The 56,443-nt window shown below is 66.6% G+C and carries 50 protein-coding genes (2 of these 50 running past the window's edge); 34 read left to right on the top strand and 16 right to left on the bottom strand.

Translation table 11 applies throughout. From position 1 onward, the window contains the following. Positions 1–239: the 5' portion of a DUF192 domain-containing protein gene (locus IPU70_RS02315; protein ID WP_242702282.1), read on the bottom strand. It extends 169 nt beyond the left edge of the window; only the first 239 of its 408 coding nucleotides appear in the window; its start codon is at positions 237–239; its stop codon lies beyond the left edge, outside the window. Positions 240–440: 201 nt separating this feature from the next. After that, positions 441–686 carry a cold-shock protein gene (locus IPU70_RS02310; protein WP_006220277.1) on the bottom strand — a complete coding sequence of 82 codons (246 nt, stop codon included), beginning with the start codon at positions 684–686 and terminating at the stop codon, positions 441–443. 225 nt (positions 687–911) lie between these two features. Between IPU70_RS02310 and clpS the strand changes: the two genes are divergently transcribed. From clpS to IPU70_RS02245, 13 genes are all read left to right on the top strand, one after another. Next, positions 912–1,226: an ATP-dependent Clp protease adapter ClpS gene (gene clpS / locus IPU70_RS02305; protein WP_006383989.1), complete on the top strand. Its 315-nt coding sequence runs from the start codon at positions 912–914 to the stop codon at positions 1,224–1,226. Between the two features lie 161 nt (positions 1,227–1,387). After that, entirely contained in the window at positions 1,388–6,589 is a 5,202-nt protein-coding gene (locus tag IPU70_RS02300) for an alpha-2-macroglobulin (protein WP_371818850.1), read from the top strand. Next, positions 6,586–8,808, top strand: coding sequence for a penicillin-binding protein 1C (gene pbpC / locus IPU70_RS02295; protein WP_207464579.1), 2,223 nt, complete (start codon positions 6,586–6,588; stop codon positions 8,806–8,808). Before IPU70_RS02300 ends, pbpC begins: the two co-directional genes overlap by 4 nt. A gap of 55 nt (positions 8,809–8,863) precedes the next feature. After that, entirely contained in the window at positions 8,864–11,176 is a 2,313-nt protein-coding gene (clpA, locus tag IPU70_RS02290; RefSeq protein ID WP_207464578.1) for an ATP-dependent Clp protease ATP-binding subunit ClpA, read from the top strand. An 8-nt stretch (positions 11,177–11,184) separates the two neighbouring features. After that, the gene (locus tag IPU70_RS02285; RefSeq protein ID WP_207464577.1) at positions 11,185–12,501 is read left to right on the top strand and encodes a paraquat-inducible protein A; all 1,317 of its coding nucleotides are present in this window, start codon (positions 11,185–11,187) and stop codon (positions 12,499–12,501) included. A gap of 39 nt (positions 12,502–12,540) precedes the next feature. Next, complete coding sequence (locus IPU70_RS02280; RefSeq protein WP_207464575.1) at positions 12,541–14,205, top strand: intermembrane transport protein PqiB; 1,665 nt, start codon at positions 12,541–12,543, stop codon at positions 14,203–14,205. 5 nt (positions 14,206–14,210) lie between these two features. Further along, positions 14,211–14,927 (top strand): membrane integrity-associated transporter subunit PqiC, encoded by a 717-nt coding sequence (locus IPU70_RS02275; RefSeq protein ID WP_242702256.1) that lies wholly within the window; start codon positions 14,211–14,213, stop codon positions 14,925–14,927. Positions 14,928–15,122: 195 nt separating this feature from the next. Beyond that, entirely contained in the window at positions 15,123–18,944 is a 3,822-nt protein-coding gene (gene putA, locus IPU70_RS02270; protein ID WP_207464573.1) for a trifunctional transcriptional regulator/proline dehydrogenase/L-glutamate gamma-semialdehyde dehydrogenase, read from the top strand. A 237-nt stretch (positions 18,945–19,181) separates the two neighbouring features. Continuing rightward, on the top strand, positions 19,182–20,327 hold the full coding sequence (locus IPU70_RS02265) for a branched-chain amino acid ABC transporter substrate-binding protein (protein ID WP_013394755.1): 1,146 nt from the start codon (positions 19,182–19,184) through the stop codon (positions 20,325–20,327). A 158-nt stretch (positions 20,328–20,485) separates the two neighbouring features. Next, positions 20,486–21,415, top strand: a complete 930-nt coding sequence (locus tag IPU70_RS02260; protein WP_013394754.1) for a branched-chain amino acid ABC transporter permease — start codon at positions 20,486–20,488, stop codon at positions 21,413–21,415. After that, positions 21,412–22,500 carry an ABC transporter ATP-binding protein gene (locus IPU70_RS02255; RefSeq protein WP_013394753.1) on the top strand — a complete coding sequence of 363 codons (1,089 nt, stop codon included), beginning with the start codon at positions 21,412–21,414 and terminating at the stop codon, positions 22,498–22,500. The genes IPU70_RS02260 and IPU70_RS02255 overlap by 4 nt, the downstream gene beginning before the upstream one ends. Beyond that, on the top strand, positions 22,497–23,297 hold the full coding sequence (locus tag IPU70_RS02250; protein ID WP_207464571.1) for an ABC transporter ATP-binding protein: 801 nt from the start codon (positions 22,497–22,499) through the stop codon (positions 23,295–23,297). The genes IPU70_RS02255 and IPU70_RS02250 overlap by 4 nt, the downstream gene beginning before the upstream one ends. Beyond that, the gene (locus tag IPU70_RS02245) at positions 23,294–24,025 is read left to right on the top strand and encodes an ABC transporter ATP-binding protein (protein ID WP_207464570.1); all 732 of its coding nucleotides are present in this window, start codon (positions 23,294–23,296) and stop codon (positions 24,023–24,025) included. The genes IPU70_RS02250 and IPU70_RS02245 overlap by 4 nt, the downstream gene beginning before the upstream one ends. 603 nt (positions 24,026–24,628) lie before the next feature. On the opposite strand, the gene IPU70_RS02240 is transcribed toward IPU70_RS02245, so the two are convergent. From IPU70_RS02240 to IPU70_RS02230, 3 genes are read right to left on the bottom strand one after another with little or no spacing between them, the layout of a single operon-like run. Next, the gene (locus tag IPU70_RS02240; protein ID WP_207464569.1) at positions 24,629–25,879 is read right to left on the bottom strand and encodes a CaiB/BaiF CoA-transferase family protein; all 1,251 of its coding nucleotides are present in this window, start codon (positions 25,877–25,879) and stop codon (positions 24,629–24,631) included. Positions 25,880–25,899: 20 nt separating this feature from the next. After that, complete coding sequence (locus IPU70_RS02235; protein ID WP_207464568.1) at positions 25,900–26,700, bottom strand: enoyl-CoA hydratase/isomerase family protein; 801 nt, start codon at positions 26,698–26,700, stop codon at positions 25,900–25,902. A 50-nt stretch (positions 26,701–26,750) separates the two neighbouring features. Continuing rightward, complete coding sequence (locus IPU70_RS02230; protein ID WP_207464567.1) at positions 26,751–27,746, bottom strand: tripartite tricarboxylate transporter substrate binding protein; 996 nt, start codon at positions 27,744–27,746, stop codon at positions 26,751–26,753. Positions 27,747–27,892: 146 nt separating this feature from the next. Here IPU70_RS02230 and IPU70_RS02225 point away from each other — a divergent pair, with 146 nt between their 5' ends. Next, positions 27,893–28,576, top strand: coding sequence for a GntR family transcriptional regulator (locus IPU70_RS02225; RefSeq protein ID WP_207464566.1), 684 nt, complete (start codon positions 27,893–27,895; stop codon positions 28,574–28,576). A gap of 63 nt (positions 28,577–28,639) precedes the next feature. Here IPU70_RS02225 and IPU70_RS02220 read toward each other — a convergent pair whose 3' ends face one another. Further along, positions 28,640–29,923 (bottom strand): MFS transporter, encoded by a 1,284-nt coding sequence (locus tag IPU70_RS02220; RefSeq protein ID WP_207464565.1) that lies wholly within the window; start codon positions 29,921–29,923, stop codon positions 28,640–28,642. A gap of 104 nt (positions 29,924–30,027) precedes the next feature. On the opposite strand from IPU70_RS02220, the gene IPU70_RS02215 reads away from it, so the two are divergent. Both IPU70_RS02215 and IPU70_RS02210 read left to right on the top strand, forming a co-directional pair. Then, the gene (locus tag IPU70_RS02215; RefSeq protein WP_207464564.1) at positions 30,028–30,636 is read left to right on the top strand and encodes a TetR/AcrR family transcriptional regulator; all 609 of its coding nucleotides are present in this window, start codon (positions 30,028–30,030) and stop codon (positions 30,634–30,636) included. Positions 30,637–30,831: 195 nt separating this feature from the next. After that, positions 30,832–31,053: an XRE family transcriptional regulator gene (locus tag IPU70_RS02210; protein WP_207464562.1), complete on the top strand. Its 222-nt coding sequence runs from the start codon at positions 30,832–30,834 to the stop codon at positions 31,051–31,053. Between the two features lie 62 nt (positions 31,054–31,115). On the opposite strand, the gene IPU70_RS02205 is transcribed toward IPU70_RS02210, so the two are convergent. Then, positions 31,116–32,021: a LysR substrate-binding domain-containing protein gene (locus IPU70_RS02205; RefSeq protein WP_207464561.1), complete on the bottom strand. Its 906-nt coding sequence runs from the start codon at positions 32,019–32,021 to the stop codon at positions 31,116–31,118. A gap of 214 nt (positions 32,022–32,235) precedes the next feature. On the opposite strand from IPU70_RS02205, the gene IPU70_RS02200 reads away from it, so the two are divergent. Then, positions 32,236–33,195 (top strand): LysR family transcriptional regulator, encoded by a 960-nt coding sequence (locus IPU70_RS02200; protein WP_242702279.1) that lies wholly within the window; start codon positions 32,236–32,238, stop codon positions 33,193–33,195. Here IPU70_RS02200 and IPU70_RS02195 read toward each other — a convergent pair. Then, positions 33,168–34,457 (bottom strand): Nramp family divalent metal transporter, encoded by a 1,290-nt coding sequence (locus IPU70_RS02195; RefSeq protein WP_207464558.1) that lies wholly within the window; start codon positions 34,455–34,457, stop codon positions 33,168–33,170. The genes IPU70_RS02200 and IPU70_RS02195 overlap by 28 nt on opposite strands. Positions 34,458–34,587: 130 nt before the next feature. After that, the gene (locus tag IPU70_RS02190) at positions 34,588–35,013 is read right to left on the bottom strand and encodes an OsmC family protein (protein WP_013394740.1); all 426 of its coding nucleotides are present in this window, start codon (positions 35,011–35,013) and stop codon (positions 34,588–34,590) included. A 265-nt stretch (positions 35,014–35,278) separates the two neighbouring features. Between IPU70_RS02190 and IPU70_RS02185 the strand changes: the two genes are divergently transcribed. The 6 genes from IPU70_RS02185 (at position 35,279) to IPU70_RS02160 (ending at position 40,834) form a co-directional block, all read left to right on the top strand. Continuing rightward, on the top strand, positions 35,279–36,433 hold the full coding sequence (locus IPU70_RS02185; RefSeq protein ID WP_207464557.1) for an ABC transporter substrate-binding protein: 1,155 nt from the start codon (positions 35,279–35,281) through the stop codon (positions 36,431–36,433). Between the two features lie 176 nt (positions 36,434–36,609). Then, positions 36,610–37,518: an ectoine/hydroxyectoine ABC transporter substrate-binding protein EhuB gene (gene ehuB / locus IPU70_RS02180; RefSeq protein ID WP_207464556.1), complete on the top strand. Its 909-nt coding sequence runs from the start codon at positions 36,610–36,612 to the stop codon at positions 37,516–37,518. Positions 37,519–37,527: 9 nt separating this feature from the next. After that, on the top strand, positions 37,528–38,181 hold the full coding sequence (gene ehuC, locus IPU70_RS02175) for an ectoine/hydroxyectoine ABC transporter permease subunit EhuC (RefSeq protein WP_207464555.1): 654 nt from the start codon (positions 37,528–37,530) through the stop codon (positions 38,179–38,181). Further along, on the top strand, positions 38,178–38,849 hold the full coding sequence (gene ehuD / locus IPU70_RS02170; RefSeq protein WP_207464554.1) for an ectoine/hydroxyectoine ABC transporter permease subunit EhuD: 672 nt from the start codon (positions 38,178–38,180) through the stop codon (positions 38,847–38,849). Before ehuC ends, ehuD begins: the two co-directional genes overlap by 4 nt. Then, positions 38,846–39,616: an amino acid ABC transporter ATP-binding protein gene (locus tag IPU70_RS02165; protein WP_207464552.1), complete on the top strand. Its 771-nt coding sequence runs from the start codon at positions 38,846–38,848 to the stop codon at positions 39,614–39,616. Before ehuD ends, IPU70_RS02165 begins: the two co-directional genes overlap by 4 nt. 105 nt (positions 39,617–39,721) lie before the next feature. After that, on the top strand, positions 39,722–40,834 hold the full coding sequence (locus IPU70_RS02160) for an NADH:flavin oxidoreductase/NADH oxidase (protein WP_207464551.1): 1,113 nt from the start codon (positions 39,722–39,724) through the stop codon (positions 40,832–40,834). 42 nt (positions 40,835–40,876) lie between these two features. Here the strand turns inward: IPU70_RS02160 and IPU70_RS02155 are convergent, their stop codons facing one another. Then, positions 40,877–41,971 (bottom strand): maleylacetate reductase, encoded by a 1,095-nt coding sequence (locus tag IPU70_RS02155; RefSeq protein ID WP_242702255.1) that lies wholly within the window; start codon positions 41,969–41,971, stop codon positions 40,877–40,879. Continuing rightward, positions 41,968–42,957: a tripartite tricarboxylate transporter substrate binding protein gene (locus tag IPU70_RS02150; protein ID WP_207464550.1), complete on the bottom strand. Its 990-nt coding sequence runs from the start codon at positions 42,955–42,957 to the stop codon at positions 41,968–41,970. The genes IPU70_RS02155 and IPU70_RS02150 overlap by 4 nt, the downstream gene beginning before the upstream one ends. A 146-nt stretch (positions 42,958–43,103) precedes the next feature. On the opposite strand from IPU70_RS02150, the gene IPU70_RS02145 reads away from it, so the two are divergent. After that, the gene (locus IPU70_RS02145) at positions 43,104–44,039 is read left to right on the top strand and encodes a LysR family transcriptional regulator (protein WP_207464549.1); all 936 of its coding nucleotides are present in this window, start codon (positions 43,104–43,106) and stop codon (positions 44,037–44,039) included. A 43-nt stretch (positions 44,040–44,082) separates the two neighbouring features. Here IPU70_RS02145 and IPU70_RS02140 read toward each other — a convergent pair whose 3' ends face one another. From IPU70_RS02140 to IPU70_RS02125, 4 genes are all read right to left on the bottom strand, one after another. Beyond that, a complete protein-coding gene (locus IPU70_RS02140; RefSeq protein WP_207464623.1) occupies positions 44,083–44,775 on the bottom strand; it encodes a 2OG-Fe(II) oxygenase in 693 nt (230 codons plus the stop codon). A 208-nt stretch (positions 44,776–44,983) separates the two neighbouring features. Beyond that, complete coding sequence (locus tag IPU70_RS02135; protein WP_207464548.1) at positions 44,984–45,670, bottom strand: dUTPase; 687 nt, start codon at positions 45,668–45,670, stop codon at positions 44,984–44,986. Between the two features lie 46 nt (positions 45,671–45,716). Next, positions 45,717–46,238, bottom strand: coding sequence for a hypothetical protein (locus IPU70_RS02130; RefSeq protein WP_207464547.1), 522 nt, complete (start codon positions 46,236–46,238; stop codon positions 45,717–45,719). A 16-nt stretch (positions 46,239–46,254) separates the two neighbouring features. Then, positions 46,255–46,893, bottom strand: a complete 639-nt coding sequence (locus tag IPU70_RS02125; RefSeq protein ID WP_207464546.1) for a DedA family protein — start codon at positions 46,891–46,893, stop codon at positions 46,255–46,257. A 106-nt stretch (positions 46,894–46,999) separates the two neighbouring features. Between IPU70_RS02125 and IPU70_RS02120 the strand changes: the two genes are divergently transcribed. After that, positions 47,000–48,040, top strand: coding sequence for a metal-dependent hydrolase (locus IPU70_RS02120; protein ID WP_207464545.1), 1,041 nt, complete (start codon positions 47,000–47,002; stop codon positions 48,038–48,040). 18 nt (positions 48,041–48,058) lie between these two features. Here the strand turns inward: IPU70_RS02120 and IPU70_RS02115 are convergent, their stop codons facing one another. Then, the gene (locus IPU70_RS02115) at positions 48,059–49,054 is read right to left on the bottom strand and encodes a tripartite tricarboxylate transporter substrate binding protein (RefSeq protein ID WP_207464543.1); all 996 of its coding nucleotides are present in this window, start codon (positions 49,052–49,054) and stop codon (positions 48,059–48,061) included. 163 nt (positions 49,055–49,217) lie between these two features. On the opposite strand from IPU70_RS02115, the gene IPU70_RS02110 reads away from it, so the two are divergent. The 9 genes from IPU70_RS02110 to IPU70_RS02070 all read left to right on the top strand — a co-directional run. Beyond that, complete coding sequence (locus IPU70_RS02110) at positions 49,218–49,928, top strand: GntR family transcriptional regulator (RefSeq protein ID WP_207464541.1); 711 nt, start codon at positions 49,218–49,220, stop codon at positions 49,926–49,928. A 46-nt stretch (positions 49,929–49,974) separates the two neighbouring features. Then, the gene (locus IPU70_RS02105) at positions 49,975–51,222 is read left to right on the top strand and encodes a serine hydrolase domain-containing protein (RefSeq protein WP_207464539.1); all 1,248 of its coding nucleotides are present in this window, start codon (positions 49,975–49,977) and stop codon (positions 51,220–51,222) included. 88 nt (positions 51,223–51,310) lie between these two features. Continuing rightward, positions 51,311–51,715, top strand: a complete 405-nt coding sequence (locus IPU70_RS02100; RefSeq protein WP_207464538.1) for a MerR family transcriptional regulator — start codon at positions 51,311–51,313, stop codon at positions 51,713–51,715. Between the two features lie 200 nt (positions 51,716–51,915). Beyond that, complete coding sequence (locus IPU70_RS02095; protein ID WP_371818849.1) at positions 51,916–52,632, top strand: cysteine hydrolase; 717 nt, start codon at positions 51,916–51,918, stop codon at positions 52,630–52,632. A 168-nt stretch (positions 52,633–52,800) separates the two neighbouring features. Next, positions 52,801–53,568 carry an IclR family transcriptional regulator gene (locus IPU70_RS02090; RefSeq protein WP_207464536.1) on the top strand — a complete coding sequence of 256 codons (768 nt, stop codon included), beginning with the start codon at positions 52,801–52,803 and terminating at the stop codon, positions 53,566–53,568. 75 nt (positions 53,569–53,643) lie between these two features. Next, positions 53,644–54,348, top strand: a complete 705-nt coding sequence (gene pepE / locus IPU70_RS02085) for a dipeptidase PepE (protein WP_207464534.1) — start codon at positions 53,644–53,646, stop codon at positions 54,346–54,348. Continuing rightward, complete coding sequence (locus IPU70_RS02080) at positions 54,345–55,274, top strand: DUF1177 domain-containing protein (protein ID WP_207464533.1); 930 nt, start codon at positions 54,345–54,347, stop codon at positions 55,272–55,274. Before pepE ends, IPU70_RS02080 begins: the two co-directional genes overlap by 4 nt. After that, the gene (locus IPU70_RS02075; RefSeq protein WP_207464532.1) at positions 55,271–55,957 is read left to right on the top strand and encodes an AroM family protein; all 687 of its coding nucleotides are present in this window, start codon (positions 55,271–55,273) and stop codon (positions 55,955–55,957) included. The genes IPU70_RS02080 and IPU70_RS02075 overlap by 4 nt, the downstream gene beginning before the upstream one ends. Before the next feature lie 119 nt (positions 55,958–56,076). Then, a protein-coding gene (locus IPU70_RS02070) for a tripartite tricarboxylate transporter substrate binding protein (RefSeq protein WP_207464531.1) crosses the window boundary here: on the top strand, positions 56,077–56,443 show its 5' end (the start). 623 nt of this gene lie beyond the right edge of the window; 367 of the gene's 990 nt are visible here — the first part of the coding sequence; it begins with the start codon at positions 56,077–56,079; its stop codon lies beyond the right edge, outside the window.

Here is a 56,443-nt window from a genome sequence, read left to right as displayed (position 1 = left end):
ATCGAGAGCGGTAGGAGGGTGTTGCGCATCCAGAAGCACTGCACGTCGGGCTGTTCGAACACGAACAGCATGCCGTCGTTGCCGGGAAGCTCCTTGCGGAACATCAGGCCGTCGCGGCGGGTCGCTTCCGTGTTGGCGACTTCTGCGCGGATAATATGGATGCCAGCCGATAGCTGGGTGGTGGGCAGAGTGGCTTGCGGGCCGGTCTGCTGCGCGCCGGCCGCTGCGGGCAGGGCCATCGCGATGGCGGCGAGGGCGGGGGCCAGGGCTTTCGGCAGGAAGTTTCTGAAGAACGCTGTCTTGAACAACGTGAGGCTGACAGGAATTAAAACGGCGTTCTTGGGCATGACCTGGCGCAATGAATGAAAAATAACAAGGCGGGGCTCGAAAGCCCCGCCTGAATTAATGGCGCAACCTTACCGCTGCGCTTTAAGGGTAACTCAGGCAGCCGTGATATTAAGCGCCTGTTTGCCTTTGGGCCCCTGAATAATCTCGAAGGCGACTTTCTGGCCTTCCTTCAGGGTTTTAAAACCATTCATCTGGATGGACGAAAAATGGGCGAACAGATCTTCACCGCCGTCGTCGGGCGTAATGAAGCCAAACCCCTTTGCATCGTTGAACCATTTGACGGTGCCCGTCGATTTGGGATTGTCCCCTTGGACGGCGGTTGCGGTCGTATCAGACATGCGGACTGCCTCATTGAATCGTATGTTGACGAAGGGCATCGCGGCCTAGACCCCTGTCCCCCCTCCGGCTTCCTGGCAGATTTTCGATGCGTTGAAAACCCCAGAATGCGTGGATAATGCGCCGCTTTTCTTTGCGGCGTCAAGTATGGAAACTACGCATTTCTACGTGTAATTTTCCGTAAGTTGCACGCTAGGCGTCCCCAGTTTAAATAGAATAGCGGCCCTATGAGTTCTACCTTGGATACCCAGCATGATTTGGCCGTCGAGAAGGCTCCGGCGCGCGCCGCGCCGCCTCCGATGTATCAGGTCCTGCTGCTGAACGACGACTACACCCCGATGGAATTCGTGGTGAAAGTACTGCAAAAGTTCTTCAATAAGAATCACGAAGAGGCGACGAGGATCATGTTGCAGGTGCATCACGAAGGGCGTGGTGTTTGCGGTGTATATCCCCGCGACCTCGCCGCGACGCGCATCGCGCAAGTGGCCCAGTACGCGCGGGCGCGCCAGCACCCTCTGCAATGCGTGATGGAACCCGTCTGAACCCCAGCATTTGATGCGCCGCCTGTCATGGCGGCGTTGTGTTGTCCGGTTATTTTGAAATGCAGTATCCGCGTACCGGGAAGCGCGCGGAATGATCAGGTCGGCAGCTCCGCCGCTAAGGGGCGGTGCGTCTGAATATTTGAGTGAGCGGGAGATTTACCGTGAGTGGAAAGATCAGCAAGACCTGGCTGGCGACAGCCGGGGTCGTGGTATTGGCCGGCGCCATCGGCGTGGGCTGGTGGATGGGCAAGGAGCGCCAGCCCGCTACCCCGGCGCCAGCCGTCGTGTCGCAGCCCGCGGCTCCGACGGGCGGCGACGCCAAACCGGCGTTACCCGCCAGCGCGGTGGTCGGCGCCGCCGATCCCTTCGCGGCGCTTTCCTGCCAGCCGCGCCAGTACAACGATACCTTGGCGCTCGCGGTGACTTTCACTCAGCCGGTGGATGCCAAGTCCAACCTGGACAGCTTTCTGCAGGTGACGGACACGGGCGCGGCTAGCGACCAGGACCATGAATCGGCCGCCACCAGCGGCGATCAGCCTGCCTCGGTACGGCCGGGCGACTCGGCGCCCAAAGGCAAGATCCTGAAAGGTAGCTGGGTGGTCGGCGACAACCCTCGCATGGTCTATTTCCCCTACGTGCAGCCGCAGCGTTCCTACGCGATCTCGGTGCGTGCCGGGCTGCCTGGCGCGGGCGCGGGCGTCAAGCTGGCGGAAGCCTCGAACTGCGAGGTGAACACGCAGGCCATGCCGCCGTCGTTCTATTTCGCCAGCCGCGGCGTGGTGCTGCCGGCCGGCCAGAACGGCGGTCTGCCGGTGGCCACGGTGAACGTGTCCGAAGTGGACGTGCAATTCCTGCGCGTATCGCCTGAGCGCGTGCCCGAACTGTTCGACACGGTGCTGGGCATCGGCCGCAATACCGGCGCCTCCGCTGACGAAGAAGACGATGGCGGCAACGAAGAGGACAACTGGCGCTATTCCGACAATCGCAGCCTGAAAGGCTCGGTCAGCAACTGGGACCTGGACCGCCTGAACTCGCTGACGACCAGCGTCTATCAAGGCCGTTTCGTTACCGACGACAAGCCCAACCGCCGCCATGTCACCTTCCTGCCCGTCGAAGGCATCAAGGAACTGCAGGAGCCTGGCATCTATGTTGCGGTGATGAGCCAGCCCGGCCGGTTCCGTTACGAATACCAGGTGACGTATTTCTACGTCAGCGACATCGGCCTGCACGCGCGCCGCTACAGCGACCGCATCGAAGCCTATTCCGTGTCCCTGAAGAGCGGCACCGCCATCTCGGGCGCCGTGTTCGAACTGGTGGACGGCGCCGGCAAGTCGCTGGCCAAGGCCGCGGCCGATGGCCAGGGCCATGTGCGCTTTGACGGCAGCTTCGCCAATGCGCGCGTCATCCGCGCCTCGCGCGACAAGGAAATGACGGTGCTGGCACTGGGCGAACCCGCCCTGGACCTGTCGGAATTCGACACCGGCGGCCACGTTTCGCGCCCCAATAACTTGTTCGTCTACGCCGGCCGCAATCTGTACCGCCCCGGCGAAACCTTCAACGTGTCTGTCCTGCCGCGCGACCTGGACGGCCGCATGCTGGCGCCGTCGCCCCTGACCGCCACCATCAAGCGTCCCGACGGCCGCACCGTGCTGACCACCCTGTGGCAGCCCAAGAAGGATCTGCCCGGCTATATCGAGCGCAGCATCGATCTGCCGCTGGACGCGCAAACCGGTACCTGGATGCTGGAGCTGCGCGTGGACCCCGCGTCGCGCGCGCCGGACGCGTCCTGGAAGTTCCAAGTCGAGGAATTCCTGCCCGAACGCATGAAGATGGCGCTGACCTCCGACCAGGAAGTGCTGTCGCCCGAGGAAACGCTGACCATCGACGTGCAGGGTGACTATCTCTACGGCGCGCCCGCCGCCGGCAACCGCCTGCTGTCCAGCTTCCAGGTCAAGCGCGACCGTTACGCGCTGCCCCAGCAATGGCCCGGCTTCATCTTCGGCGACGTGGCCGACGATACTCGCCGCCATTTCGAGGAATTGCCCGAAGCGGCCTTGGATGACAAGGGCCACGGCCAGCTCGAGGTCGACCCGCGCACCGGCGGCACGCGTTCGCCGATGAAGGTTCGCGTATCGGCCAGCCTGCTCGAATCGGGCGGCCGCCCGGTGGTGCGTTCGATCGAACGCAGCGTCTGGCCCGCCGACCGCCTGATCGCCGTGCGTCCGCAGTTCGACGGCGACGTGGCCCGCGAAGGCGCGCCCGCCAGCTTTGAAGTGCTGCGCGTGGATGCGCAGGGCAAGATCGCGCCGCTGGCGCAGGCGCAGATGCGCCTGTACCGCGAAGAACGCCAGTACTACTGGCGTTTCGACGACCAGCGCGGCTGGAACAGCGGCTACACCGAAACCGACGAATTGCTGGATTCGCGCGAGATCGCGCTGAATGACCGCGCCCAGTTGACCGTGCCCGTGAAGTGGGGTCGTTACCGCCTGGAGATCGCCGATCCTGAAACCGGCCAGACTCTGCGTTACCGCTTCTATGCGGGCTGGAACGCGCAGGACGCCGATTCCATGGGCAATCGCCCCGACCGCGTGCAGATGAAGCTCGAAGGCGTGCCGGCCAAGCCGGGCGACACCGTCAAGCTGACCCTGACGCCGCCGCATGACGGCCAGGCGCTCATCACCGTCGAAGGCGACCGCATGCTGTGGTCCACCTGGGTGGCCGTGAAAGCGACGGGCACGCAGGTCGAGATTCCGGTCGACAAGAGCTGGAAGCGCCACGACCTGTACATCGCCGCCGCCGTGTTCCGCCCCGGTAGCGAGGGTGACCGCGTGACCCCGGCGCGCGCGCTGGGCCTGACCTTCCTGCCTATCGCCAGCGGCGACCGCAAGCTGGACGTCAAGCTGACGGCGCCGCCCAAGGCAGTGCCCGAGACCAAGGCGACCGTGCGCGTCAAGGTCGATGGCGCCCAGGGCAAGCAGGCCACCGTGACCCTGTCGGCGGTGGACGTGGGCATCCTCAACATCAACCAGTACAAGACGCCCGATCCGCTGGACTACTTCTTCGGCAAGCACCGCTACGCGCCCGAATTGCTGGACATGTACGGCAAGCTGATCGAGAAAATGGACGGCACCAAGGGCAAGCTGAAGTGGGGCGGTGACGCCGCCATGCGCGGCGACAGCAAGAGCCTGCCCAAGAAGGTCAAGCTGGTGGACCTGTTCTCCGGTCCGGTCACGCTGAATGAACAGGGCGAGGCGGACATTCCGCTGGACCTGCCCGATTTCAACGGCACGCTGCGCCTGATGGCCGTGGCCTTCACGCCCGACAACTACGGCAGCACCGACACCGAAATGGTGGTGGCGGCGCCTATCGTGGCCGAGCTGAACACCCCGCGCTTCATCACCCCGGGCGACCAGGCCGCGATCGCACTGGACCTGACCAACATGAGCGGCGCCGAGCAGAAGGTGACGGTCAAGCTGGAAGCGCTGGACCCGTTGGGCATCGTCGACGGCGTCAAGACCGTGACCTTGAAGGACAAGCAGCGCACCACGCTGCGCTTTACCGCCACGACTACCGGTTCGTACGGCCTGGGCCTGATGCGCTTGACCGTCGACGGGCAGGGCGGCGGCAAGCCGGTGCACATCGTGCGCGAATCCGTGCTGCAGGTGCAGCCGGCCTACGCGGCCGAGCGCCAGGTGCGCCGTCTGCGCGTGGGTCCGGGCGAAGCCAACGCGCCGCAGGCGTCGTGGGTGGCTTCCTATTACCCGGATTCGACCACGGTCAGCATGACGGTCTCGAACCGTCCGCCGATCAACGTCAACCGCCTGGTCGAAGGGTTGCTCAACTATCCCTACGGCTGCACCGAGCAGACCATCAGCGCGACCCTGCCGTGGGTCATGCTGGATGAGGAAGCGGCCAAGCAGTTCGGCCTCAAGCCGCGCACCAAGGCCGAGCGCGACGCCAAGGTGGCCGGCGCGATCGGCCGCCTGGCCGGCATGCGCAACGCCGTCGGTTCCTACAACCTGTGGAGCAGCTCGTCCTCGCGCGACGTGTGGCTGACCGCCTATGCCGTCGGCTTCCTGCAAGACGCTCGCGACAACGGTTTCGAGGTGCCCGAGGCATCGCTGGACCGTTCGCGCCAGTGGCTGCTGGAGCAGGTGCAGCAGAGCTCCGGCGCGTTCGGCACCTGGTCGGCCAACCTGAAGCGCAACCTCGAGTCCGGACGCTACGACGCCAACGACGCCAGCATCCTGCGGGAAGACCACCGCCGCTTCGCCGGCCTGGCCACTGCCGCCTTGGCGCTGGCGCGCGACAAGAAGGCGCCGCTGTCCACGGTGCGCCAGCTGTACGACAACTACCAGGAGCGCGCCCGCTCGCCGCTGCCGCTGATTCAGCTGGCGGCCGCGTTCAAGCTGATGGGCGATGAAGGGCGCATGAAGAGCGCGCTCGACCAGGCCATGACGCGCGAGTACGGACTCAACGCGCGCCGCAACTCCGGCTATTACGACGACTGGCTGGGCGACTACGGCAGCAGCGTGCGCGACTACGCGTTGGGCTATGCGATTGCCAACAAGTATGAGCTGCGCCATGAGCGCCTGGAAAACCTGCTGACGCAATTGGCCAGCCGCCTGGGCAACCGCTCGTACCTGTCGACGCAAGAGCAGATGGCCCTGTTGTTGACGGCTCGCGCGCTGGGCGGCGACAAGTCCACGCCCTGGTCGGCCACGCTGACCGTCAACGGCGTCAGCAAGCCGCTGGTTGGCGGCAAGAGCGACCAGAGCGTGTCGCTGTCGGCGGCCGATCTGGCGGGCACGCAGTTGCTGAATACCGGCAGTCAGGCCCTGTTCGTCGAATACGACATCCAGGGCAGCCCGACCGCCACGCCCGCGCCGCGCAGCGACGTCATCCAGCTCAAGCGCGGCTGGTACCGTCCGGACGGCCGTCCGTGGGATGGCGGCAGCCTGCAGACCGGCGACATGCTGGTGGTGTGGGTGCAGGCCAGCGCCAACCAGAACATTCCGGATGGCTTGCTGGTGGACCGCGTGCCGGCGGGTTTTGAAGTTGAAAACCTGAACCTGTCGCAAAGCCCCGAGATGCAGGAATGGACCATAGGCGGGCGCCGCGTGGCCGAAGCCATGTCCGATCCCAACATCAAGCACCGCGAATTCCGCGACGACCGTTATGTGGCCGCGGTGTCGCTGGGACGCGGCAAGGTGGACGTGTTCTATCTGGTGCGCGTCGTGACGCCGGGCCGCTACGCGGTGCCGTCGACGGTGGCCGAGGACATGTACCGGCCTGAAATCCGGGGCGTAGGCGAGCAATGGAGCACGGTAGAGATCCGCGACCGCGGCGCCAAGCGTCCTTGAACCCCGCCGCCACCCCCGTGGCGGGCGCCTCGCGCGCCCGTCGCTGGCGGCGGCGCGGAATCTTCGCGGCCAGCGCGTTGTTTGCGCTGGCCGCGTCGTTATTCACGCTGGACCGCCTTTATCCCTTGCCGCCCGTGGATTCAGGCGGCGCGGCGGTGGTCGTGGCCGCCGACGGCACGCCACTGCGCAACTATCCCAGCCGTGACGGCATCTGGCGCTATCCGGTCAAGCCCGACCAGGTGTCCGAGCGCTACCTGGAAACGTTGCTGACCTACGAGGACCGCTGGTTCTACTGGCACCCGGGCGTCAACCCGGTGGCGCTGGCGCGCGCCGGCTGGCAGTGGGCCACCAACCGGCGCATCGTGTCGGGCGGTTCCACCTTGACCATGCAGGTCGCCCGGCTGATCGATCCGCAACTGGCCGGCAAGCCTTCGCGCTCCATGTCGGCCAAGCTGCGGCAGGCCTGGCGCGCCATCCAGCTGGAAATGCACTACAGCAAGGACGAGATCCTGTCGCTGTACCTGACCCATGCGCCCATGGGCGGCATCGTGGAGGGCGTGGAGATGGGTTCGCGCCTGTGGCTGGGCAAGCCGGCGCGCGACCTGAGCCCGGCCGAGGCGGCGATGTTGACCGCTTTGCCGCAAGCGCCGTCGCGCCTGCGGCCCGACCGCCATCCCGAGGCCGCGCAGGCCGCGCGCGACAAGGTGCTGGACCGCATGGTCGAACTCGGCCGCTGGACCCCTGCGGAGGTGGCCGACGCCAAGATCGAGAACGTGGTCGCGCCGCCGTTGCGGGCGCGCTGGCTGGCGCCCCTGGCCGCGCAGCGGCTGTTGCAGGAAGCCGGTAACCAGCGCGTGGCTGGCCGGCGCCCGGGCGAGCGGCCCGCCGTGGTCACGTCCACCCTGGACGCGGACATGCAGGCCGCGGTGGAGCGCATGCTGCAGGACCGGGTGGATGGCCTGCCGCCCAAGGTGTCCATGGCCGTGTTGGTGATGGACAACGATACGCTGGAGGTCAAGGCCTACGCCGGATCCGCCGATTTTTCCGATGACAGCCGGGCGGCCCACGTGGACATGGTGCGCGGCGTGCGTTCGCCGGGCTCCACCCTCAAGCCCTTCCTGTATGCCCAGGCGCTCGACGAGGGCCTGATCCACTCCGAAAGCTTGCTGATCGACGCGCCGATGTCGTTTGGCGGCTACGCGCCCGGCAATTTCCAGGCTGCGTTCGCCGGCCCGATCAGCGTGGCGCAGGCTCTGCAGCGCTCGCTCAACGTCCCGGCGGTGGACCTGCTGGACCGGGTCGGGCCCAGCAGTTTCGCCTCGGTCATGCTGGCTGGCGGGGTACGGTTACGTTTGCCCGCGGGCGCCGAACCGAATTTGAGCTTGATTTTGGGCGGGGGCGGCACCACATTGGAAGAACTGGTGGGCGCTTACCGGGCCTTGGCCCGCGGCGGCGTCTCCGGACGGCCCCGCCTGCGGCCGGAGCAGGCGAAGGTCGAGTCCCGTATGATGAGCCCTGGAGCGGCCTGGATCGTCCGCGACATCCTGGAGAGCGGCGGCCATCCCGACCGGCCGTTCTATCAGTCGGGCAGTCCGGCGCGGCAACTGGCCTGGAAAACCGGGACAAGTTTCGGATTCCGGGATGCTTGGGCCGTGGGAGTGACCGACAGGTGGACGATGGGCGTCTGGGTCGGCCGTCCGGACGGTACGCCCAACCCTGGATTTTTCGGGGCCAACGTGGCGGCGCCGCTACTGCAGGATATCGTGGCGGCCTTGCCCGAAGGCGCCCAGCAGGTCCGTGTCAGGCCCGAAACGGTGCAGGCTGCGGTGACTTGCTGGCCCTTGGGTTACAAGCTCGGCAGCGTGCCATCCGGTCTATGTCCGGAGCAGCGCGCGGCCTGGGTGCTGAATCAAACGGCGCCGCCGTCTTTTGCCGGCTACGCCGACGCCTCGCGCGGACCCCTGCGTCTGGGCGGCGTGGCCAGCGGTTCGGTGCTGCGGCCCGTGCCGGGCGGGCGCGAAGTGGCGCTGGATGTGGACGTGCAAGGAACAGAAGGCGAAGTATGGTGGATGCTGGACGGGCGCGTGGTTGGCCACGGCGCGTCGGGTCATCCGTTTAAATTAGTGCTGGCCATGGACGGCCGATATACGCTTACCGTCATGGATACGCAAGGCCGCCACGATAGAGTGGTTTTTGAAATCGCTGGTGTTACGCCATGATCGGCATAGAATATGAATCGTGTATTTGCCCGCTTCGATGCGTTACGGAGGAAGCGTGATTTCTCAAGAGCTTGAAGTCAGCCTGCATATGGCTTTCGTCGAGGCCCGTTCGGCCCGGCATGAATTTATTACCGTCGAGCATCTGCTGCTGGCGTTGCTCGACAACGCGTCGGCCGTTGAAGTGCTGCGCGCCTGCGCCGCCAATCTGGACGACCTGCGCCGCAACCTGCGCCAATTCGTCTCGGAGAACACCCCGGTGATCCCGAGCGGCGCCGAGGTCGACACGCAGCCCACGCTGGGTTTCCAGCGTGTGATCCAGCGCGCCATCATGCACGTATCGGCGGGCGGCACCGGCAAGAAGCCGGTCACCGGCGCCAACGTGCTCGTGGCCATTTTTGGCGAAAAGGATTCGCATGCCGTGTACTACCTGCAACAGCAGGGCGTGACGCGGCTGGACGTCGTCAATTTTCTGTCGCATGGCATTACCAAACAGCCCCAGGTGGAGTCCGCCGCCGTGCAGAAAGAGCAGCAGACCAATGGTGAAGAACAGGGCGAATCGCGTCAGTCCCCGCTGGACCAGTACGCCACCGACCTGAACGCCGCCGCGCTGGCGGGCCGCATCGATCCCCTCATCGGACGCGAGCACGAAGTCGAGCGCGTGATCCAGGTGCTGTGCCGCCGCCGCAAGAACAACCCGCTGCTGGTCGGCGAGGCCGGCGTGGGCAAGACCGCGATCGCCGAAGGCCTGGCTTGGCGCATCACGCGCGGCGAAGTGCCTGAAATCCTGCAGGCCGCCCAGGTCTTTTCGCTGGACATGGGCGCCTTGCTGGCTGGCACCAAGTACCGCGGCGATTTCGAACAGCGCCTGAAGGGCGTGCTCAAGCAGATCCGCGGCAACCCCGATGCCATTCTGTTCATCGACGAAATCCATACGCTGATCGGCGCCGGTTCGGCTTCCGGCGGCACGCTGGATGCGTCCAACCTCTTGAAGCCGGCCTTGTCTTCCGGGCAGCTCAAGTGCATCGGCGCCACCACCTACACCGAGTACCGCGGCGTCTTTGAAAAAGACCACGCGCTGTCGCGCCGATTCCAGAAGATCGACGTGGCCGAACCCAGCGTCGAGCAGACCGTGCAGATCCTGCGCGGCCTGAAGAGCCGCTTCGAGGAGCACCACAGCGTGCGTTACTCGGCCGCCGCCTTGTCGGCCGCGGCCGAATTGTCTGCGCGCTTCATCAATGACCGCCATCTGCCGGACAAGGCTATCGACGTGATCGACGAGGCCGGCGCCGCGCAGCGTCTGCTGCCGCGCTCGCGCCAGAAGAAGGTGATCGGCAAGGTGGACATCGAGAACATCGTGTCCAAGATCGCGCGCATCCCGCCGCAGTCCGTCTCCAACGACGACCGCAGCAAGCTGGCGACGCTGGACCGCGACCTGAAGACCGTGGTCTTCGGCCAGGACAACGCCATCGAGGCCCTGTCCGCCGCCATCAAGATGGCGCGTTCGGGCCTGGGCAAGCCGGAAAAGCCGATCGGCGCCTTCCTGTTCTCGGGCCCCACCGGCGTGGGCAAGACGGAGGTCGCCCGCCAGCTGGCGTTCACACTGGGCGTGGAGCTGCTGCGTTTCGACATGTCGGAATACATGGAACGGCACGCGGTGTCGCGCCTGATCGGCGCGCCTCCGGGCTATGTCGGTTTCGACCAGGGCGGCCTGCTGACCGAGGCCATCACCAAGCAGCCGCATTGCGTGCTGCTGCTCGATGAAATCGAAAAGGCGCACCCGGATGTGTTCAACATCCTGCTGCAGGTCATGGACCACGGCACGCTGACCGACAACAACGGCCGCAAGGCCGACTTCCGCAACGTCATTGTCATCATGACGACCAATGCGGGCGCCGAAACCTTGAATCGTCCGTCCATCGGTTTCGCGAATTCGCGCGTGGTGGGCGACGAAATGGCGGAAATCCGCCGTATGTTCACGCCCGAATTCCGCAACCGCCTGGACGCGATCATTCCGTTCGCGCCGCTGGACCGCGAAATCATCCTGCGCGTGGTGGACAAGTTCCTCATGCAGCTGGAAGACCAGCTGCACGAGCGCCGCGTGGAAGCGATCTTCACCACCACGCTGCGTGAACATCTCGCCAAGGAAGGGTTTGATCCGCTGATGGGCGCACGCCCCATGCAGCGCCTCATTCAGGACACCATCCGGCGCGCGCTGGCCGACGAGTTGCTGTTCGGCAAGCTGGTCGACGGCGGCACGGTCACGGTGGACCTGGACGAGGAAGGCAAGGTCAAGCTGGACTTCGACGATAACGGCAAGCCGCCCTCGTCGGATGCGCCTGACAAACAGGAAGTCGAACTGGTCGATTAGGCAACTCAATGACCGCGGACCGCCAGCCGCTGATCGAGTGCGAACACTGCGCAAGCATCTATCGCCGGCATCAGCTTGAACCTGGAGAGACCGCCAATTGCGCCCGCTGCGGTGCCACTTTGTGGCGCTACAGCGGGCTTACTTTGTCCAATTGGCTGGCGCTCGCCATTTCCGCCCTCATCGTGTTCGGGGTGGCCAATGCCTATCCGGTCGCGTCCATGGCCGTGCAGGGCATGGTGCAGCAAGCCTCCTTGCTGGACGCCATAGCCATCACCTGGCGGCAGGACCACTGGGTGGTTGCCATCATGACGGGCATGGCGGGTTTCGCGCTGCCCATGTTGCAGCTGAGCGTGCTGCTATGGGTGTTGGGGCCGCTCTCGCGCGGCCGCGAGCCCGCGGGTTTTCGCACTGCGATGCGGCTGTTGGGTGCGCTGCGGCCCTGGTGCATGATTCCGGTGTTTCTGCTGGGTGTGCTGGTGGCGGTGGTCAAGCTGGCTGGCATGGCGGCGGTGGCGCCGGGCATAGGCCTGGGCGCGTTCGGCCTTCTGACCATTCTATTGACGATGCTGGGGCGCTTGTCGCCCCACGTGCTGTGGCGTTATGCCGAGAGCGTGGGCGTGGTGCCCGTGCATGTGCCGCAAGCCGGGCCGGACAGCGTCCTGACCGGATGTCACGTATGCGGCCAGGTGCAGGCCGTGCCGCGGGCTGCCAATCCGGAAGAAGAACACCACTGCGTGCGTTGCGAGGCGCAGGTGCACTACCGCAAGCCGGACCACCTGGCGCGCACCTGGGCGCTGCTGCTGGCGGCCGTGGTGTTTTACATTCCCGCCAACGTGCTGCCGGTGATGCAGGTCCGTTCCGTGCTGGGCGACAGCGCCCACACCATCCTGGGCGGCGTGGTCGAACTCTGGGAAATGGGTTCATGGGATATCGCGCTGATCGTCTTCATCGCCAGCGTGGCGGTGCCGCTGACCAAGCTGCTGGCGCTCATCCTGCTGCTGCTGACCGAGCAATGGCGCAGCACCACCAATCTGCGTCCGCGCACGCGCTTGTATCAAATGGTCGAGTTCATCGGCCAATGGTCGATGCTGGACGTTTTTGTCGTTATATTGCTGGCGGCCCTGGCCGATTTCCAGGGCTTGATGGAGATCAGCGCTGGCGCGGGCGCGGCGGCCTTTGGCGTGGTCGTGATCCTGACCATGCTGTCCGCCATGAGTTTCGATCTGCGCCGCAGCTGGGACCTTGAAGATCAAAGTGAAATAGAATCGCCACCGGTGGAGGGCGGGCGCCAGGCGGCGCCCGTGGCCGGCAAGGAATTGGGCTAGGAAGCGCCGCGGCTTCCGCCCACGAACAAGGAATAGTAGATGTCCGAGCAAGCACCCGGATCCGGTGAAGAGAAGTTTGCCTCACCCGCGATCTCGCGCAAGGAGAAGAGCCGGATTTCATGGATCTGGCTGGTGCCCATCGTGGCGGCCCTGATGGGCCTGTCGCTGGTCGTGCGGACCTGGATGCAGGCGGGGCCTGACATCTCCATTTCATTCAACACGGCCGAAGGGCTGGAAGTCGGCAAGACCCAGCTGCGCTACAAGGACGTGAACATCGGCACGGTGCGGTCCATCGGCTTCAACGAAGACCGTACCAAAGTGGTGGTGCAGGCCGAACTGTCCAAGGATGTCTCGGACCTGGCGCGCGAAGGCACCAACTTCTGGGTGGTACGCCCGCGCCTGGACGTGAGCGGCGTGTCCGGCCTGGGGACGCTGCTGTCTGGCGCCTATATCGGCGTGGACGCGGTCGAAGGCAAGGACAGTTCCAAGAAGGCCACCAAGCTGCAGTTCGAGGGCCTGGAAGTCCCGCCAGCGGTCACGCACGACCGTGCCGGCAAGCGCTTCAAGCTCAAGGCGTCCGATCTGGGGTCCCTGGACATCGGCTCGCCCGTGTATTTCCGCCGCATCAACGTCGGCCGCGTGATCGGCTACGCGCTCGATGAGACCGGCAAGGCCGTGAACGTCGAGGTGTTCGTGGACGCGCCCAACGACAAGTTCGTGACCCAGGGCACGCGCTTCTGGAACGCCAGCGGCGTGGATTTCAGCGTCAATGCCGATGGCCTCAAGGTACGCACGCAATCGCTGGTATCGATGGCGGTGGGCGGCGTCGCGTTCGAACCGGTCATCAGCGCGCGCGACGCCGGCAAGCCGGCGCAAGCGGATGCCCAGTTCGACCTGTACCCGACCGAGACGGCCGCCAAGGCCAATCCGGATGGCGAGGCTTTCCCGATCCGGATGCGTTTCGACCAGTCGATCCGCGGCCTGACGGTGGGCGCGCCGATCGACTTCAGCGGCATCACGCTGGGCAACGTGACGCAGATCAACATGGATTTCGATCCGATCGCCAAGCGCTTCTACTCGCTGGTGGATGCCACCCTGTATCCGGAGCGCCTGGGCCGCGTGTTCGACGAAGTGCGCGAGCGCGCCTTGAAGGACGGCGACGCCGCGGGCAACCGCTTGCTGGGCGGCATGATCAAGCATGGCCTGCGCGCGCAGTTGCGCACCGCCAATCTGCTGACCGGCCAGCTGTACGTGGCGCTGGACGACTTCCCGAACGCCAAGCCGGTCGAATTCAAGCTGTCGGACCCGGCCATGATCCCGACGGTGCCTGGCAACCTGGATCAGCTCCAGCAGCAGATCAGCAACATCGTTGCCAAGATCGAGAAGATCCCGTTCGACAAGATCGGCGAAGACTTGCGCACCACGCTGGCCAGCACCTCCAAGCTGATGAACCGCCTGGACAAGCAGGTCGCGCCCGAAGCGCAGAACATGCTCAAGCAGGCCAAGGAATCCATGGCGCAGGTCAACGCGTTGCTGGCCTCCGACGCTTCCTTGCCGGTCAATACGGAAAAGGCGATGCAGGAATTGAGCCGCGCGGCTCGTTCGCTGCGCGCCCTGGCCGACTTCCTGCAAGCCAATCCCGAGGCCTTGTTGCGCGGCCGCGGCCCAGACCCGATCCCCGGCGCCGGTCCTGTCAGGAACTGAAACCCATGAATAGACGCCCATTCTCCCGCGCCGGCCAGGCGCACTCCAGTTCCGGGCAGCCCCGGTCCGCAGGCAGGTTGACGCCGCGTTTGCGTCCGGTCCTGTCATTGCTGGCATTGACGGCCGCGCTGGCCGGCTGCGGTTCCTCGGCGCCCGTGCAGTACCACACCTTGCAGGTGCCGGCAGCGCAGGCCCCGGGGGCTGGGGTGGCGCCGGCCAACTTCTTGATCGAAGTGCAGCCGGTCAACATTTCGACGCAGGCGGATCAGCCGCAACTGATGGTCCGCACCGGCGAGGGCAGCCTGGCCGCGCTCTACTCCGAGCGCTGGAGCTCGCCGTTGGGCGACGAACTGCGGGGTGCGCTGTCGGACGCGCTGAAGCGCGAGCTTGGCGCGCTGGACGTGCAGCTGGTCAAGCCGGGGCTGGGCGCCGCGGTCTGGCGCGTGCAGACCGATGTGCAGCGCTTCGAGCTGGAATCGGGCCGCATGGCCCAACTGGATGCGACCTGGCGCGTGCGGCCGGTCAATATGAAGGGTTCCGGCCTGCTGTGCCGCAGCGTGGTCACGGAACCGGTGACGGAAGAGGGCGTGCCCGCGCTGATCGCCGCGCAGCAGCGCGCCGTGGTCAGCCTGGCCAGCGCCATGGCCTCGGCCATCCGCGGCCAAACCCCGGCGGGATCGGCTTCGGTCCAGATGCTGGGTTGCGCGGCGCTCAAGGACTGAGGGCCGCGCGCGGGAAAAGGGGCTGGCGCGAGGACTGCAGGCGCCAGCCAAAAATCCCGCTTTATCTCAATCGGTTAACCTAGGGTTAACCATAGTGCAAACCAAGTTGCAACCTGTCTAGCATACGGTCCTACCCATACCGGGTCCCGCTAGGGCCCGGTATCACCTTTGCCATGCGACAGGAAGCAATCTCTTATGGCCAGCACGACCCTAGGCGTTAAAGTCGACGACGCGCTCCGCGACCGGCTGAAGGCCGCCGCGCAAAAACTCAACTGCACGCCGCACTGGCTGCACAAGCAGGCGATTCTCTCCTACCTGGACAAGATCGAGCGCGGCCACCTGCCCGCCGAGATGTCCCACCTGGGCATGGACGCAGGCGGCGAGGACGAAGCGGGCGAGGGCCATGCGGCGCCCACGCCGCCGTTCTACGAATTCGGCCAGGACGTGCAACCGCAGTCGGTGCTGCGCGCGGCCATCACCGCCGCCTACCGGCGTCCCGAGCCTGAGTGCGTGCCGCTGCTGCTAGGCCAGGCCCGCATGCCCAATCTGGAAAAGATCCATGCCATGGCCGCCGACCTGGTCAAGAAGCTGCGCGGCAAGCGCAGCGGCGGCGGGGTGGAAGGGCTGATCCAGGAGTTTTCGCTGTCCAGCCAGGAAGGCGTGGCGCTGATGTGCCTGGCCGAAGCGCTGCTGCGCATTCCCGACCGCGCCACGCGCGACGCGCTGATCCGCGACAAGGTTGCCCGCGGCGACTGGAAGTCGCACATGGGCGGCTCGCAATCGCTGTTCGTCAACGCCGCCACCTGGGGGCTGATGATCACCGGCAAGCTGGTGGCCGTGAGCAGCGAACAGTCGCTGTCCAAGGCGCTGACCCGCCTGATCGGCAAGGGCGGCGAACCGCTGGTGCGCAAGGGCGTGAACATGGCCATGCGCATGATGGGCGAGCAGTTCGTGTCGGGCCAGACCATCTCCGAAGCGCTGGCCAACAACCGCAAGATGGAAGCCCGCGGCTTCCGCTATTCCTACGACATGCTGGGCGAGGCCGCCACCACGGCCGAGGATGCCGACCGTTATTACGCCTCGTACGAACAGGCCATCCATGCCATCGGCAAGGCTGCCGCCGGTCGCGGCATCTATGAAGGTCCGGGCATCTCGATCAAGCTGTCGGCGCTGCACCCGCGTTACTCGCGCGGCCAGCGCGAACGCGTGATGGCCGAACTGCTGCCGCGCGTGAAGGCGCTGACCGTGCTGGCGCGCAGCTACGACATCGGCCTGAACATCGACGCCGAAGAAGCCGACCGCTTGGAAATCTCGCTGGACCTGCTGGAGGCGCTCTGTTTCGAGCCCGAGCTGGACGGCTGGAACGGCATCGGGTTTGTCATCCAGGCCTACCAGAAGCGGGCGCCCTTCGTGATCGACTACGTGATCGACCTGGCCCGCCGCAGCCGCCACCGCGTGATGGTGCGCCTGGTCAAGGGCGCCTACTGGGACAGCGAGATCAAGCGCGCCCAAGTCGACGGCCTGGAAGGCTATCCGGTCTATACCCGCAAGCTGTACACGGACGTGGCTTACCTGGCCTGCGCCCGCAAGCTGCTGGGCGCGCCCGAGGCGGTGTATCCGCAATTCGCCACGCACAACGCCTACACGCTGGCCGCGGTCTATCAACTGGCCGGGCAGAATTACTACCCGGGCCAGTACGAGTTCCAGTGCCTGCACGGCATGGGCGAGCCGCTGTACGACGAAGTCGTGGGGCCGCTGTCCCAAGGCAAGCTGAACCGTCCCTGCCGTATCTACGCGCCGGTCGGCACCCATGAAACCTTGCTGGCCTACCTGGTGCGGCGCCTGCTGGAAAACGGCGCCAACACCTCGTTCGTGAACCTGATCGGCGACGAGAGCATTCCGGTCGAGCACCTGCTGGCCGACCCCGTTGAGGCCGCCGCGCGCATCGTGCCGCTGGGCGCGCCGCACGAGAAGATCCCGCTGCCGCGCGAACTCTATGGCGATCTGCAAGAGGGCGCCCGCGCCAACTCGGCCGGCCTGGACCTGAGCAACGAGCATCGCCTGGGTTCGCTGTCCGCGGCCCTGCTGGCCAGCGCCGGCATGCCTTGGCGCGCCGGGCCCATGCTGGGCGAAGGCGACGAAGCCTGGGATGCTTCCCGCGCCATGGAAGTCCGCAACCCGGCCAATCTGCGCGACGTGGTGGGCCATGTGGTCGAGGCGCAGACGGACGAGGCCGAGGCCGCGCTGCGCGCCGCCGCCAACGCCGCTCCGATCTGGCAATCCACGCCGGTGGCGGAGCGCGCCCAGTGTCTGCGCCGCGCCGCGCAACTGCTGGAAGAGCAGATGCAGACCTTGCTCGGCCTGATCGTGCGCGAGGCCGGCAAGTCGCTGCCCAACGCCATCGCCGAAGTGCGCGAGGCGGTTGACTTCCTGCGCTACTACGCGGACCAGGCCGAAACCGAATTCAGCAACGACACGCACCGCCCGCTGGGCACCGTGCTGTGCATCAGCCCGTGGAATTTCCCGCTGGCCATCTTCACCGGCCAGATCGCGGCGGCGCTGGCCGCCGGCAACACGGTGTTGGCCAAGCCGGCCGAACAGACGCCGCTGATTGCCGCGCAAGCCGTGGCCATCCTGCGAGCGGCAGGCGTGCCCGCAGGCGCCGTGCAGCTGCTGCCGGGCCGCGGCGAAACCGTGGGCGCCCAGCTGGTTGCCAGCCCGGGCGTGCGCGGTGTGATGTTCACCGGCTCCACCGACGTCGCGCGCGTCATCGCACGCACGCTGGCGGACCGCCTGGACGACCACGGCCACACCATTCCGCTGATCGCCGAAACCGGCGGCCAGAACGCCATGGTGGTGGATTCCTCGGCGCTGTCCGAGCAGGTCGTGTTCGACGTGCTGACTTCGGCCTTCGATTCGGCCGGCCAGCGCTGTTCAGCGCTGCGCGTGCTGTGCGTGCAGGAAGACAATGCCGAGCATGTGCTGACCATGCTGCGCGGCGCGATGCGCGAACTGAGCGTGGGCAATCCCGACCGCTTGTCGGTAGACGTGGGTCCCGTGATCGACACCGAAGCGCGCAACGGCATCCAGCGGCACATCGAGACGATGCGCACCGCGGGCCATCGCGTGGACCAGGTGGAGCTCAACGGCGAATGCCGCCACGGCACCTTCGTGCCGCCCACCATCATCGAAATCGACAACGTCAGCGAACTGACGCGCGAAGTGTTCGGCCCGGTGCTGCACGTGGTGCGCTACCGGCGCGACGAACTGGACGCCTTGCTGGACGCCATCAATGGCACCGGCTATGGCCTGACCTTCGGCGTGCATACCCGCATCGACGAAACCATTGCGCACGTGACCGGCCAGGTCCATGCGGGCAACGTCTACGTCAACCGCAATATCGTGGGCGCGGTGGTGGGCGTGCAGCCCTTCGGCGGCGAATGCCTGTCCGGCACCGGTCCCAAGGCCGGCGGCCCGCTCTACATGTACCGCCTGCTGGGCACGCGTCCGGCAGGCTTGCCGCCGGCGCTGGACGCGGCGGCGCCGCTGCCGCAGCGCATTGCGCTGCCGGGGCCGACCGGCGAGACCAACACTTATATGGTCGAACCGCGCGGTGCGGTCTATTGCGTGGCTGCCACCGAGGCCGGCGCGCGGGCGCAGTGGTCGGTCGCCAAGCTGACCGGCAACCATGCCTGGTTCGCGGACACGCCCGCGGCGCAGGCGCTGCTGGCGTCGCTGGACGCCAGCCAGCAGGAGCAGGCGGGCATCCTGGCCGACGACGAGGTCGACCAGGCGGATTACCAGGCCGTGCTGTTCGAAGGCGATGGCGACGCGCTGCAGGCGCTGAACCAGCGCATCGCCCAGCGCCCGGGCGCCATCCTGTCGGTACATGGTCTGACTTCCGACGCGATCGCGGCCGGTGCCGGCTATGTGCCGGAGCGGCTGTTGACGGAGCGTTCGATCAGCGTCAACACGGCGGCCGCGGGAGGCAACGCCAGCCTCATGACCATCGGTTGAGGCCGCTACAGGGCAACCCGTGGGTATCCAAGGGTTATCTCCAATATCGGCCAAGGTTGCACTGGAAGCAAAATCCGGTCGCACCTCAAATTCGGAAGTCGCAACCCGGCTTCCGGATTTTGCAGAACCTGCATGCGCAAGCTCCCGCTACATCGGGCTTGCAGTAGTGAAAAACCAAAGGCCTGGCTAAAAGCTCAGGTATAACAAGGTCTTAAGTCCGACACTCGGAGGATACCCATGAAGTTCCGCACCACTTTGAAGCTTCTCGCCGCCAGCATCGCCGCCGCCGGCATGGCCGCCTCCGCGCAGGCCGCCGACGTCAAGTTCGGTTTTGCCGCACCGCTCACCGGTCCGCAGTCGCACTATGGCGAGGACATGCAGAACGGCCTGAACCTGGCCCTGGAAGAAGCCAACAAGAAGGGCATCAAGGTCGACGGCGAAACCGCCAAGTTCGTGCTGGTGTCGCGCGACGACCAGGCCGATCCCCGCGTCGGCGTGCAGGTCGCCCAGCAACTGGTTGACCAGGACGTGGTCGGCATCCTGGGCCACTTCAATTCGGGTACGACCATCCCCGCTTCGCGCGTCTACCATGAAGCCGGTCTGCCCCAGATCGCCATGGCCACGTCGCCCGAATACACCAAGCAAGGCTACGAAACCACCTTCCGCATGATGACCAGCGACACCCAGCAGGGCGCCGCGGTCGGCAAGTTCATGGTGGAAAGCCTGAAGGCCAAGAAGGTCGCGATCATCGACGACCGCACCGCCTACGGCCAGGGCCTGGCCGACGAGGTCGAGAAGGCCGTCAAGGCCGCCGGCGGCCAGGTCGTGCGCCGCGAATACACCACCGACAAGGCCAACGACTTCACCGCCATCCTGACCAACATCAAGGGCTCCGCGCCCGACGCCATTTTCTATGGCGGCCTGGACGCGCAATCCGGTCCCATGAAGCGCCAGCTGGCGACGCTGGGCCTGAAGGCGCCGCTGGTCTCGGGCGAAATGACCCGCAGCGACACCTTCATCAAGCTGGCTGGCGACGCCGCCGACGGCACCTACGCCTCGCTGGCCGGCGTGCCGCTGGACAAGATGGCGGCAGGCAAGGACTTCGAGCAGCGCTACCAGGCGCGTTTCAAGAAGGCCCCCGGCGTCTATGCTCCCTACGCCTATGACGGCGCCTGGAACATGATCGCCGCCATCGAGCAGGCCGGCTCGGCCAAGCCCGAGAAGTACCTGCCGGCCCTGGCCAAGCTGAATCGCAAGGGCGCAACCAGCGAGCACATTTCCTACGACGCCAAGGGCGACCTGAAGGAAATCTCGGTCACCATCTACGAAGTCAAGAACGGCAAGTGGGAGATGGTTGAAACGATGGTCAGCCAGGCCAACTAAGGCGGCTAGACCGGAGCGGGGAGACGGCGCAGCCGCTTCCCGCCCACATCGCAGCGTGCGCGCCGCCCGGCGCGCGCCATGCGCGGCGCCGTGGCAGGCCCCGAGGGCCGCCACCGCGCGATCCGCGCGATTTTTCCAGGCTTATTTCCGCGGCCCCTATGGATATCTTCATTCAACAACTGATTAACGGCGTCACGCTAGGTAGCGTGTACGCCCTGGTCGCCCTGGGCTACACCATGGTCTACGGCATCATCGGGCTGATCAACTTCGCCCATGGCGACGTCGTCATGATAGGCGCGATGGCGGCGACCACCATCGCCATCTCGCTGGTGGGCGGCGACCCTTCGACCTCGGCCTTCGTGGTGCTGGGCGTCGGCTTGCTGGTGTCCGTGCCGCTGTGCATGGCCGTGGGCTGGACCGCCGAGCGCGTCGCCTACCGGCCGCTGCGCCGCGCGCCGCGCCTGGCTGCCCTGATCACCGCCATCGGCGTGTCCATCATTTTGCAGAACGTGGCCATGATGGGCTGGGGCCGCAACTACCTGAACTTCCCGCAGGTGCTGTCGCCGCAGGTGTTCGAGATTGCAGGCGCGCGCATGAGTTCGCTGCAGATCGCCATCGTGGTGATCGCGGCGCTGATCATGGGTGGGCTGCTGGCGGTGGTGCACAAGACCCGCCTGGGCACGGCGATGCGCGCCACCGCGCAGAACCGCGAAGTGGCCGGGCTGATGGGCGTGAACATCAACACCGTGATTTCGGCGGCGTTCCTGATCGGTTCGGCGCTGGCCGCCGTGGCTGGCATGATGGTCGCCACCTACTACGGCGTGTCGCAATACACCATGGGCTTCATGCTGGGCCTGAAGGCCTTCACGGCCGCTGTGCTGGGCGGCATCGGCAACCTGGTCGGCGCCATGGCGGGCGGCCTGCTGCTGGGCATCATCGAATCGCTGGGCGCGGGCTATATCGGCGACCTGACTGGCGGCTTCCTCGGCAGCCACTACCAGGACGTGTTCGCGTTCTTCGTGTTGGTGCTGGTGCTGATCTTCCGTCCGTCCGGCCTGCTGGGCGAACGCGTGGGAGACCGGGCATGAGCGCAAACCTGAAAAGCAGCGGGTTCTCCACCCGCAACCTGATCGGCATCGCGCTGATCGGCGTGGTGCTGGCGGTGCTGCCCTTCGTGATCGGCATGGCCGGCCAGAGCTGGGTGCGCATCCTGAACTTCGCCCTGCTGTACGTGATGCTGTCGCTGGGTCTGAACATCGTGGTGGGCTTCGCGGGGCTGCTGGACCTGGGCTATATCGCGTTCTACGCGGTGGGCGCCTATACCTGGGCGCTGCTGGCTTCGCCGCACTTCGGCCTGCACCTGCCGTTCTGGGCCATCCTGCCGATCGCGCTGGCGGTGGCCTGCCTGTTCGGCGTGTTGCTGGGGGCGCCCACGCTCAAGCTTCGAGGGGACTATCTGGCCATCGTCACCCTGGGTTTCGGGGAAATCATCCGCATCTTCCTGAACAACCTGAACGCGCCGGTCAACATCACCAACGGGCCGCAGGGCATCAATCGCATCGATACCTTCAAGGTGGGCGAGTTCGCCTTCGGCCGCACGGAAAGCCTGTTGGGCCTGCGCGTGACCGGGCCGGAAAAGTACTACTACCTGCTGCTGGCGATCACGCTGATCATCGTGGTGGTCTGCGTGCGCCTGCAGAATTCGCGCATCGGCCGCGCCTGGGAAGCGATCCGCGAAGACGAGATCGCGGCCAAGGCCATGGGCATCAATACCCGCAACATCAAGCTGCTGGCGTTCGCCATGGGCGCGTCGTTCGGCGGCGTGGCGGGCGCCTTGTTCGCGTCGATGCAGGGCTTCGTCAGCCCCGAGAGCTTCTCGCTGATGGAATCCATCTCGATCCTGTGCATGGTGGTGCTGGGCGGCATGGGCCACATTCCGGGCGTGATCCTGGGGGCGCTGATCCTGGCCGCGTTGCCGGAATTCCTGCGCGCCGTGGTCGAACCGGTGCAGCACATGCTGTTCGGCGCCGTGGTGCTGGACCCCGAAGGCATACGCATGCTGCTGTTTGGCCTGGCCATGGTGTGCGTGATGCTGTTCCGTCCGGCCGGCCTGTGGCCGTCGGCGGTGCGCAAGCGTGAACTGGCGACCAAGACCCAGGGAGGCGCGGCATGAGCAAACTGCTGCAAGCCCAGGGACTGGGCAAGCGCTTCGGCGGCCTGCAGGCGCTGTCGGACGTCAGCTTCGATATCGAACAGGGCGAGATCTACGGCCTGATCGGCCCGAACGGCGCGGGCAAGACCACGCTGTTCAATGTGCTGACCGGCCTATACATCCCGGAAGAGGGCAGCTGCACCTTCAATGGCGAGTCCATGTCTGGCAAGAAGCCGCATGAAGTCGCCTTTGCCGGACTGGCGCGCACCTTCCAGAACATCCGTCTGTTCGCCAACCTGAGCGCGATCGAGAACGTGATGATCGGCCGCCACATGCGCACCAAGTCCGGCGTGTTCGGCGCCGTGCTGCGCACGCGAGGCACGCGCGCCGAAGAGGCCGCGACGGAAGCGCGGGCGCAGGAATTGCTGGACTACGTCGGCATCGGCCACCGCGCCAACGACGTCGCCCGCTCGCTGCCTTACGGCGACCAGCGGCGCCTGGAGATCGCGCGGGCCCTGGCCACCGATCCCAAGCTGCTGGCGCTGGACGAACCGGCGGCCGGCATGAACGCGTCGGAAACCGTGGTGCTGCGCAAGCTGGTCGAAAAGATCCGCACCGACGGCGTCACCGTGCTGCTGATCGAGCACGACATGAAGCTGGTCATGGGCCTGTGCGACCGCGTGCTGGTGCTGGAATACGGCAAGGTGCTGGCCATGGGCAAACCCGCCCAGGTGCAGCGCGACCCCAAGGTCATTGAAGCGTATCTGGGCGCCGGCGCCGCGCAGGATCCGCAGATTCATCAGGAGCGCCCGGCATGACGGCAGTATCCCAACCCCTACTGGAATTGCGGGGCCTGCAGGTTTCCTATGGCGGCATCCGCGCCGTGCGCGGCATCGATCTGCGCGTGGACGAAGGCGAGCTGGTCTGCCTGATCGGCGCGAACGGCGCCGGCAAGAGCACCACGCTGCGCGCCATCTGCGGACTGGTGCCGCTGGCGGGCGGTGAAGTGGTCTACGGCGGCCAGTCCGTCGGCGGTCAGAAGTCGCATGAGCTGGTGCGCCGCGGCCTGGTCATGGTGCCGGAAGGACGGGGCATCTTCGGCCAGCTCACGATCGAGGAAAACCTGGCGATGGGGGCCTACATCCGCCGCGACGCGGCCCAGATCCGCCAAGACACCGACCGCGTTTTCACCTTGTTCCCGCGCCTGGCCGAGCGTCGCAAGCAGGCGGCCGGCACCTTGTCGGGCGGTGAACAGCAAATGGTGGCGATGGGCCGCGCCATGATCGCGCGTCCCAAGCTGCTGCTGCTGGACGAGCCCTCGATGGGCTTGGCGCCGCTGATGGTGGAGAAGGTCTTCGAGGTGGTGCGCACCATCGCCAGCGAAGGCGTCACCATTCTGCTGATCGAGCAGAACGCGCGCCTGGCGCTGGAAAACAGCCATCGCGGCTACGTGATGGAATCGGGCGAGATCATCCTGTCCGGTCCCGCTGGCGACATGCTGCACGATCCCAAAGTGCGCGCGGCTTATCTGGGCGAGTCTGAGTAGGGCGTGGCCGGATCTTGGGTGCGAGGGCTTTGAGCTTGCGGATGTCAGGGTTCTTTAGTCGCCGAGGCTGCCCTGCGCCATTCCGATGCTCGCCCCGCTGGGGCTGCGCTTCGGATGGCTCCGGGGTCCTCGGCTGGCAGTCGCCTGATGCGGTGGTTTCGGACCCCGTTCATGGGCAGATGCCTTGAGCCGGTGGCCGGGCGGAGGGATCCGAAGCGCAGCCCCACCGGGGCGAGCATCGGAATCCCGCAGTCCGGACACCGGCGACTCAAGAACCCTGCCTCACAAAACCGAAGTGCGGGGCGGTAGGGCTCACAGCTTGCGGATGTCAGGGTTCTTTAGCCGCCGAGGCTGCCCTGCGCCATTCCGATGCTCGCCCCGGTGGGGCTGCGCTTCGGATGGCTCCGGGGTCCTCGGCTGGCAGTCGCCTAATGCGTTGGTTTTGGACCCCGTGCATGGGCAGATGCCTTGAGCCGGTGGCCGGGCGGAGGGATCCGAAGCGCAGCCCCACCGGGGCGAGCATCGGAATCCCGCAGTCCGGACGCCGGCGACTCAAGAACCCCGCCTCACAAAACCGACCGTCAGCAAGTCGCCAAAAATGCCCTAAACCGATGCGCGTTCACGGTCCACGGCCGTGACCACGCCCGCCTCGATCAGTGCGTCGATTTCCTGCTGGCCATAGCCGAACTCTCCCAGGATCGCGATGGTGTCTTCGCCCAGCCTGGGCGCCGCGCGGTGGTATTGCGCGGGCGTGGCCGACAGCTTTACGGGCATCCCTACGGTGCGCACCTTGCCGGCCACCGGGTGATCCTGTTCCACCACCATGCCGCGCGCCAGCGTTTGCGGATGCGACAACGCCTGCGCGATCGAATGCACCGGCCCGGCGGGCACGCCGGCCTTGTCGAAAACGTCCAGCCATTCCTGCGCGCTGCGGCTCTTCAGGATGGCGGACATTTCTTCCACCAGCTGATCGCGGTTCTGCATGCGGTCGCGGTTGCGCGCGTAGCGCGGATCTTCGGCCCATTCCGGCTTGCCCAGCGCCTGGGTGATGCGCTGCCAGTTCTTCTCGTTGGCGCCGCCGATGATGATCCAGTCGGTCGCGGTGGGAAAGGCCTGGTAGGGCGCGCTCAGCACGTGCGCCGATCCCGTGGGGCCGGGCGAGACGCCGCTGCCGAAATAGATCGCGGCATGCCAGTACAGCTGCTGCAGGCTGGCTTCCAGCAATGACGTTTCCACGATCTGGCCTTCGCCGGTGCGCTGCTTGTGCTGATAGGCCGCCAGCACGCCGAAGGCCGCCAGCAGGCCGGCGTTGATGTCTGCGACCGAATTGCCGGTACGCAGCGGCGGCCCGCCGGGTTCGCCGGTGATTGCCATCAGGCCGGAGAAGCCCTGCGCCACCAGGTCGAAACCGCCCTTGTCGGCATAGGGGCCCGTGGTGCCGTAGCCCGACACCGCGCAATAGATCAGGCCCGGATTCTCCTGGCGCAGCCGTTCGTAGCCCAGGCCCAGTTTTTCCATCGTGCCCTTGCGGAAGTTCTCGGTCACCACGTCGGCCTCGCGGATCATGCGCAGCAGGACCTTCTTGCCTTCGGGGTGCTTCAGGTCCAACGCGATGGCGCGCTTGTTGCGGTTGAGCATGAGGTAGGGCGCCGAGATGCCGTTGATCTGCGGGTCGCGGTACTGGCGCGAATCGTCGCCGCCGTCGATCTTTTCAACCTTGATGACGTCGGCGCCCATGTCGGCCAGCATCATGCCGCAGGTCGGGCCGGCCATGATCTGCGACAGCTCGATCACGCGCATGCCAGCGAGCGCGCCGGCCGGGCGCGGGGTGTCGCGCGGGGTGTCGTTATGCATGAGTCCTCCTTGCGCTGCGTTCAGCGGGCATTGAATTGCGGCTTGGCCTTGGCCAGAAAGGCCTGGTAGCCCGTGCGGAAATCCTCGGTGTCGAAGCAGTCGAAGGCTTCGTCGCGGTCGGCGTCGGTCAGTGCGCGGCCATCCACCAGGTTGCGGATGAATTTCTTGTGCCAGCGCGCCACCAGCGGCGCGCCGTCGGCGATGCGGCGCGCGGCGGCCTGGGCTTCCGCGGCGACCTGGTCATCGGGCGTCACGCGCGTGACCACGCCCAGGCGCAGCGCTTCCTGCGCGTCGAAGATGGTGCCTTCCAGCAGCACCTGCAGCGCCGCGGACGGGCCGACCAGGCGCACCAGCGGCGCCAGTTCCGAATACGACATCACCAGCCCGAGGTTCTTGATCGGCACGCCGAAGCGCGAGCTCGCGCCGCAGATGCGGATGTCGGCCAGGCTGGCGATCTCCATGCCCCCGCCCACGCAGATGCCGTGTATTTGCGCCACCACGGGATGGCGGCAGTTGCCGATGGCTTCTATGGTCCGGCGCATGACCGCGCCGTACTCGATGGCCTGGCGCTTGTTGCTGCGGGCGGTCTCGAATTCGCTGATGTCGTTGCCGGGGGAGAAGGCTTTTTCGCCCGCGCCGCGCAGCAGCACGCAGCGCACGCTGTCGTCGGCGTCCAGCTCCAGGAAGGTGTCGCCCAGCAGCCGCCAGCTGTCTATGGTGAAGGCGTTGAGCTTTTCCGGGCGGTTCAGCACCACGGTCACGATGTCGCCGTCGCGCTGGCGCAGGATGGGGGAGGAATCGGAAGTGGGGGTAGCGCTCATGGTGTTCCTTTGCTTGGGCGGGGGCGCACCCCCGCCGGGTTGCTGCGGGGTTACTGCTTGGTCAAGCCCAGGCTGGCGGTGAGCTTGCCGTACTTGCTCCATTCATCCTGCACGTAGCTGGCGAAGGCCGCGGGATTGTTGGGGCCGCCGCCCAGTTCCATGCCCTGGTCGGCCAGCTTGGCCTTGATCTCGGGATCGGCCAGGGTCTGGCTCAGGGCCTGGTCGAGTTTCTCCAGGACCGGCTTGGGCAGCTTGGCCGGGGCCAGCACCGCGTACCACTGCACCACGTCCAGGCCCTTGATGCCGGACTCCGCCAGCGTGGGCACGTCGGGCAGGCGCTTGCTGCGTTCCGTGCTGGTCACGGCCAGCGGACGCAGCTTGCCGGCCTGGATCTGGTTGATGGCGCCGGGCAAGGTATCGAAGTTCATGTCCACGCTGCCGCCCAGCAGGTCGGTCATGGCCTGGCCGCTGCCCTTGTAGGGCACGTGCTCCATGCTCACACCGGCGATCTGCGAGAAGCGCGCGGCGCTCAGGTGCTGCGGGCTGCCCATGCCGGAAGAGGCGTAGGTCAGCTGCTTGGGTTTGGCGCGGGCGTCGTCCACCAGGTTCTGCACGCTGGCGTAGCTGTGCTTGGCCGGGTTGACCACCAGCACATTGGGCACCGAGCCGATGTAGCGCACCGGCGTGAAATCCTTGATCGGGTCGACGCTGGACTGCACCACGTAGGGCGCGGCGACGGTGGACTGCATATTGGCGAGCAGCAGGGTGTAGCCGTCCGGATCGGCCTTGGCCACGAAGTCGGCCGCGATCAGGCCGGATGCGCCGGGCTTGTTCTCGACCACGACCTGCTGGCCCAGCAGCGCGGACAGGCGCGCGGACAGGATGCGGGCCGACACGTCGGTGCCGCCGCCGGGCACGAAACCGACGATCAGGCGTACTGGCCGCTCCGGCCATTTGGATGCGTCCTGCGCCAGGGCGGGGCTGGCGGCGGCCAGGCTGGCGGTCAATGCCAGGGCGCCGGCCCGGGCGCGAGCGTGCTTGTGCATGTGGGTCTCCTTGGTGGTTGTAAGCCTGCCCGCGTGTTGCTTGATCTATGATGGGGTCAGGTTGGTATGCCGCTGGTGTTTGGTATACCAGATACAAAAATAGTCGAATTAGCGAGTGGCAACAACTCATGGCTAACCCTGAAGTTATGGATCAGTCCGTCCCCGATTTGGCCATCCATCACCCCACGCTGCCGGCCGTGGTGGCCGAGAAACTGCGGCAGCTCATCATCGACGGCACCTTCAAGCCGGGCACCTGGCTCAACGAACGGGACCTGTGCGACCAGTTGAAGATTTCGCGCACGCCGCTGCGCGAGGCCTACCGCATGCTGGCCTCTGATGGCCTGGTGACCTTGCAGCCCAAGCGCGGGGCGATGGTGATCGAGTTGTCGGCCGATGACGTCGAGAACATCTTCGATGTGCTGTCGGTGCTGGAGGGGCTGGCGGTGCGCAGCGCCGCCGAGCGCGCGACGGACGCGGAACTGGCGCAGATCGCGCAGCTGCACGCGCAGATGCTGCAGGGGTATGAGCAGCGCGACATCCGCGCGTATTTCGCGGCCAGCATGGGCACGCATATCGCCATCAACCGCGCCGCCCACAACCCGGCGCTGACGCATTCGTATGACAGGTTCAACCTGCAGGTGCAGGCGCTGCGCTACAAGTCGAATTTCGATATCGACGAATGGACGGCGGCGGTGGCCGACCATGAGGCCTTCGTCCAGGCGCTGATGCGGCGCGATGGCGAGCTTGCGGAGTCGCTCATCCGCAAGCATGTAGGCAGCAAGAAGACCTATAACTTGCGCGGGCGCGCGGGTGGCGTGGCCAAGGCCTGACTAGGCCTGTGATTTGCGCAGGCGGCGCCCGGCCGGGGGCCGGCGGGCCGCCCGCAATCGCGGTCAGGCCGGCTGCGGCACCGCGCGCTGCCTGCCTATCATCAGCGCGATGACGGCGGCGATGAGGCCGGTCATGCCGGAGATGACGAAGGCCATCAGGTAGCTGCCCTGCGCTTCGCGCACGGCGCCCGCCATCCAGGCGGCGCTGGCGGCGCCCAGCTGGTGGCCGGCGACGATCCAGCCGAACACGATGGGGGCATCGCGCTCGCCGAAGGCTTCGGTCGTCAGGCGCAAGGTGGGCGGCACCGTGGCGATCCAGTCCAGGCCGAAGAAGATGGCGAAGATCGACAGGCTGTAGAACGAAAAGTCGGAATAGGGCAGGTAGATCAGCGACAGCCCGCGCAGGCCGTAGTAGACGAACAGCAGCTTGCGCGGATCGTAGCGGTCGGTCAGCCAGCCGGAGGCCGTGGTGCCGATCAGGTCGAAAATGCCCATCAGCGCCAGCAGGCCCGCGGCCTGCACCTCGGGCATGCCATGGTCGCCGCAAAGCGCGATCAGGTGCGTACCCACCAGGCCGTTGGTGGTAAAGCCGCAAACGAAGAAAGTGGCGAACAGGAACCAGAAAGTGCGGGTGCGCGAGGCCCGCGCCAGCGCGCCGAAGGTGGCGGCCAGCATGCCGGTGCGCGGCGCGGCGGGCGCGGGCGGCGCATGCGGATCGCTGCCGAACGGCACCAGGCCGACGCTGGACGGACGGTCAGGCACCAGCCACCAGGCCAGCGGCACCAGCGCCGCCGCCGCGGCCGCCACGGTCCAGACCACGCGGGTCCAGTCGCCCGACGAGGCCAGCGCCGCCAGCACCGGCAGGAACACCAGCGTGCCGGTGGCGGAACTGGCGGTCAACAGGCCCATCATCACGCCGCGGTGCTTGGTGAACCAGCGGTTGACCACGGTCGCGCCCAGCACTACCGCCACCGCTCCCGAACCCAGGCCCGAAAACACGCCCCAGGTCAGCAGCAGATGCCAGGATTCGGTCATGAAGGCGCTGGCCGCGCTGGACGCCGCCATCACGAGGAGGGCGCCGATCAGCACCCGCCGCAAGCCGAAACGCTCCATCGCCGCAGCGGCGAACGGTCCGACCATGCCATACAGGAAGATGCCGACCGCGGCAGCCAGGGAGATGGTGCTGCGGCTCCAGCCAAAGGCTTCTTCCAGCGGCACCAGCAACACGCTGGGCGAGGAGCGCAGGCCGGCCGACACCAGCAGGGACAGGAAAATGACCGCGACGACCACGAAAGCGTACTTCTGGCCGGCGCGCCGGAAAGGAATGGGAGGCTGGGCTATACTCATGTTACTGACCGGTACGTAATGGGATTTGCGAATAGTACGTACCGGTCAGTAACATAGTCAAGCAATTTCTCGTCGCGTCCGTCATCCGGAAAAGGAGCCCATCCATGGCCAGCAAGACCACCGCCGCCGACCGGCCCGCATCCAAGCCGCCACTGGCGGCCGATCGCATCCGCAAGACCGCGCGCGAAATGTTCTACCGGGACGGCATCCGGGCGGTGGGCGTGGACGCCATCGTCACCGAGGCGGGGGTGACCAAACCCAGCCTATACCGCAACTTCTCGTCCAAGGACGAGTTGGCGGCGGCCTATCTGCGCGACTACGACGCTGAGTTCTGGGCGCGTTTTGACGCGGCTTGCGAAGCGCACCCGGGAAATCCTCGCGCGCAGATCCTGGACTATCTGACCGGCTTGGCCGGGCGGGCCGTGCAGAGCGGATACCGCGGCTGCGGCCTGACGAACGCGGCGGTCGAGTATCCCGAAGCCGGTCATCCCGCGCGCGCCGTGGCGGTGGAGCACAAGGCGGAGCTGCGCCGGCGCCTGGCCGCCATGGCGGCGGACATGGGGGCGGCCGACCCTGACGCGCTGGGCGACGGCCTGTTGCTGTTGTTCGAGGGCGCCTTCGTCTCCAGCCAGCTTTTTGGCGAAGGCGGACCCGCCGGCCGGGTTGCGCAGATGGCGGACATGCTGATTCAGGCGCATCTGACACAGGCCTGATACGGCGCGCCTCCGGATCGAGAGGGCGGGCGGCACCAGCAAGGTGCAGGCAGCAGTGCATATGTGCACCATTTCTGGTGTTTGTCCCCATTGCGCAACGCACAAAAAAATGCTTGAGAAATTTATTGCGACGCAGCAAGCACAGGTCTAAGATGGACTCGTGTTGTTCCACATCGCTTTCTCAAGGAGAGAACCATGAGCGATACCGCGCTGAAGAATGCCCGCATGTCGGATGAGCTGGAACGTACCCTGATTCATGACGCCATCATCGCGGAAAGCCTGTCCCGCCACAGTTCCGGTTCGCGTTGGCTGCGCCTGAAGGTGCGCCTGGCGGCCTTCGGCGGCGCCGTGGGTGAAGTGCTGCACGACATGGACGCCGGCCGCCGTCAGCACCCGGTGGTCTCCGCCTATCATTGAAGTATCCCAGAGCGACGCGCGCAGCGTCGCGAGCGAAAACGCCGGCAAACCGCCGGCGTTTTTCATGGAGCCGGTTGAGTCTCGTCCAGGACTTCGCGCAGGCAGGCGATGAATTGCCTGGCGGCCGGCGTCAGGTCGCTGCCCTTGCGCTGTATGACGCAGACCTGCAGGACCGGCAGCGCATCGTCAAGCTCCAGGCGCCGGATGTCCAGGTTTTTGAAGACCGCGTCCGCCAGCGGCTCCACGAACAGTCCCAGATGATCCGTCTGCGAGACCAGGGCCAGGGCCGCGGTGAGCGAATCGCCTTGCACCACGCGCGGCGGCACCGGCATGCCCAACGACGCGAACAGTCGGGTCGTGGCCGATAGCGGGTCGCCGCCATCGCCAGGCAAGGCCCATTCGGCGTTGAGCAGTTCGCGCATCGAGCGCCGGTTGCGCAGGGGATGTTGCCTGCGCATGCCGACCACCAGCCGTACCGGGAACAGCGGCAGGCATTCGAACTCGTCCCGCAACAGCTCCGGGTCCGCATGCATGACCGCGAAATCGACCTGCGGCTCGCGCAGCCGCGAAAGAATGCCTGCCAGGCCGGCTTCGCTGACGTGCAGCGAGACGCCGGGACGCCGTTCCCGCAAGCGCCGGAACGTCGGAATGAACAAGGTCTGCGCGAACGCGGCGCTGACCGCCACGCGCACCTGGCCGGCATTGCCGTCGCGCAGTTGAGCGACCTCGTCGCGCGCCCGTCGCATGTCGTCCAGCAGCAGCTGCGCGCGGGGCAGCAGGGCCGCCCCGCATTCGGTCAGCGTGATGCCCTTGACGCTGCGTTCGACCAGGGCGGCGCCGAGTTCGCGTTCCAGTTCGCGCACGATCTTGGTCACGGCGGGCGCCGAGACGCCCAAGGCGCGGGCGGCGGCGCGAATGCTGTGTTGCGTGGCGACCGCGACGAATGCTTGCAGCTGCTTGGGTTTCATGGAGCACCGCCCTTCATGTGTAAACCAAATAGAAACGATGATAAGAGAATTTTGGCTTTTCGGTTTACGTAGGCATCCCTAGAATGCGCCCTGGGAGTGCTGCGGCGGTTGCGCAGGATTGCGGAAGCGGGCGCACTCCAAAGTCCCCGGCTTGCGCACACATGCACGGCGGGGTGCCGGCGGCGTTGGCGGCGGGCGGGATTTCGGGATGGGTATGGATCTTTTGGCAGCGATGCGCATCTACGTCCGCGTCGTCGAACGCGAGACGATGTCGGGCGCCGCCCGCGACCTGGGCATGGGGCAGCCAGCGGTGAGCGAACGCATCGAGAAACTCGAGCGCTTCCTGGGCGCCACCTTGCTGTTGCGCACGGGACGCGCGCTCAAGTGCACCGAAGCGGGCAGAATCTTCTACGAACGCAGCCAGGGCTTGCTGGCCTCGGCGGCCGAGGCTGCCGAGGCCGTCTGGGCGACGGGCCAGGAGATCGGCGGCACGCTGCGGATCGCCGCAGCCCATTGCTACGGCGAAAAGGTTGTGGTTCCGACGCTGATCGCGGCGCGGACCGAACACCCCGGCCTGCTGATGGATCTGATCCTCAACGACGAGGCCGTGGATCCGGCCGTCGAAGGGGTCGATCTTTCGATTCGTCTCGGCAGCGCCGGCGACGGGCGCTATCTTGCCTATCCGCTGGGAGAGGTGGACCACGTGCTGGTGGCCACGCCCGAATATCTAGATCGGTACGGCCCGGTCCTCAACGCGCAGGATCTCGCCAGGCATTCCTTCATCCGGGTCAAGGATGCCTTCCTGAACGAGGCCCTGCCGATGATGGATGCCGCGGGCGGAAGCCGGCCGGCGGCAATCCGCACGGCGGTGACCACCACGCATTGGCGTGCGATGTTCGACATCATTCTGGGGGCGGGCGGGATCGGAGTCGTGCAGCAGCCCGCTTGCGCTGCGGAGTTGGCGTCCGGCAGGCTGGTGCGGCTGCTGCCCGACCATCGGATGCGTTCGCTGCCGGTCACCGCGCTGACGCCGCCGCAAAGGCCGTTGCCACGGAAGACCCGGGCCATCATCGGCATGTTGCGGGAGGCCATAGAGCTCCGCCGCGGCGCGGCGCCGCGCGGCGAGGCCACCGGCCAGTCCTGGGTTCAGACCAGCATGTCAGCCACCAGATAGCCGTCCAGCAGCAGGATGCCGACCGTGGCCGCAATCGCCGCCCAGGCCCAGGCGCCGCGCAACACGTACTTGCCCATCAGGCTCTTGCGGCAGGCCAGCAGCACCAGCGGGCCGAGCGCAAAGGGCAGGGCCAGGCTCAGGATGACCTGGCTCAGCACCAGCAGGCTGTCGGGGTCCTGGCCGCCGGTGAACGCCAACAGGCCGACCGCCGCCGCGCCCGCCAGCAACCGGGTTGCAAGCGCGCGGCGCCGGTCGGACCAGCCCTGGCGGATCTGGAAACCGTTGGACAGAATGCGTCCGGCCAGCACGCCGGTGATGGTGGAGCTTTGGCCCGCGGCATACAGCGCCACGGCGAACACAATGGCCGCGCCCACGCCCAGCGTCTGGCCGATCACGGCATGCGCGTCGTCCAGGCTGGAGACGATCAGTCCCGAACCCGACAGCGATGCGGCGGCGACGATCATGATGGCGGCGTTGATCAGCATCGCCAGGCCCAGCGACACGATGGTGTCGTTGCGCGCCACGCGCATGGCCAGGTCGCGCGCGGCGGGCGGCAGTTGCTGCGCGCGCTGGGCCAGCGAGCCCGAATGCAGGTACAGGTTGTGCGGCATCAGGGTGGCGCCGAGTATGCCCAGCGCGATCAGGAAGCCCTGCGGGTCGCGCAGCGCCCGGCTGGTCTGGGTGACGCCGTGCGCCACTTCGGTCCAGGCCGGATTGGCCTTGAACAGCAGGAACACGAAGGACATGGCGACCACCGACAGCAGCAGGGCGATGAAGCGTTCGTGCTTGTCGGCGTTGCCGCGGGTCAGCGCCAGTACGGCAAAAGTACCGACGCCGGTGATCGCCACGCCCGCGATCAGCGGCAGTCCGAACAGGAGGCGTAGCGCGATCGCGCCTCCGATGAGTTCGGCCAGGGCGGTCGCCAGGATCGCCGCCTCGCCGGCCAGCCAGGCCGTCTTGGCCAGGCGCGGGGACAGGTGGCGGGCCGTCAGCGTGGCCAGGTCCTGGCCGGTAGCCAGCGCCAGGCGCGACACCAGGATCTGGAAGCCCAGCGCCAGCAGGGCCGAGGTGACGACGACCAGCAGCAGCCCATAGCCGAAGCCGCTGCCGCCGGCGATGTCGGTGGCCCAGTTGCCCGGATCGATATAGCCCACGGCCACCAGGATGCCGGGGCCGGCGATGCGGCGCAGTCCCGCCGACACCTGTACGTCTTGCGCCAGCGCAGTCCTGCCGCCGGATATCGCGTAGATGAATTGGCCCATGCTTGCTCCTGAGAATGATTCTCATCATCCTCTCGAGGGGCCAGAGCGTCAAATTGATTTTGGGCAAGCAGGGGATAGGCCGGCCCAATGACGCCGCCCTTGCCGGACAGGTCATGGGCCGATGCGGGGATCAGGACTTGAGCTTCGCGTCCATGGATATCTTGGCGTTCAGCACCTTGGATACCGGGCAGCCTTTCTCGGCCTTGCGGGCGGCGTCCTCGAAGGCCTGCGCGCTGGCGCCGGGGATGACGGCTTCCACGGTCAGGTGGACGGCAGTGATCGAGAAGCCGTCGTCGACCTTGTCCAGCGTGACCTCGGCCTTGGTGTCCAGGCTTTGCGCGACCATGCCTGCTTCCGCCAGGATGTTCGACAGGGCCATGGTGAAGCAGCCAGCGTGGGCCGCGCCCAGCAGCTCCTCGGGGTTGGTGCCCGGGGTGTCGCCGAAGCGGGTGTTGAAGCCGTAGGCCTGTTCCTTGAGCGCGCCGCTCTGCGTGGAGATCGTGCCCTTGCCGGTCTTCAGGTCGCCGGACCAGTGGGCGGTTGCGGTTTTCTTCATGCGTGACTCCTGTAGTAGGGCCGCGCCCGTCGCGAGCGCGGCCGGTGTGGGAGGGCGCGGGCCGCCGGCTGGGGGGCGGCGCGCATTGCCTGGGTTGGCATGACCGATGATACGGCGGGCACGGACGCCAGGCGCGGAAAGCGTCTGCGCGCAACGGCAAGCCTATGTAACCGCAGGCCTGCTTTCTTGATCCGCGTCGCCAGGCGGCGCGCGCCCATCAGGCAAAATACGGGCATCTGCTCAAACTTCGCCGAGAACTGCTGTCATGTCTTACAAGTTCGTCCGCTACGCCTGCGCCGTCGCGCTGGTCGTCCCTGCCTTGTCCGCCCAGGCCGAAATCGTCATCGGCGTGGACGTGTCCACGACCGGCCCGGCCGCCGCCATCGGCATTCAGACCAATAACGCGATCCGTCTGTGGCCCGCCACGCTGGGCGGCGAGCCGGCACGTTACGTGGTGCTGGACGACGGCACCGACGTCAGCCGGGCGGTGAAGAACATGCGCAAGCTGACCTCGGAAGACAAGGTCGACGCCATCGTCGGCCCCAACACTACCGCCGCCGCGCTGGCGGGCCTGGACGTGCTGGCCGAGACCGGCACGCCCATGATCGCGTTGGCCGCGTCCAGCGTCATCGTCGAGCCGCTGTCGGATCCGAAGCGCGCCTGGGCCTTCAAGATGCCGCAGAATGATTCGTTGATGGCTACCGCGCTGGTCGCGGACATGAAGAAGAAGGGCCTGACGAATGTGGCCTTCATCGGCTTCGCGGATTCCTACGGCGACAGTTGGTGGAAGGAGTTCACCGCCGCCGCGGGAACCGACCTGAAGGTCGTGGCGCAGGAACGCTTCCAGCGCACCGACGCGTCGGTGGTGGGGCAGGTGCTGAAGGTCATCGCCGCCAAGCCGGATGCCGTGCTGATCGCCGGCGCCGGCACGCCTTCCGCCCTGCCGCAGAAGACGCTGCTGGAACGCGGCTACACCGGCGCCATTTACCAGACGCATGGCATCGGCACGCTGGAGTTCCTGCAGGTCGGCGGCGCGGACGTGGAAGGCACCTTGTTCCCCACCGGCCCCGGCGTGGTGGCGCGCGAGCTGCCGGACGACAATCCGGTCAAGAAGGTGGCGGTGGCCTTCGCCGACAAGTACGAAGCCCGCTACGGCGCCAACACGCTGACCCAGTTCGCGGGCGACGCCTATGGCGCCTGGATGCTGCTGGATTCGGCGGTGGCGCGGGCGCTCAAAACCGGCGCCAAGCCCGGCACCCCGGAGTTCCGCGCTGCGCTGCGCGACGCCCTGGAAAACACGCGTGACCTGGTTGTGCCCAATGGCGTCCTGAATATCACCAAGGACAACCACCAGGGCTTCGACGAGCGCGCCCGCGTCATGGGCATCGTCAAGAACGGCCGTTTTTCCTACGCGGAGTAAGTGGGGACATAGACGTCTACCATTCGTAACTTGTCCTGACCTCTCATAGGGCGACGGATCGAAAAGCAGGCTGCGGCCTGCTTTTTTTCGGGCATATCATTCGTATAGAAATCATTTAATAGCGTATTATTTTTAGTGAATCCATATACCTCGAAATAAATACAGGAGAAACTGCCATGAGCCTGATCCGATCCAGACGTTTGCTTGCCGCCTTGAGCCTGGGGGTGCTGGCGGCATGTTCCGACTCGGGATCCGACAAGGCTGCGCCGGCCGCGAGCGCACCCGCCGCGGCGTCCACCCTGGAAGCCGCCAAGGCCGCCGGCAAAATACGTATCGGCTACGCCAACGAAGCGCCTTTTGCCTTCATGGACAGCAAGGAAGCCAAGGTCACGGGCGAGTCCGTGGAGATCGCGCGGGTCGTGCTCAAGCGCATGGGCATCAATGAGGTGGAGGGCGTCCTGACCGAGTTCGGCTCCCTTATTCCGGGTCTGCAGGCCAAGCGTTTCGACATCATCGCGGCGGGCATGTACGTCACCCCCGAACGCTGCCAGCAGGTGGCGTTCTCCGACCCCACCTATGGCGTCGGCCAGTCCTTCCTGGTCAAGCAGGGCAATCCCAAGAACCTGCACAGCTACGAAGACGTGATGAAGAATCCCGACGCCAAGCTGGGCGTGGTGGTGGGCGCGATCGAAGCGGAGTACGCCTCCAAGATCAAGGTGCCACCCGCCCAGGTAGTGGTGTTTCCCGACGCGGTCAGCGCGCTGTCCGGCGTGCAGGCCGGGCGCGCCGACGCCTACGCGGCCACCGCGCTCACCGTGAACGACTTGATGGGCAAGACCAGCGCGGCCAGCGGCCTGGAAAAGGCCGATCCGTTCAAGGACCCCGTCATTGACGGCAAGGACGTGCGCGGCTATGGCGCCTACGCTTTCCGTTCCGACGACAAGGCTTTTGCCGACGCCTTCAACGCCGAGTTGGCCAAGTTCATCGGCACCGAGGAACACCAGAAGCTGGTCGCGCCCTTCGGTTTCACCCCGCAGGAACTACCCAAGGGAGTCACGGCCGCCAAGCTGTGCGCCGGCCAGTAAGGGGGGCGCATGCGGTTGATATCCGAGCATTTCGCCGAACTCGTGCCGCCGTTGCTGCAGGGCCTGGCGGTCACGCTTGAGATCATGGCCGGCGCGGTGGTGCTGGCCGTCCCGCTGGCGCTGGCCGCGGGCATCGGGCGCCTGTCGTCGCTGCGGCCGGTGCGCTGGATCGCGGCGGTCTATGTCGAGGTGTTCCGCGGCACCTCGGCCCTGGTGCAGCTCTTCTGGTTCTACTTCGTGCTGCCGCTGTTCGGCGTGCAGCTGCCCGCCATGCTGGTGGGCATCGTGGTGCTGGCGCTGAATGCCGGCGCCTACGGCGCGGAAGTGGTGCGCGGCGCGATCCGCGCGGTGCCGCCGGGCCAGCGCGAAGCGGGCATCGCGCTGAATTTGACGCGCGGCCAGATCATGCGCCGCATCGTGGTGCCGCAGGCCGTGCCGGCCATGCTGCCGCCGGCGGGCAACCTGCTGATCGAGCTGTTGAAGAACACTGCGCTGGTGTCCCTCATCACCATCACCGACCTGACTTTCCGCGGCCAACTGCTGCGCAGCGAGACGCTGCGCACCACCGAGATCTTCACCCTGATGCTGTTGATGTACTTTGCCGTGGCCCTGCTGATCACGGCCGGCGTGCGGCTGCTGGAACGCAAGGTGCGCGTGCGATGAAGCCGGTATTCGATTGGTCCTTCGCCCTGGAAATCCTGCCCACGCTGGGCTCCGCGCTGCTCATCACGATCCAGGCCACCGTGCTGGGCATGCTGGTGGCCGTCACGCTCGGCCTGGCGCTGGCACTGCTGCGGCGTTCGCGCCTGCGCATTGTGTCGCTGCCCACGGCCTTCGTGATCGAGTTCGTGCGCAGCACGCCCTTGCTGGTGCAGATGTACTTCCTGTTCTATGTGCTGCCGCTGACCGGCGTGCGGCTGTCGCCGCTGGCCACCGGCATCACCGCGCTGGGCCTGCACTACGCGACCTATTGCGCCGAGGTCTACCGCGCCGGCATCGAGGCGGTGCCGCGCGGCCAATGGGAGGCTGCCACCGCGCTGAACATGTCGCGCTGGCGCACGGCGGTGGGCGTGGTGCTGCCGCAGGCGATTCCGCCGGTGGTGCCGGCGCTGGGCAATTACCTGGTCGCCATGTTCAAGGACACGCCGTTGCTGTCGGCGATCACCGTGGTGGAACTGTTGCAGCAGAGCAAGATGATCGGCTCAGCCACGTTCCGCTACACCGAGCCCCTGACCCTGGTGGGCCTGCTGTTCCTGGCGCTGAGCCTGGTGGCGGCCTGGGGCGTGCGCGGCCTGGAGGCCCGCCTGCAACGATATGGAGGAAAGCGATGAGCGCCAGCGTAAGCATCAAGAATCTGCGTAAGCAGTACGGCGAACTGGAGGTGCTGCGCGGCATCAACCTGGAGATCCCGTCGGGCCAGACCGTGGCCGTGATCGGCCCCTCGGGCTCGGGCAAGTCGACCTTGCTGCGCGTGCTGATGACGCTGGACCGGCCCACCAGCGGCGATATCGAGATCGATGGCGTACCCATGTGGACCGATGCCCAGGGCCGCCCGGCCGGGCCCAATTCGGCGCACCTGCGCAAGGTGCGCGGCAAGATCGGCATGGTGTTCCAGCACTTCAACCTGTTCCCGCACATGACGGCGCTGGCCAATGCCATGGAGGCGCCGCTGCACGTGCTGGGCATGCCGCGCGACCAAGCGCGCGAACGCGCCGTGGAATACCTGGAAATGGTCGGCCTGGGCGACAAGCTCGACGTCTATCCGGCGCAGTTGTCGGGCGGGCAGAAGCAGCGCGTGGGCATCGCGCGCGCGCTGGCCATGTGTCCCGACATCATGCTGTTCGACGAGGTGACCTCGGCGCTGGACCCGGAACTGGTGGGCGGCATCCTGCAGATCCTGCGCGACCTGTCGGCCCGGCGCAGCATGACCATGATCATCGTGACCCACCAGATGAAGTTCGCCGAACGCAGCTCGGACCGGACCCTGTTCTTCGACGAGGGCAATATCGTCGAGGACGCCGAATCGTCGGTGCTGTTCAGCCAGCCCCAAGAGGCGCGCACGCGCCAGTTCCTGGATTCGGTGATCGAAGGGCAGTAGCGCAACTCCCGTGGGCGCGGTTGACCCCGCCCGGGCCGCGGTATTCAGGCCGCCAGCCGGGTTGGGGCGCTATGCTTTCGCATCCCATGCCCCGGAGGCTCCAGCATGTCCCTGCTTTTCAGTCCCACCTCCATCGGCCAGCTGGAGCTGGCCAACCGCATCGTCATCGCGCCCATGTGCGAGTATTCGGCTGAAAATGGCCTGGCGACCGACTGGCACATGATCCATCTGGGGCACCTGGCCCTGTCCGGCGCCGCGCTGCTGTTCGTGGAAGCGACCGCGGTGGAGCCCGACGGCCGCATCACCCCGGGAGACCTGGGGCTGTGGTCCGACGAAACCGAGGCGGCCATCGGCCGCGTTGTGGCCGCCATCCGCCGCTATGCGGCCATCAAACTGGGCATACAGCTGGGCCACGCGGGCCGCAAGGCTTCCAGCGACGCGCCCTGGAACGGCGGCCAGTTGGTCCCGCCCGAGGCCGGCGGCTGGCAGGGCTGGGCGCCTTCCGCGCTGCCGCACAACGCCTCCGAACCCGCGCCCCATGCGCTGGACGGGGCCGGCCTGGCGCGCATCCGCGACGCCTTCGTGGCCAGCGCCCGGCGGGCTATCCGGCTGGGCTTCGACGCGATCGAGCTGCATGCCGCGCACGGCTATCTGCTGCACCAGTTCCTGTCGCCCTTGTCGAACCGGCGCAACGACGACTACGGCGGTTCGCTTGAGAACCGCATGCGTTTTCCGCTGGAAGTCTTCCAGGCGCTGCGCGAGGCTACGCCGCCGTCCGTGGCGTTGGGCGTGCGCGTGTCCGCCACCGATTGGGTCGAGGGCGGTTGGGATCTGGAACAGACGCTGGTGTTGGCGCAGACCTTGAAGGAGCGTGGCTGCGAGTTCATCGACGTTTCCAGCGGCGGCGTTTCGCCGCAGCAGAAGATTCCCGCCGGGCCGAATTATCAGGTGCCGTTCGCCGACGCGATCAAGCGCCAAGTGGGCATGCCCACCATCGCGGTGGGCCTGATCACCGAGGCGCAACAGGCGGAAGACATCCTGGAACACGGCCAGGCCGACATGGTCGCGCTGGCGCGCGGCATGCTGTATGACCCGCGCTGGCCCTGGCACGCCGCGGCGCAATTGGGCGGTCAGGTCAGCGCGCCGCGCCAATACTGGCGTTCGCAGCCGCGGGATCAGAAGGCGTTGTTCGGAGAAACCCGCTTCGGCCAGCGCTAGGCGAAAGCGGCAGGCGAGTTCGCGGCCCGCCCGAACCCTGTCTCAGGGCCGCGTGCCGTCGTAAGCGTTTTGCAGCAGGGTCCGCAAGGCCTCGCGTTCCAGCGGACGCGGATTGGGGTAGGGCGTCTGCAAAGCGATGTCGCAGGCGCGGTCCAGGTCTTGCTCGCGCATGCCGATATCGCGCAGCGCGGTGGGCGCGCCCAGCGACCGGGCCAGGTCGAACACGCCAGCCGCCGCAGCCGGTGCGCCCAGCGCGGCTGCGATGCGCTCCATGGCTTGCGGCGCGGCCGCGGCGTTGTAGGCCAGGGCTTGCGGCAGCACCACGGTGTGTACTTCGGCGTGCGGCAGATTAAAGCTGCCGCCCAGCGTATGGCAGAGCTTGTGATGCAGCGCCATGCCCACGCTGCCCAGCACCGTGCCGCATAGCCAGGCGCCATAGAGCGCGTTGCTGCGCGCCTGCAGCAGATCCGCGCCGCCGGCGCCGGCGTGAATGGCGGGCAGCGCCTGCGCCAGCGCGTGTATGCCTTCCTGCGCCATCAGGTCCATGATCGGATTGCCGTCGCGCGCATACAGGCCTTCGGCCGCGTGGGCGATGGCATTGATGCCGCTGGTCACGCTCATCGGCACGGGCAGGGACAGACTCAGTTCCGGGTCGTACACCACGCTGCGCGGCAGGACGCGGTCATCCTTGCCGGTCTTCTTCATGCCGGCCTCGGTGATGCCGTAGATCGGCGTCATTTCCGAGCCCGCATAGGTGGTGGGCACCGCGATGACCGGCAGCCCGGAGTCCAGTGCGATGGCCTTGCCCAGGCCGATGGTGGAGCCGCCGCCCACGGCTACCGCGCAATCGGCGCCCAGCTCGCGCGCCGTCTCCCGCGCCCGGCGCGCGATCTCGATCGGCACGTGCATCACGGCCTGGTCGAAGATCCCGGCCACGCGCGCCTCGCCCAGCAAGGTTGCGACCCGTTCGGCCTGCGCGCGCTGCGGCGGCGTGCAAAGCACCAGCGCGCGCCGCAGCCCCAGCGTATCGAGTTCGGCCGCCAGGCCGCCCAGGCTGCCCGGCCCGAAGACCACGCGCTGGGCGCGGCTGGCGTAGATGAAGGATTGCATGGCGTTCCCGGTCTGCATGTCGGTCATTGTGCAACGATTCCGCGGCTCTTGATGAGCTGGCCCCAGCGTTGGGATTCGGCCTGCACCAGCCGGTTCATGTCGTCGCGGCCGCCGGCCACCACTTCGAAGCCGGATTCGGTGATGCGTCCGGCGACGGCTGGATCGCGCAGCGCGGCGATGGTGGCATCGGTCAGCTTGTCCAGCGTCGCCGCCGGCGTTTGCGCCGGCGCCACCATGCCTACCCACGAATAGATCTCGAAGCCCGGATAGCTTTCGGCGATGGCCGGCACGTCCGGCAGGGCGGCGACGCGCTTGGGCGCGGTCACCGCCAGCGCCCGCAGCTTGCCGCTCTGGATGTGGGGCAGCACCAGCGGCAGGCTGGCGATGATGGATTCCACGTGTCCGCCCATCAGGTCCGACACGGCTGGACCGCCGCCCCGGTAGGGCGTATGGATGCCGCTGGTGCCCGCGGCCTGGTGGAACATTTCGGCCGCCAGATGGTTGGAACTGCCCGCGCCGACCGAGGCGTAGGACACGCTGCCCTTCTTGCCGGCCGCCACATAATCGGCCAGCGTCTGGTAGGGGCCGCTGGCCGTCACCGCCAGCACCATGGGCGAGCGCACCATGTATGACACGCCGGTCAGGTCGCGCGCCGTGTCATAGGGCAGCTTAGGGTAGATGTGCTGCTCGGTGGCGTAGGAGTCGAACACCATTTCGACGGTGTAGCCGTCGGGCGCGGATTTGGCGACCAGCGCCGTGCCTATGGTGCCGCCGGCGCCGCCGCGGTTGTCGATGACCACCGTCTGGCCCAGCTTGTCCTGCAGCGCCTGCTGCACCTGGCGGGCGACCCGGTCCACGGTGCCGCCCGCGGCAAAGGGCACCACGATTGTTACCGGCTTGCTGGGATAGGAGTCCGCCAGCGCGGGCAGGGCGGTGGCCCAGGCGCCTGCGGCGAGGACGGCGCTGGCCAGCAGGACGCGGGGCGGGTGGCGGAATGCGGTAATCGGGGGCATGCGGGTCTCCTGGGCTTGTCGTCGTTGTGGCTGGTCGTCTATCTTTGTCCAAATTGCCAAAGTGCGGCCATGCACGGTATCGTAATTGCCAAATCCTCCAGGAAAGCAGGCGCTCCGCGCCAAAGCCTTTTGCGCCATACGCACAAATGAAAACCGTCAAATTCGCAGAGAGCCTGTCCATCTTCGTCGACGTCGCCCGCGCCCAGAGCTTTTCCGAGGTGGCCCGCCGCCGCGGCATGGTGGCCTCGTCCGTGGCGCGGCAGATCGGCGCGCTGGAGTCCGAACTCAAGGTGCCGCTGTTCGTGCGCTCTACCCGCGCCCTGATGCCGACCGAGGCCGGCGAAGTCCTCTACGAGCGTGCCGTGAAGATCCTGCACGACATGACCGAGGCGCGCTCCGAAGTCATATCTCTGGAGCAGACCGTGCAAGGCCTGTTGCGCGTCAGCTGCCTGCCCGCATTCGCGCGGCGCTACGTGGTGCCCATGTTGCAGCAACTGGGCGAACGGCATCCGCAGTTGCAGGTGGAACTGGAATTGACCGAGCGCGTGGTGGACCCGGTGGTGGAACGCATGGACGTAGTGGTGCGGGTGGGGCAGCAGCCCGACAGCAGCCTGATCGGGCAGCGCATCGGCAGCCATCGCTACCTGATCTGCGCCGCGCCCTCATACCTGGAGCGCCATGGCATGCCGCGCACGCTGGCGGACCTGTCGCGCCATCGCCTCATAGACCGGCGGCATAGCACCAGCGTGCGCGGCTGGCGCGAGCTGGGCGATGGCCAGTGGGCGCAGGACGCTCGATTCGTGCTGGAATGCGACGACTGCGACGCGCGCCGGTTCGCGGCGCTGGAAGGGCTGGGCATCGCGCTCATGCCCAACTGGTCCGCGGGCGCGGACATCGGCGCCGGCCGACTGGTGCAGCTGACCTTGCAGGACGCCAGCCCGCCGCCGGAAAGCGGCATCTATCTGCTGCGCGCCATGCCGCGTGCCAACGCGCGCATCCGCGCCTTCACCGAGCTGTTGCGGCGGCAGGTCGGTTCGCCTTCCGTGTGGGACGCGGCCATCGAGACGGCGCGCGCGGCCTGACGATCCTGGCGGTGGGGCGGTTCGTGCGGAAGCGGGCGTCCCGTCATGTTGCATCATGGAAGATGAGGCCCACGGTGTGGCGCCGGCCGCTGCGCACGCAGCTCACGCCATGCCGCATGGCAACCTTGCGCGGGCCGCGCGTTCCCGCCACGGGCCGTTGATTGACGGTGAACACCACGGCGTCGCCCTGGTTCAGCGCCACGACATCGGCGCGTTGGCCTTTGCCTGCAAGTTCCGTCATGACGAACTCGCCGCCAGTGAAATCCTTGCCGGGTTCCGACAGCAGGATGGCGACCTGCAGCGGAAACACATGCTCGCCATAGAGATCCTGATGCAGGCAGTTGTAGTCGCCCTCGCCGTATTGCAGCATCAATGGCGTGGGGCGGGCCTGGCCCGCCTGGTGGCAGCGTTGCAGGAAGGCGCCCAGCCCGGGCGGGTACTGTGTATCCGTGCGCAACTGTCGATTCCAGCGGTTCGCTATCGGCGCAAGCCGGGCATAGAGCGCATGACGCAGGCGGTCGAGCAGCGGCGGCAAGGGGTAGGCGAAGTATTGGTATTCGCCCCGTCCGAATCCATGGTGCGCCATGACGATGCGCGAGCGGAAGCGGGATTCGTCGGGGTAGAGCGCGGCAAGGTCACGGCATTGCCGTGCCGTCAAAAGCCGGGGAAGCATGGCGTTGCCATGGGCATCCAGGGCATGCTCCATCGCCACCCAGTCATAGCGGGCGGCGGTCATCACCTCATTCTCGCTTGCCGCGGCGTGCATGCCCGATCCTCTCTGCGCTTGAAGACCGGTCCAGTATAGAAATTCACGCCCCTATCCAAACTCCGTTCCTTGCGCTTGGCTGGGAAGCGCGCTTCGCTGGGCGTCTGGCGCTGCCGGCTGCGCCATGAAAAAACGCCGCGGGCGCGGCGTTTGTCAGGCGGGCGGGGCAGGCGGGCGCTTACAGGCGCGAGTACGCCTGCTCCAGTTCGCGATGCAGCTGGTCGGCGAAGTCCTCGCGCGCGGGGTCCAGCTGCGACAGCAGGCGGGCCAGCACGACGTTGTCTTCCTCGCCGTTCCAGATCTTGATGTAGGTGCCTTCCTTGTAGCCATGCTGCTGGCGGAAGATGTTCAGCACGTTCTTGGACACGTATTGCGTGTAGGCGTCGTTCCAGCTCATGTCGCAGGACGTCATGGTCTGTTCCAGCACCTTGAAGCTGGCGCGGCCGCACACGGCCAGGCCGCCGATCAGTTCCAGCAGCTCGGGCACGTTCAACTGGTCCAGCGTGTGGGTCTTGCCGTCCAGCGCGACCGAGGCCGGGCCGGACAGGTCGGCGACCAGCGCGCCGGCGGCGGCGGCGATGTCGCCGCGGGCTTGCACGATGGTGTGCGACAGGTAGAAGTGCAGGATGTCCACCAGTTCCATCTGCACCTGCGGCAGGTCGATGGTCTGCTTCTTCCACCACTTCCAGCCGTAGTGTTCCAGCGCCTCGGCGGATTCGACGAAGGCGGCGCGCAGGAAGCGGGCTCCGCCGTTGACCCAATCCGGATTGATCATGCTGTTCAAGTGGCCCTGCAGCTTCAGCATCGTGGCCGCCTGGGCCTGGTTCAATCCGACTACGTTATTCACTTTCACTCCGTGGTTCATGGGTCTTTCGACAGCGGCGGAAATGTTAGCACCATTGCCCACAGGCTCAGGCGTTGCCATCCTTGCGGTAGGACGAACGCTTGAGCGGCGGCAGGGCCGCCTTGTTGCGCGGATTGCGCGCGTTGCGGCCTGCCTTGAACAGCATGATGGCGAAGAACGCCAGGAAGATGGCGGGCATGGCTTCATCCAGGTCGAAGCCGGGGCCGCGCAAGGCGCCGAAGATGATGCGCACCGCGGCCCAGCCGGCCAGGATGCCGCCCACGGTCAGGATGACGCCGATCTTGCGCTGCGTGGCGTGTCGGGCCATCGACACCGTGGCGGCGTCCTCCTGCCCTGGAACCGTCGGAGCCTGCCAGGGCTGTTGCGGCGGCGGCGCTGAATTGCCCCAGGGCGCGCTGGACAGATTGTCGGAACGGGGGGCTGGCGCGGGCGGCGGCACGGGGGAAGCCGCCGGCCGGGAGCTTGAGCGCTTGTCCGGAACCTGGCCGGGCGTTACGCCGCCGGCACGCGTCAGGTTCTCGATATAGCGCGCGAAGTCGCCATTCCTGGGCTCCCCATCTATGGCCATTGCCCCTCTCTCCGGTTCAGTTGCCGCGGCGTTGCCGCGCCGGGACCCGGCGCTTGCGCAGCATGGCTATCAATAGCCCGCATCCTAGCAGTACCGAGAGTCCCGCGCCGATCATCATGGCAATCTGTTGTGCATTGTCCGCCGTGCCCAGGCTGCGTGCCGTGATATAGCCCGGCGCCAGCATCAACGGCATCCACAGGATGGCGGACGTGACATTGGCCAGCTGGAAGCGGCTGTGTCCCATGCCCATCACGCCGGCGACCGTGGGGATGGTGGAGCGGATGGGCCCCAGAAAGCGGCCGATCAGCACGGAGGCGAAGCCGTAGCGGTAGAAGAACAGGCGGGCGCGCGCCACGCCGCTGCGCTGTTGCTTCAGCGGCCAGCGGCGCAGCACGCCGGGGCCGGCCCAGCGGCCCAGCCAGTAGGACAGGGCGTCGCCGACGATGGCGCCGGCGATGCCCCAGGCGATGATGCTCCAGGGGTTCAGGGTGCCCGCGCCGATCAGGCCGCCGGTCAGCAGCATCAGGGCCGTGGCCGGGATGAACAGGCCCAGCAGCACCATCGATTCGCCGAGGGTGAGCAGGAAGGTGATCGGGCCGGCCCAGGCCTGGTTGGCCTCGATGAACAAGGCGATCTGGTCGACGTATTGGTCCATGGATACGAAGTTGAAAATTAGCTGAACGCAATCGGGTATGTTAACGCCTGCGGAACTGCCGGTGCGCCGTATAGTCCGTCTGGATGAAGCTAAATGTTGGAGAGTTATGGATTCGGTTACGCAGGCGGTGCTGGGCGCGGGCATACAGGGCGCCCTGCTGGGGCGGGTGCAGGGCAGGCGGGCGCTGATCTACGGCGCGGCGCTGGCCACGGTGCCGGACCTGGACGTGCTGATGAGCTACCCGGATCCGGTGTCGCTCATGACCTACCACCGCGGTTTCTCGCATTCGGTCTTCGTCCTGACCGGCCTGGCGGCTTTCCTGACCTGGCTGATCCGCAAATACTGGCCGCAGGCGCCGTACAGCGGACGCCGGCTGTTCCTGACCTTATGGCTGGTGCTGGTGACCCATCCCGTGCTGGACGCCTTCACGGTCTACGGGACGCAGCTGTTCTGGCCGCTGGCGCTCATTCCTGAAAGCTGGGCCGCCGTGTTCATCATCGATCCGGTCTATACCGTGCCGTTGCTGCTGGCGGTGCTGTTCGCCGTCGGCTTCGGCATGACGCGCACCGCGCGCCGGCTGCTGGCCGCCGCGCTGGTCTTCAGCACGGCCTATCTGGGCTTCGGCTTGGCCGGCCGCATTGCGGCCGAGGATCGGGTGCGCGCAGCGATGCAGGGGCAGGGCATCGCCGTCAGCGAACTGCGCGCCGTACCCATGCCGTTCAACACGCTGGTGTGGCGCGTCATCGCCAAGACGCCCGACGGCCACTATTACGAATCGGTCAGCAGCCTGTTCGACCGGGATCCGCCGGAATGGCTGCGCCAGCCGCTCAATCTGGACGTGGCGCAGGCGCTGGCGGACGCGCCGCTGCACCAGCGCTTGCGCTGGTTCACGGACGACTGGTTGCGCTACGACGTCATAGGCAACGCGCTGGTGGTGACGGACCTGCGCATGGGCATGGCGGGCCATTACACCTTCCGCTTCAAGATGGCGGAGCGCGCGGCGGACGGCAGCTGGCAGGCGGTGACGCCCTCCATCTGGCCCAGCGAGCGCGGCGGTTGGGCTGAACTGAAGCTGGTGCTGGGTCGCATCCTGCATGCGCAGCCGCCCTTGCCGCTGGCGCAGTGGTCGGAGCTGTCGACGCGATAGGCCGCCCGCGTCCGGCGGCTACTGGTTGCGTATGCCTTTTTCCTTGACGATTGCGCTCCATCGCTGGTTGTCGCGGACCACGATGGATCGCAAATCCGCAGCCGAGCCGCCGGTGGCGTCGTAGCCGATCTCGCGCAATTGGGTCTGGCCTTTCCCGCTCTGGACGTACGCGTTGATGGCCTTCGCCATCTCCTGCGTGAATGGCTCCGGCGTGCCCTTGGGAAAGAAGAAGCCGACCCATTGTTCCGCGACGTAAGACGGATAGCCCTGTTCCGCAATGGTGGGGATATCTGGAAAAAGGCTGCTGCGCGCGGCTGACGTCACCCCGAGGACCTTGACCTTGCCGGCCTGCTGCTGGCTTTGCGCCAAAGGCACCTGGGTGACCAGCATATCGATCTGATTGCCCATGATCGCCGCCGTGGCAGGCGCACCGCCCTGGTAGGGAACATGGAGCATCTCGATGTCCGCTTCCCGCTCGAACAACGCCAGCCCGACGTGCCCCAGGCTGCCTACGCCCCAGGAGCCATAGGTCAGCTTTCCGGGCTGCGCCTTGGCCAGGCGGACGACATCCGCCGCCGTATTGCCGTTGAACGCCGACCTCAGCGTCAGGGCCAGCGGCAGCGTCCCCAGGGGAGCGATGGGCTCGAAGTCCTTGATCGGGTCGTACTTCAGATTCGGATAGACATAGGGGCTGATCGCGAAGGTGTCGGTGTTGCCGACGATGATGGTGTAGCCGTCCGGCTTGGCGCGGGCGCCGGCTTCCGTGCCGATGGAGCCGTTGGCGCCAGGCCGGTTTTCCACGATGAATGCTTGTCCCGTGCTGGCCGAGAGCGCATTCATGACGGCGCGGGTACCCACGTCCACCGCGCCGCCGGCCGGCCAGGTCACGATCACGCGCACGGGCTTGTCGGGGTATTTGGCGGCTTGTTGCGCATGGGCAGGCGTGCCGATTCCTAGAGCCGCGCAAGCAAGGGCGGCCGCCGCCCACGTCCCGGCCCGGGTGAAGTCCAGCATGGTGTTGTCTCCTTATGATTGTGCAAGCCGTGGCGTCCCCGCTGAGCTTGAGCCCGCATGCTATCAGCTTGTCGTCTTGTATGACAAGAGTATAAGATGCTGATAGGACAAAATGACCGGGCCTGCTAGAATGCCCTGTCTTTCACCCGTAGCCGGCAACGCCATGAATTCACCTGCCTTTTCCAATATGCGAGTCGTCAGCGAGGCGTCGCCCACGCGCCGCCTGGTCGCTCAGAACATCACGGACGCCATCATCCAGGGGCGTTTTCTGCCGGGCGAGCGCCTGGTGGAGCGCGAGCTTTGCGAACTGCTGGGGGTCAGCCGGACCTCGGTGCGGGAGGCCCTGCGCGAACTGGAAAGCGATGGCTTGATAGAGAACATCCCCAACAAGGGACCTATCGTGGCGCGCATCAGTTGCAAGCAGGCGCAGAGCATCTATGAAGTGCGTGCCGTGATGGAAGGCCTGGCCGCGCGGCTGTTCGCCGAACGCGCGTCGCAGGCGCAGATCGAGCAACTGGCCTCGGCCATCGAGGGCATCGGCCAGGTATATGCCGACTTCTCGCCGGAGCGCTTCATCCAGGCCAAGGGGCTGTTCTATCAAACCCTGCTGGAAGGCGCTGACAACGAAGTCGTCGCGCAGGCGCTGAAGTCCATCCATGTGCGGGTCAACCAGTTGCGCGTGTTCTCGCTCAAACAGCCGTCCAGGGCCAGCGCCAGCTTGAGCGAGCTGCGCGCGTTGATCGAGCACGTCCGGCGCCGGGACGGCGCCGGGGCGGAGGCCATCACCATCCAGCACGTCACCAATGCCGCGTCGGCCGCGCTGGAGGTCATGAGGGCCTTGGAAGCCGAGTCCACAGAACAACAAGCCGGCTGACTTCGAGCCGGCGGCAGCGGGATCACTCAACCACGGGAGACATTGCGTGAACCAACCAGACCCTATCAACCTGCATGCGAGCCGCGACGGCATCAGGTATGAAATCCGCGGCAGCGTCGCGCCGGGTTTCGACAAGCTGGCCTCGCAGTTCCAGGAACACTTCGCCTATGGTCTGGAACTCGGGGCGAACGTCTGCGCCACCGTGGACGGCCAGGTCGTGGCGGATCTCTGGGGCGGTTTCAGCGACAGGGCCAGGCAAACGCCGTGGGAACGCGACACCATCGTTTGCATGATGAGCGTGAACAAGGCCGTGAGCGCCGCTTGCATTTTCCATGCGATGGAGCAGGGGGCGCTGGACGTGGCGCGTCCCGTCGCCGACTACTGGCCGGAGTTCGCGGCGAACGGCAAGGCCCATATCCCGATCCAGTGGATCCTGGACCATCGCAGCGGCCTGCCCGTGGTGGAACCCCGGCTGCCGAAGGGCGCCGCCTACGACCACGCGCGCATGAGCGGCGCGCTGGCCGCCATGAAGCCGCTGTGGGAGCCGGGGACCCAGGCGGGGTATCACATCCTCAGCCAGGGGTACCTGCTGGCGGAGATCATCCGCCGGGCGACGGGCCGGACCATGGGCGGCTATTTTGCCGAGCACTTCGCGCAGCCCCTGGGGATCGACTATTTCGTCGGCGTGCCCGAATCGGAGCTGGAGCGATGCGCCGAGTTCTGCATGGTGCTGGGCGGCACGATTCTTGACGAAGCCGCGAAGGATCCGGATGGCTGGCAGGGCCGGGCCTGGCATCAACTGAAGGAAGGCGAGGACTTCAACTCGCGCGAATGGCGCACCGCCGAGATCTGTTCCGCCAACGGCCATGGCAACGCGCGCGCGATGGCCCGCTTTTTCGCCATGCTGGCCAACGATGGCGTCCTGGACGGCAAGCGGATGCTTGCGTCCGAGACCATACGCCGCATGTCGGCCGAACAGCACCAGCTGACGGAAGTGGTCATGCAGCGCCCGTATCACCAGGCCAGCGGCGTGCTGCGGAACTCGCCGCCCATCTGCTTCCAGGGACCCAACCCAGGTTCGTTCGGGCATCACGGCGTAGGCGGTTCCATAGGCTTCGCGGACCCGGAAAACAGGATCAGTTTCAGCTATGCCACCAATCGCATGCATGCGCGCAAGGACAACGGCCCGCGCGCCGGACTGCTGATCAAGCAGCTCTACGAAGCCGTGGGCGTCGAGTGCGAGACGCCCGACTATGCCAGCGCGCCGATCGCGTCCTGGAACAGGGGGATGTGAATCGCCGGTCCGGCGCAAGGGGCTGCATGATTGCCTGTCCGATTCCGCGTGTGTAGAATAAATCTACACTCAACGTCAGGTTTCATTCATGTCGGTCACGACGGCTCTTTTGCAGATAGGCGAGCTGGCGCAGCGCACGGGCGCCAGCCATCGCACGATTCACTACTACGAACGCTTGGGCTTGTTGCGGCCGGTTGAGCGGGAGGGCGCCGGCTACCGCTACTACAACGACGAGGCGGTGCAGCGCCTGGAGAAAATTGCCGCCCTGAAGAAGCTCGGCCTGAGCCTCGATGAAATTGCCCAGGTCATCGATCTTTACTTCCAGGATGCGTCGGGCATCAAAGGCAAGGAACAGGTGCTGAAGATATTGCAGGCCCAGTTGCAGAGTACGCGTGAACGGCTCGGTGAACTGCGGTCTTTCGAGAAGGATCTGCAAGCCAACATCGTCCGCATGGAGGGACTCATCGCCGAGGCGCGGGACAAGCGCCAGTAGCTTGCGCGCCGGAAATCGTCCGTAAAAAATTTCGCCCTTAATCTACACTTAACGTCAGGTTCATATTTGAATCCTGTTCAACCGCAAGCCTGTGAGGAAAGCATGATCCACAAGAGTGTTTCCACTGGAGTTCCATTCCGGTTCATCCGGCGCGCCAACTGCTCCAGCCTGGCCGCAAGGCCAGCCGCGGGAGGTGTCCTGTGAACAAGAGAGACCTGCTCAAATCCACCGGCGTGGCCGCGGTGACGCTGGCTTCCGGCGCCTGGGCCCATGCCGCAACGCCTGCCGCCAGCGGCAAGCCCGGCCTGGCGCGCAGCGCTTTCGTCTTCATCGAGTTCCAGGACGAATGGCTGGATCCTGCCGGACCGCTCAACCGGTTGATGCAGGATCGGCCGCTGTTCGACAACGCGGTCAGCAACGGCGCCAGGATCCTGGACCGCGCGCGCGCCGTGAATGCCAACATCGTGCACGCGGGGCTGACGCTGACGAACGACCCCGACTACCTCATATTTGGCCGGGGGCGCGGCAAATCCGGCTTGAAGGGAGCCATTCCCGCCGCGGGTACCTGGCGCGACGAGGCGCGGGTACGCTTTCCCGAACCCTTCACCCCTCGGAAAGGGGAGTTCATCGTGGCGGGCCGCTCAGGCGCCAGTGTGATTACCAACTCGAACCTCGATCCCTACCTGCGCAACAACGACATCAATCATTTGTACCTGCTGGGATTCGCCCTGCACGTTTGCGTCGAGTCGACGCTGCGCCAGGCGCATGACCTGGGGTACGAAGTCACCGTGGTTTCCGACGCGGCGCCTGCGTTCACCACGCAGCAGCAGTCCCATGTGCTTGAGCAGGTGGTGCATCACTTCGGTCACAGCGTGACGACGCAGGAATTGCTGCGGCAACTGCAGGCTGCGGGCTAGCGCCCGCGCCACGGTCGCCGGGCGCCATCTCGCCGCCGGCAGGTTCCCTGGGAGGGGGCTTGCCGGCGGCTTTTTGTTTTGCGGGAACGCTCGTATTGACCGCCATCCAGCCTCTGCATTATTCTTGTTCAACTTAAAGGAACATCGGTTCCGTTTTTTGGAACAAGCATGAGTATTCTCGATGGCGTCCAGCGCGTGCTGGGGCTGTACGCGGAAGGCGCGTCGGAGCTGAGCTTCACCGAAGTGGCGGCTCGCCTGTCCATGCCCAAGAGCAGCGCGTCGCGCCTGCTCAATCAGATGCAGCATTACGGCCTGCTCGACCAGGACGCCGCCACGCGCCGCTACCGCGCCGGGACCATGCTGGCCCAGGCCGTGCGCGCCGGCATGGCGGCCACGCCGCTGGACGACGCCTGCCGCGCCGTGTTGACCCGGCTGTCCGACGACAGCGGCTTGACCGCCTATCTCTCTACCCTGAACCAGCGCGAAACCGTGGTGCTGCAACGCCTGAACGGCTCGCACCCGGTGCAGGTGCTGTCGCCGCCCGGCTCGCGCCGCGCCGCTTCGGGTACCGCCATGGGCCGGGCGCTGTTGTCGCGTTTAAGTGAAACGGAGTTCCAGGCGCTGTACGGCGCCAACGCCGATCAGCCGCTGCCCACCGAAGGCCGCGACTGCCCCGCCACGGTCGGCGATCTGGCGCGCCTGGTGGCGCAGACCCGCGCGGACCATTGCGGCGTGGCCATCGACCAGGCCATGCCGGGCATAGGCGCGGTGGCCGCCGCCGTGCGCGACCCCGCCACCGGCGAACTGCGCGGCCTGTGCCTGTCCTTCGTTTCCTTCCAGGCCGATGCCGACCGCGTCGCGCGCTTGCGCGAGTCCGTGCTGCGGCAGGTCGGGGCGCTGGGGCGCGAACTGAACGATCCCTATTGGCTGGCCTGAACGCTTGCAGGCTCACAAATACAGATGCGTCCGCGCCGCCGGACACCCAGAAAATCCCTTACGGAAATCCTCCACATGAACCTACTGCTCCTCAGCAACTCCAGCAGCGATGCCGGCTATCTGGTCCACGCGCTGCCCGACATCCGCGAACTGATCGCATCGCTGCCGCAAGGCGCGCCGGCCGTCTTCGTGCCGTACGCCGGCGTCACGCGCGACTGGGACGACTACACCGCGCTGGTGGCGTCGGCGCTGGCGGATACCGGCCTGGACATCCAGGGGCTGCATCGCGCCGAGGATCCCGCGGCCGCGCTGGCAGGCGCCGCGGCCATCATCGTGGGCGGCGGCAACACCTTCAACCTGCTCGGCCAGCTGCGCCGCCTGGGCTTGCTTGACGTCGTGGCGCGCCGCGTGCGCGAGGGCGCGGCCTATCTGGGCTGGAGCGCCGGCTCCAACCTGAGCTGCCCCAGCATCTGCACCACCAACGACATGCCCATCACCGACCCGCAAGGCTTCGACGCCCTGGGCTTGCTGTCGTTCCAGATCAACCCGCACTACACCAACGCGCATCCGCCCGGACATCGCGGCGAAACCCGCGCCCAGCGCCTGGCCGAATTCTGCACGCTGAACCCGCAGATGCCGGTCCTTGGCCTGCCGGAAGGTTCGGCCCTGCGCGTGCGCGGCGGCCAGATCGACCTGATCGGCCCGCACGATGCGCCGCTGTTCATCGGCCGCGAAGAGCCCCGCGTGTTCCGCCCCGGCCCCGTGGAGATCCCGGCATGAAGCACGTCATCGATACCATCGAACTGCTGTCCTCCGCCCACATCACCGGCGAGGCCGTGGCCGAGCAGCTGCGCGCGGCCGGCAACTGCGAGGTCGAGGTGACCCGGCTGGAGCGCGACGGCGCCGCCACCGAATTCCTGTCCATCGTGATTCCCGGCCTTGATGACGCCGCGCCGCAACTCGGCATCGTCGGCCGCCTGGGCGGCATCGGCGCGCGTCCCGCGGTCACCGGCCTGGTGTCCGACAGCGACGGCGCGGTGGTCGCCATCGCTGCGGCTTTCAAGCTGATGGCCATGGCCCGCCAGGGCGACGTCCTGCCGGGCACGGTGCGCATCCGCACCCACATCTGCCCGCGCGCCGGCACGCGGCCGCACCATCCGGTGCCGATGATGCGTTCGCCGTTCCCCATGCGCGAAATGATGTCGCATGAAGTCGACCCGCGCATGGACGCGATCCTGTCGGTCGACACCACGCGCGGCAACCGCCTGGTCAACCACCGTGGCGTGGCGCTGACGCCGGTCGCGCGCCAGGGCTATCTGCTGCGCATTCCCGAAACCATGCTGGACGTCATGGGCTGGGTCAGCGGCGAACTGCCGGTGACCCTGCCGCTGACCACGCAGGACATCACGCCCTACGAAAACGGCCTGTGGCACGTGAACTCGCTGATGCAGCCCACGATCGTTACCGGCGCGCCGGTGGTGGGCGTGGCGCTGACCGCGCAGACCACGGTGCCGGGCTGCGCCACGGGCGTCACCAACGCCGTGGACGCCGACGTCGCCATGCGCTTCTGCATCGAGATCGCCAAGCTCTACGGACAAGGCGCGATGAGCTTCGTCGACGAGACGGAATGGGCCGCCTTGCAGAGCCGCTACGGCTCGATGGCGCATCTGCAGACCGTGGGCCGCGAAGACGGGAGCGCGGCATGAGCCCGCAGCCGCGCCGCGTGGCGTTCTTCACCATCGGCCAGTCGCCGCGCAGCGACGTGGTGCCCGAGATGGCGCCGCTCTTGGGCGCGCAGGTGCGCATCGACGAGTTCGGCGCGCTGGACGGCCTGGATGCCGCGGGATTGGCCGCGCTGGCGCCCAAGCCGGGCGAGTACCGCTTCGCCACGCGCATGCGCGACGGCTCGCAGATCGAACTGGACGCGGCCGCCGCCGAGGCGCGGCTGGCTGAGGTCATGCGCCAGGCCGACGCCGCCGGCTACGACGTGCTGGTGCCGCTGTGCACCGGCACTGCGATCGCGCCGATGCGCACGCTGGTGGTGGAGCCGCAGCAGGTGGTGGACCACCTGGTCGCCGGCCTGGCCGAGCATTGCCGCAAGGTGGGGCTGGTAGTGCCGCTGGAGGCGCAGGTCGACGCCTTCCACATGATCGTGCCGCTGTCCTGCGAGACCGTGGTCGTGCATGCCTCCCCCTACGAAGCCGACGCGGCGCAGGCCGCGCGCAACTTCGAGCGGGCTGGCCGCGAACTCGCGTCCTGCGACCTGATCGTCATGCATTGCATGGGCTACGCCGAGCGCATGCGCCAGGCGGTGGCGCAAGCCTCGGGCCGGCCGGTGCTGCTGTCCAACCGCATGGTGGCGCAGACGCTGGCGCAAATATTGGAATAACGCCGCGGGTACCGTCCCGCAGCCTGGCCGCGCATCGGAACGCGCGGCGCGGCCGGGGCGGACGAGCGGCGAGAGGAGACGAAGCGGGCTTCGTCAATTAATCGTTGGGAGTGTTTTTCATGTTCAGCCGTACTCTGCATCGCGCCGCTGGCGCACTGTTCGCCGTCACCACCCTGACGGCCGCGCCGGCCTACGCCGCCGACGCCTGGAAACCCGCCAAGCCGGTGCGCCTCTTGGTGGGCTTCGCGCCCGGCGGTTCCGCCGACACCCTGGCGCGCCTCCTGGCCGAGCCGCTGTCGCAGCGCCTGGGCCAGCCCGTCGTGGTCGAAAACCTGGCCGGCGCCGGCGGCAACATCATGGCCTACCGTCTGGCGCAGTCGCCGGCCGACGGCTACACCATCGGCATTGCCGCCGCCGGTTCCATGGCCATTACCCATGTCCTGAACCCCAAGGGCACCAACTACAAGCCGGCGGATTTCACGCCCA

This window comes from Achromobacter sp. SD115, from assembly GCF_017355315.1.
Lineage (GTDB): Bacteria > Pseudomonadota > Gammaproteobacteria > Burkholderiales > Burkholderiaceae_B > Achromobacter > Achromobacter xylosoxidans_B.
Note: the sequence above shows the minus strand (reverse complement) of the source record. Positions and strands in the feature narration are given on the sequence as shown.

Excerpts from the sequence above, each read along its gene's own strand:
- IPU70_RS02310 (WP_006220277.1), bottom strand. The coding sequence starts at position 686 with ATGTCTGATACGACCGCAACCGCCGTCCAAGGGGACAATCCCAAATCG.
- clpS (WP_006383989.1), top strand. The coding sequence starts at position 912 with ATGAGTTCTACCTTGGATACCCAGCATGATTTGGCCGTCGAGAAGGCT.
- IPU70_RS02285 (WP_207464577.1), top strand. The coding sequence starts at position 11,185 with ATGACCGCGGACCGCCAGCCGCTGATCGAGTGCGAACACTGCGCAAGC.
- IPU70_RS02280 (WP_207464575.1), top strand. The coding sequence starts at position 12,541 with ATGTCCGAGCAAGCACCCGGATCCGGTGAAGAGAAGTTTGCCTCACCC.
- IPU70_RS02275 (WP_242702256.1), top strand. The coding sequence starts at position 14,211 with ATGAATAGACGCCCATTCTCCCGCGCCGGCCAGGCGCACTCCAGTTCC.
- putA (WP_207464573.1), top strand. The coding sequence starts at position 15,123 with ATGGCCAGCACGACCCTAGGCGTTAAAGTCGACGACGCGCTCCGCGAC.
- IPU70_RS02265 (WP_013394755.1), top strand. The coding sequence starts at position 19,182 with ATGAAGTTCCGCACCACTTTGAAGCTTCTCGCCGCCAGCATCGCCGCC.
- IPU70_RS02260 (WP_013394754.1), top strand. The coding sequence starts at position 20,486 with ATGGATATCTTCATTCAACAACTGATTAACGGCGTCACGCTAGGTAGC.
- IPU70_RS02255 (WP_013394753.1), top strand. The coding sequence starts at position 21,412 with ATGAGCGCAAACCTGAAAAGCAGCGGGTTCTCCACCCGCAACCTGATC.
- IPU70_RS02250 (WP_207464571.1), top strand. The coding sequence starts at position 22,497 with ATGAGCAAACTGCTGCAAGCCCAGGGACTGGGCAAGCGCTTCGGCGGC.
- IPU70_RS02245 (WP_207464570.1), top strand. The coding sequence starts at position 23,294 with ATGACGGCAGTATCCCAACCCCTACTGGAATTGCGGGGCCTGCAGGTT.
- IPU70_RS02240 (WP_207464569.1), bottom strand. The coding sequence starts at position 25,879 with ATGCATAACGACACCCCGCGCGACACCCCGCGCCCGGCCGGCGCGCTC.
- IPU70_RS02235 (WP_207464568.1), bottom strand. The coding sequence starts at position 26,700 with ATGAGCGCTACCCCCACTTCCGATTCCTCCCCCATCCTGCGCCAGCGC.
- IPU70_RS02230 (WP_207464567.1), bottom strand. The coding sequence starts at position 27,746 with ATGCACAAGCACGCTCGCGCCCGGGCCGGCGCCCTGGCATTGACCGCC.
- IPU70_RS02225 (WP_207464566.1), top strand. The coding sequence starts at position 27,893 with ATGGATCAGTCCGTCCCCGATTTGGCCATCCATCACCCCACGCTGCCG.
- IPU70_RS02220 (WP_207464565.1), bottom strand. The coding sequence starts at position 29,923 with ATGAGTATAGCCCAGCCTCCCATTCCTTTCCGGCGCGCCGGCCAGAAG.
- IPU70_RS02215 (WP_207464564.1), top strand. The coding sequence starts at position 30,028 with ATGGCCAGCAAGACCACCGCCGCCGACCGGCCCGCATCCAAGCCGCCA.
- IPU70_RS02210 (WP_207464562.1), top strand. The coding sequence starts at position 30,832 with ATGAGCGATACCGCGCTGAAGAATGCCCGCATGTCGGATGAGCTGGAA.
- IPU70_RS02205 (WP_207464561.1), bottom strand. The coding sequence starts at position 32,021 with ATGAAACCCAAGCAGCTGCAAGCATTCGTCGCGGTCGCCACGCAACAC.
- IPU70_RS02200 (WP_242702279.1), top strand. The coding sequence starts at position 32,236 with ATGGATCTTTTGGCAGCGATGCGCATCTACGTCCGCGTCGTCGAACGC.
- IPU70_RS02195 (WP_207464558.1), bottom strand. The coding sequence starts at position 34,457 with ATGGGCCAATTCATCTACGCGATATCCGGCGGCAGGACTGCGCTGGCG.
- IPU70_RS02190 (WP_013394740.1), bottom strand. The coding sequence starts at position 35,013 with ATGAAGAAAACCGCAACCGCCCACTGGTCCGGCGACCTGAAGACCGGC.
- IPU70_RS02185 (WP_207464557.1), top strand. The coding sequence starts at position 35,279 with ATGTCTTACAAGTTCGTCCGCTACGCCTGCGCCGTCGCGCTGGTCGTC.
- ehuB (WP_207464556.1), top strand. The coding sequence starts at position 36,610 with ATGAGCCTGATCCGATCCAGACGTTTGCTTGCCGCCTTGAGCCTGGGG.
- ehuC (WP_207464555.1), top strand. The coding sequence starts at position 37,528 with ATGCGGTTGATATCCGAGCATTTCGCCGAACTCGTGCCGCCGTTGCTG.
- ehuD (WP_207464554.1), top strand. The coding sequence starts at position 38,178 with ATGAAGCCGGTATTCGATTGGTCCTTCGCCCTGGAAATCCTGCCCACG.
- IPU70_RS02165 (WP_207464552.1), top strand. The coding sequence starts at position 38,846 with ATGAGCGCCAGCGTAAGCATCAAGAATCTGCGTAAGCAGTACGGCGAA.
- IPU70_RS02160 (WP_207464551.1), top strand. The coding sequence starts at position 39,722 with ATGTCCCTGCTTTTCAGTCCCACCTCCATCGGCCAGCTGGAGCTGGCC.
- IPU70_RS02155 (WP_242702255.1), bottom strand. The coding sequence starts at position 41,971 with ATGACCGACATGCAGACCGGGAACGCCATGCAATCCTTCATCTACGCC.
- IPU70_RS02150 (WP_207464550.1), bottom strand. The coding sequence starts at position 42,957 with ATGCCCCCGATTACCGCATTCCGCCACCCGCCCCGCGTCCTGCTGGCC.
- IPU70_RS02145 (WP_207464549.1), top strand. The coding sequence starts at position 43,104 with ATGAAAACCGTCAAATTCGCAGAGAGCCTGTCCATCTTCGTCGACGTC.
- IPU70_RS02140 (WP_207464623.1), bottom strand. The coding sequence starts at position 44,775 with ATGACCGCCGCCCGCTATGACTGGGTGGCGATGGAGCATGCCCTGGAT.
- IPU70_RS02135 (WP_207464548.1), bottom strand. The coding sequence starts at position 45,670 with ATGAACCACGGAGTGAAAGTGAATAACGTAGTCGGATTGAACCAGGCC.
- IPU70_RS02130 (WP_207464547.1), bottom strand. The coding sequence starts at position 46,238 with ATGGCCATAGATGGGGAGCCCAGGAATGGCGACTTCGCGCGCTATATC.
- IPU70_RS02125 (WP_207464546.1), bottom strand. The coding sequence starts at position 46,893 with ATGGACCAATACGTCGACCAGATCGCCTTGTTCATCGAGGCCAACCAG.
- IPU70_RS02120 (WP_207464545.1), top strand. The coding sequence starts at position 47,000 with ATGGATTCGGTTACGCAGGCGGTGCTGGGCGCGGGCATACAGGGCGCC.
- IPU70_RS02115 (WP_207464543.1), bottom strand. The coding sequence starts at position 49,054 with ATGCTGGACTTCACCCGGGCCGGGACGTGGGCGGCGGCCGCCCTTGCT.
- IPU70_RS02110 (WP_207464541.1), top strand. The coding sequence starts at position 49,218 with ATGAATTCACCTGCCTTTTCCAATATGCGAGTCGTCAGCGAGGCGTCG.
- IPU70_RS02100 (WP_207464538.1), top strand. The coding sequence starts at position 51,311 with ATGTCGGTCACGACGGCTCTTTTGCAGATAGGCGAGCTGGCGCAGCGC.
- IPU70_RS02090 (WP_207464536.1), top strand. The coding sequence starts at position 52,801 with ATGAGTATTCTCGATGGCGTCCAGCGCGTGCTGGGGCTGTACGCGGAA.
- pepE (WP_207464534.1), top strand. The coding sequence starts at position 53,644 with ATGAACCTACTGCTCCTCAGCAACTCCAGCAGCGATGCCGGCTATCTG.
- IPU70_RS02080 (WP_207464533.1), top strand. The coding sequence starts at position 54,345 with ATGAAGCACGTCATCGATACCATCGAACTGCTGTCCTCCGCCCACATC.
- IPU70_RS02075 (WP_207464532.1), top strand. The coding sequence starts at position 55,271 with ATGAGCCCGCAGCCGCGCCGCGTGGCGTTCTTCACCATCGGCCAGTCG.